At 61.5% G+C, this 53,656-nt stretch carries 59 protein-coding genes (1 of these 59 cut by a window edge); 32 read left to right on the top strand and 27 right to left on the bottom strand.

Annotated elements, in window-relative coordinates; all coding sequences use genetic code 11:
• The 8 genes from HMPREF7215_RS02830 to dapF all read right to left on the bottom strand — a co-directional run.
• Positions 1–337: the 5' portion of a metal-dependent hydrolase gene (locus HMPREF7215_RS02830; RefSeq protein WP_009164119.1), read on the bottom strand. It extends 320 nt beyond the left edge of the window; the window shows 337 of its 657 coding nt (coding positions 1–337); its start codon is at positions 335–337; the stop codon falls past the left edge of the window.
• 361 nt (positions 338–698) lie between these two features.
• Positions 699–992, bottom strand: coding sequence for a TIGR04076 family protein (locus HMPREF7215_RS02825; RefSeq protein ID WP_009164118.1), 294 nt, complete (start codon positions 990–992; stop codon positions 699–701).
• Positions 989–1,150, bottom strand: a complete 162-nt coding sequence (locus HMPREF7215_RS13070) for a hypothetical protein (protein ID WP_009164117.1) — start codon at positions 1,148–1,150, stop codon at positions 989–991. Before HMPREF7215_RS13070 ends, HMPREF7215_RS02825 begins: the two co-directional genes overlap by 4 nt.
• Before the next feature lie 118 nt (positions 1,151–1,268).
• On the bottom strand, positions 1,269–1,943 hold the full coding sequence (locus HMPREF7215_RS02820) for a GntR family transcriptional regulator (protein WP_009164116.1): 675 nt from the start codon (positions 1,941–1,943) through the stop codon (positions 1,269–1,271).
• A gap of 324 nt (positions 1,944–2,267) precedes the next feature.
• Positions 2,268–3,911: a Na/Pi cotransporter family protein gene (locus HMPREF7215_RS02815; protein WP_009164114.1), complete on the bottom strand. Its 1,644-nt coding sequence runs from the start codon at positions 3,909–3,911 to the stop codon at positions 2,268–2,270.
• Positions 3,912–4,143: 232 nt separating this feature from the next.
• A complete protein-coding gene (locus HMPREF7215_RS02810) occupies positions 4,144–4,476 on the bottom strand; it encodes a diacylglycerol kinase (RefSeq protein WP_083798225.1) in 333 nt (110 codons plus the stop codon).
• A 60-nt stretch (positions 4,477–4,536) separates the two neighbouring features.
• On the bottom strand, positions 4,537–4,743 hold the full coding sequence (locus tag HMPREF7215_RS02805) for a hypothetical protein (RefSeq protein ID WP_009164112.1): 207 nt from the start codon (positions 4,741–4,743) through the stop codon (positions 4,537–4,539).
• 28 nt (positions 4,744–4,771) lie between these two features.
• Positions 4,772–5,587, bottom strand: a complete 816-nt coding sequence (gene dapF / locus HMPREF7215_RS02800; protein WP_040550267.1) for a diaminopimelate epimerase — start codon at positions 5,585–5,587, stop codon at positions 4,772–4,774.
• A gap of 196 nt (positions 5,588–5,783) precedes the next feature.
• Here dapF and HMPREF7215_RS02795 point away from each other — a divergent pair, with 196 nt between their 5' ends.
• Positions 5,784–6,722, top strand: coding sequence for a DnaJ C-terminal domain-containing protein (locus tag HMPREF7215_RS02795; protein WP_009164110.1), 939 nt, complete (start codon positions 5,784–5,786; stop codon positions 6,720–6,722).
• A 165-nt stretch (positions 6,723–6,887) separates the two neighbouring features.
• On the top strand, positions 6,888–7,253 hold the full coding sequence (locus tag HMPREF7215_RS02790; RefSeq protein WP_009164108.1) for a class II SORL domain-containing protein: 366 nt from the start codon (positions 6,888–6,890) through the stop codon (positions 7,251–7,253).
• A 94-nt stretch (positions 7,254–7,347) separates the two neighbouring features.
• Here HMPREF7215_RS02790 and HMPREF7215_RS02785 read toward each other — a convergent pair whose 3' ends face one another.
• Positions 7,348–7,545, bottom strand: a complete 198-nt coding sequence (locus HMPREF7215_RS02785; RefSeq protein ID WP_009164107.1) for a hypothetical protein — start codon at positions 7,543–7,545, stop codon at positions 7,348–7,350.
• 225 nt (positions 7,546–7,770) lie between these two features.
• Here HMPREF7215_RS02785 and HMPREF7215_RS02780 point away from each other — a divergent pair, with 225 nt between their 5' ends.
• The 14 genes from HMPREF7215_RS02780 (at position 7,771) to HMPREF7215_RS02715 (ending at position 22,261) form a co-directional block, all read left to right on the top strand.
• On the top strand, positions 7,771–8,904 hold the full coding sequence (locus HMPREF7215_RS02780; protein ID WP_009164106.1) for a DegT/DnrJ/EryC1/StrS family aminotransferase: 1,134 nt from the start codon (positions 7,771–7,773) through the stop codon (positions 8,902–8,904).
• A 93-nt stretch (positions 8,905–8,997) separates the two neighbouring features.
• Entirely contained in the window at positions 8,998–9,693 is a 696-nt protein-coding gene (locus HMPREF7215_RS02775; protein WP_009164105.1) for a zinc metallopeptidase, read from the top strand.
• 81 nt (positions 9,694–9,774) lie between these two features.
• Positions 9,775–10,476: a DUF6391 domain-containing protein gene (locus tag HMPREF7215_RS12300; protein WP_009164104.1), complete on the top strand. Its 702-nt coding sequence runs from the start codon at positions 9,775–9,777 to the stop codon at positions 10,474–10,476.
• A 7-nt stretch (positions 10,477–10,483) separates the two neighbouring features.
• Positions 10,484–11,803 (top strand): RsmB/NOP family class I SAM-dependent RNA methyltransferase, encoded by a 1,320-nt coding sequence (locus HMPREF7215_RS02765; protein WP_009164103.1) that lies wholly within the window; start codon positions 10,484–10,486, stop codon positions 11,801–11,803.
• Between the two features lie 25 nt (positions 11,804–11,828).
• Positions 11,829–12,914, top strand: coding sequence for a PASTA domain-containing protein (locus HMPREF7215_RS02760; protein ID WP_009164102.1), 1,086 nt, complete (start codon positions 11,829–11,831; stop codon positions 12,912–12,914).
• Positions 12,893–13,576 carry a ribulose-phosphate 3-epimerase gene (gene rpe, locus HMPREF7215_RS02755; RefSeq protein WP_009164101.1) on the top strand — a complete coding sequence of 228 codons (684 nt, stop codon included), beginning with the start codon at positions 12,893–12,895 and terminating at the stop codon, positions 13,574–13,576. The genes HMPREF7215_RS02760 and rpe overlap by 22 nt, the downstream gene beginning before the upstream one ends.
• Positions 13,577–13,634: 58 nt before the next feature.
• Positions 13,635–14,633 carry a helix-turn-helix domain-containing protein gene (locus HMPREF7215_RS02750; RefSeq protein ID WP_009164100.1) on the top strand — a complete coding sequence of 333 codons (999 nt, stop codon included), beginning with the start codon at positions 13,635–13,637 and terminating at the stop codon, positions 14,631–14,633.
• A 3-nt stretch (positions 14,634–14,636) separates the two neighbouring features.
• Positions 14,637–15,941, top strand: coding sequence for a 30S ribosomal protein S12 methylthiotransferase RimO (rimO, locus tag HMPREF7215_RS02745; protein ID WP_009164099.1), 1,305 nt, complete (start codon positions 14,637–14,639; stop codon positions 15,939–15,941).
• The gene (locus HMPREF7215_RS02740; RefSeq protein ID WP_009164098.1) at positions 15,934–16,431 is read left to right on the top strand and encodes a phosphatidylglycerophosphatase A family protein; all 498 of its coding nucleotides are present in this window, start codon (positions 15,934–15,936) and stop codon (positions 16,429–16,431) included. Before rimO ends, HMPREF7215_RS02740 begins: the two co-directional genes overlap by 8 nt.
• Positions 16,432–16,464: 33 nt before the next feature.
• Positions 16,465–16,962, top strand: coding sequence for a CinA family protein (locus HMPREF7215_RS02735; RefSeq protein ID WP_009164097.1), 498 nt, complete (start codon positions 16,465–16,467; stop codon positions 16,960–16,962).
• A complete protein-coding gene (thpR, locus tag HMPREF7215_RS12295) occupies positions 16,962–17,546 on the top strand; it encodes an RNA 2',3'-cyclic phosphodiesterase (RefSeq protein ID WP_009164096.1) in 585 nt (194 codons plus the stop codon). Before HMPREF7215_RS02735 ends, thpR begins: the two co-directional genes overlap by 1 nt.
• Before the next feature lie 36 nt (positions 17,547–17,582).
• Positions 17,583–18,743 (top strand): recombinase RecA, encoded by a 1,161-nt coding sequence (gene recA, locus HMPREF7215_RS02725; protein WP_009164095.1) that lies wholly within the window; start codon positions 17,583–17,585, stop codon positions 18,741–18,743.
• 582 nt (positions 18,744–19,325) lie between these two features.
• Positions 19,326–20,705: a radical SAM protein gene (locus HMPREF7215_RS02720; protein ID WP_040550248.1), complete on the top strand. Its 1,380-nt coding sequence runs from the start codon at positions 19,326–19,328 to the stop codon at positions 20,703–20,705.
• Positions 20,706–21,007: 302 nt separating this feature from the next.
• Positions 21,008–22,261, top strand: coding sequence for an ATP-binding protein (locus HMPREF7215_RS02715; RefSeq protein ID WP_009164092.1), 1,254 nt, complete (start codon positions 21,008–21,010; stop codon positions 22,259–22,261).
• 99 nt (positions 22,262–22,360) lie between these two features.
• On the opposite strand, the gene HMPREF7215_RS02710 is transcribed toward HMPREF7215_RS02715, so the two are convergent.
• From HMPREF7215_RS02710 to HMPREF7215_RS02700, 3 genes are all read right to left on the bottom strand, one after another.
• Positions 22,361–23,776 (bottom strand): amidophosphoribosyltransferase, encoded by a 1,416-nt coding sequence (locus HMPREF7215_RS02710; RefSeq protein WP_009164091.1) that lies wholly within the window; start codon positions 23,774–23,776, stop codon positions 22,361–22,363.
• Positions 23,777–23,971: 195 nt separating this feature from the next.
• The gene (locus tag HMPREF7215_RS02705) at positions 23,972–24,298 is read right to left on the bottom strand and encodes a branched-chain amino acid transporter permease (protein WP_009164090.1); all 327 of its coding nucleotides are present in this window, start codon (positions 24,296–24,298) and stop codon (positions 23,972–23,974) included.
• Positions 24,295–25,008, bottom strand: coding sequence for an AzlC family ABC transporter permease (locus HMPREF7215_RS02700; protein WP_009164089.1), 714 nt, complete (start codon positions 25,006–25,008; stop codon positions 24,295–24,297). Before HMPREF7215_RS02700 ends, HMPREF7215_RS02705 begins: the two co-directional genes overlap by 4 nt.
• A 173-nt stretch (positions 25,009–25,181) precedes the next feature.
• Here HMPREF7215_RS02700 and HMPREF7215_RS02695 point away from each other — a divergent pair, with 173 nt between their 5' ends.
• Entirely contained in the window at positions 25,182–25,424 is a 243-nt protein-coding gene (locus HMPREF7215_RS02695; protein ID WP_009164087.1) for a hypothetical protein, read from the top strand.
• Between the two features lie 31 nt (positions 25,425–25,455).
• Positions 25,456–25,725: a hypothetical protein gene (locus HMPREF7215_RS02690; protein ID WP_009164086.1), complete on the top strand. Its 270-nt coding sequence runs from the start codon at positions 25,456–25,458 to the stop codon at positions 25,723–25,725.
• Between the two features lie 113 nt (positions 25,726–25,838).
• Here the strand turns inward: HMPREF7215_RS02690 and HMPREF7215_RS02685 are convergent, their stop codons facing one another.
• The gene (locus tag HMPREF7215_RS02685) at positions 25,839–26,414 is read right to left on the bottom strand and encodes a nitroreductase family protein (protein ID WP_009164084.1); all 576 of its coding nucleotides are present in this window, start codon (positions 26,412–26,414) and stop codon (positions 25,839–25,841) included.
• Between the two features lie 206 nt (positions 26,415–26,620).
• On the opposite strand from HMPREF7215_RS02685, the gene HMPREF7215_RS13890 reads away from it, so the two are divergent.
• Both HMPREF7215_RS13890 and HMPREF7215_RS02680 read left to right on the top strand, forming a co-directional pair.
• On the top strand, positions 26,621–26,746 hold the full coding sequence (locus tag HMPREF7215_RS13890; protein ID WP_269621657.1) for a hypothetical protein: 126 nt from the start codon (positions 26,621–26,623) through the stop codon (positions 26,744–26,746).
• 90 nt (positions 26,747–26,836) lie between these two features.
• The gene (locus HMPREF7215_RS02680) at positions 26,837–27,496 is read left to right on the top strand and encodes an MIP/aquaporin family protein (protein ID WP_009164082.1); all 660 of its coding nucleotides are present in this window, start codon (positions 26,837–26,839) and stop codon (positions 27,494–27,496) included.
• A 145-nt stretch (positions 27,497–27,641) separates the two neighbouring features.
• Here HMPREF7215_RS02680 and HMPREF7215_RS02675 read toward each other — a convergent pair whose 3' ends face one another.
• Positions 27,642–29,036, bottom strand: coding sequence for an MATE family efflux transporter (locus HMPREF7215_RS02675; RefSeq protein WP_009164081.1), 1,395 nt, complete (start codon positions 29,034–29,036; stop codon positions 27,642–27,644).
• 552 nt (positions 29,037–29,588) lie between these two features.
• On the opposite strand from HMPREF7215_RS02675, the gene HMPREF7215_RS02670 reads away from it, so the two are divergent.
• From HMPREF7215_RS02670 to HMPREF7215_RS02655, 4 genes are all read left to right on the top strand, one after another.
• Positions 29,589–31,079: a cobyric acid synthase gene (locus HMPREF7215_RS02670; protein WP_009164080.1), complete on the top strand. Its 1,491-nt coding sequence runs from the start codon at positions 29,589–29,591 to the stop codon at positions 31,077–31,079.
• Between the two features lie 172 nt (positions 31,080–31,251).
• Positions 31,252–31,746: a flavin reductase gene (locus tag HMPREF7215_RS02665; RefSeq protein ID WP_009164079.1), complete on the top strand. Its 495-nt coding sequence runs from the start codon at positions 31,252–31,254 to the stop codon at positions 31,744–31,746.
• A gap of 129 nt (positions 31,747–31,875) precedes the next feature.
• Positions 31,876–32,058 carry a serine hydroxymethyltransferase (serine methylase)(shmt) gene (locus HMPREF7215_RS02660; RefSeq protein ID WP_009164078.1) on the top strand — a complete coding sequence of 61 codons (183 nt, stop codon included), beginning with the start codon at positions 31,876–31,878 and terminating at the stop codon, positions 32,056–32,058.
• A gap of 324 nt (positions 32,059–32,382) precedes the next feature.
• Positions 32,383–33,201, top strand: a complete 819-nt coding sequence (locus HMPREF7215_RS02655; RefSeq protein WP_009164077.1) for a formate/nitrite transporter family protein — start codon at positions 32,383–32,385, stop codon at positions 33,199–33,201.
• Between the two features lie 385 nt (positions 33,202–33,586).
• Here the strand turns inward: HMPREF7215_RS02655 and gyrB are convergent, their stop codons facing one another.
• Positions 33,587–35,485, bottom strand: a complete 1,899-nt coding sequence (gyrB, locus tag HMPREF7215_RS02650) for a DNA topoisomerase (ATP-hydrolyzing) subunit B (protein ID WP_009164075.1) — start codon at positions 35,483–35,485, stop codon at positions 33,587–33,589.
• Positions 35,482–35,694: a hypothetical protein gene (locus tag HMPREF7215_RS02645; protein WP_009164074.1), complete on the bottom strand. Its 213-nt coding sequence runs from the start codon at positions 35,692–35,694 to the stop codon at positions 35,482–35,484. The genes gyrB and HMPREF7215_RS02645 overlap by 4 nt, the downstream gene beginning before the upstream one ends.
• 491 nt (positions 35,695–36,185) lie before the next feature.
• Between HMPREF7215_RS02645 and HMPREF7215_RS02640 the strand changes: the two genes are divergently transcribed.
• Positions 36,186–37,565, top strand: a complete 1,380-nt coding sequence (locus HMPREF7215_RS02640) for an MATE family efflux transporter (RefSeq protein ID WP_009164072.1) — start codon at positions 36,186–36,188, stop codon at positions 37,563–37,565.
• Between the two features lie 78 nt (positions 37,566–37,643).
• Here the strand turns inward: HMPREF7215_RS02640 and HMPREF7215_RS02635 are convergent, their stop codons facing one another.
• The 6 genes from HMPREF7215_RS02635 to HMPREF7215_RS02610 all read right to left on the bottom strand — a co-directional run bounded on the left by HMPREF7215_RS02635 (position 37,644) and on the right by HMPREF7215_RS02610 (position 40,877).
• Positions 37,644–37,973: a type II toxin-antitoxin system RelE family toxin gene (locus tag HMPREF7215_RS02635; RefSeq protein ID WP_009164071.1), complete on the bottom strand. Its 330-nt coding sequence runs from the start codon at positions 37,971–37,973 to the stop codon at positions 37,644–37,646.
• Complete coding sequence (locus HMPREF7215_RS02630; protein WP_009164070.1) at positions 37,970–38,293, bottom strand: type II toxin-antitoxin system Phd/YefM family antitoxin; 324 nt, start codon at positions 38,291–38,293, stop codon at positions 37,970–37,972. The genes HMPREF7215_RS02635 and HMPREF7215_RS02630 overlap by 4 nt, the downstream gene beginning before the upstream one ends.
• A gap of 231 nt (positions 38,294–38,524) precedes the next feature.
• Complete coding sequence (locus HMPREF7215_RS02625) at positions 38,525–38,944, bottom strand: Fur family transcriptional regulator (RefSeq protein WP_009164069.1); 420 nt, start codon at positions 38,942–38,944, stop codon at positions 38,525–38,527.
• 19 nt (positions 38,945–38,963) lie between these two features.
• Positions 38,964–39,404, bottom strand: a complete 441-nt coding sequence (locus tag HMPREF7215_RS02620; RefSeq protein WP_009164068.1) for a Dps family protein — start codon at positions 39,402–39,404, stop codon at positions 38,964–38,966.
• Positions 39,405–39,709: 305 nt separating this feature from the next.
• Entirely contained in the window at positions 39,710–40,384 is a 675-nt protein-coding gene (locus tag HMPREF7215_RS02615; protein ID WP_009164067.1) for an HAD family hydrolase, read from the bottom strand.
• Entirely contained in the window at positions 40,377–40,877 is a 501-nt protein-coding gene (locus tag HMPREF7215_RS02610) for an NUDIX hydrolase (RefSeq protein ID WP_009164066.1), read from the bottom strand. Before HMPREF7215_RS02610 ends, HMPREF7215_RS02615 begins: the two co-directional genes overlap by 8 nt.
• Before the next feature lie 98 nt (positions 40,878–40,975).
• Between HMPREF7215_RS02610 and HMPREF7215_RS02605 the strand changes: the two genes are divergently transcribed.
• Positions 40,976–41,353 (top strand): DUF488 domain-containing protein, encoded by a 378-nt coding sequence (locus tag HMPREF7215_RS02605; protein ID WP_009164065.1) that lies wholly within the window; start codon positions 40,976–40,978, stop codon positions 41,351–41,353.
• A gap of 135 nt (positions 41,354–41,488) precedes the next feature.
• On the opposite strand, the gene HMPREF7215_RS02600 is transcribed toward HMPREF7215_RS02605, so the two are convergent.
• The 3 genes from HMPREF7215_RS02600 to HMPREF7215_RS02590 form a co-directional block, all read right to left on the bottom strand.
• Entirely contained in the window at positions 41,489–42,484 is a 996-nt protein-coding gene (locus HMPREF7215_RS02600; RefSeq protein WP_009164064.1) for an autotransporter outer membrane beta-barrel domain-containing protein, read from the bottom strand.
• Positions 42,485–42,593: 109 nt separating this feature from the next.
• On the bottom strand, positions 42,594–43,736 hold the full coding sequence (locus HMPREF7215_RS02595) for a double-cubane-cluster-containing anaerobic reductase (RefSeq protein WP_009164062.1): 1,143 nt from the start codon (positions 43,734–43,736) through the stop codon (positions 42,594–42,596).
• On the bottom strand, positions 43,733–44,503 hold the full coding sequence (locus HMPREF7215_RS02590; protein ID WP_009164061.1) for an acyl-CoA dehydratase activase: 771 nt from the start codon (positions 44,501–44,503) through the stop codon (positions 43,733–43,735). Before HMPREF7215_RS02590 ends, HMPREF7215_RS02595 begins: the two co-directional genes overlap by 4 nt.
• A 524-nt stretch (positions 44,504–45,027) precedes the next feature.
• Between HMPREF7215_RS02590 and HMPREF7215_RS02585 the strand changes: the two genes are divergently transcribed.
• The 6 genes from HMPREF7215_RS02585 to HMPREF7215_RS02560 all read left to right on the top strand — a co-directional run bounded on the left by HMPREF7215_RS02585 (position 45,028) and on the right by HMPREF7215_RS02560 (position 51,845).
• On the top strand, positions 45,028–46,251 hold the full coding sequence (locus tag HMPREF7215_RS02585) for a CaiB/BaiF CoA transferase family protein (protein ID WP_009164059.1): 1,224 nt from the start codon (positions 45,028–45,030) through the stop codon (positions 46,249–46,251).
• Positions 46,252–46,264: 13 nt separating this feature from the next.
• Positions 46,265–47,167, top strand: a complete 903-nt coding sequence (locus HMPREF7215_RS02580; RefSeq protein WP_009164058.1) for a hydroxymethylglutaryl-CoA lyase — start codon at positions 46,265–46,267, stop codon at positions 47,165–47,167.
• Positions 47,168–47,183: 16 nt separating this feature from the next.
• Positions 47,184–48,461: an SLC13 family permease gene (locus HMPREF7215_RS02575; protein ID WP_009164057.1), complete on the top strand. Its 1,278-nt coding sequence runs from the start codon at positions 47,184–47,186 to the stop codon at positions 48,459–48,461.
• A 72-nt stretch (positions 48,462–48,533) separates the two neighbouring features.
• Positions 48,534–49,433 carry a LysR family transcriptional regulator gene (locus HMPREF7215_RS02570; protein WP_009164056.1) on the top strand — a complete coding sequence of 300 codons (900 nt, stop codon included), beginning with the start codon at positions 48,534–48,536 and terminating at the stop codon, positions 49,431–49,433.
• A gap of 31 nt (positions 49,434–49,464) precedes the next feature.
• Positions 49,465–51,255, top strand: a complete 1,791-nt coding sequence (gene iorA, locus HMPREF7215_RS02565) for an indolepyruvate ferredoxin oxidoreductase subunit alpha (protein ID WP_009164055.1) — start codon at positions 49,465–49,467, stop codon at positions 51,253–51,255.
• Positions 51,252–51,845, top strand: coding sequence for an indolepyruvate oxidoreductase subunit beta (locus HMPREF7215_RS02560; RefSeq protein ID WP_009164054.1), 594 nt, complete (start codon positions 51,252–51,254; stop codon positions 51,843–51,845). Before iorA ends, HMPREF7215_RS02560 begins: the two co-directional genes overlap by 4 nt.
• A 214-nt stretch (positions 51,846–52,059) precedes the next feature.
• On the opposite strand, the gene HMPREF7215_RS02555 is transcribed toward HMPREF7215_RS02560, so the two are convergent.
• Positions 52,060–52,830, bottom strand: a complete 771-nt coding sequence (locus HMPREF7215_RS02555) for a LamB/YcsF family protein (RefSeq protein ID WP_009164053.1) — start codon at positions 52,828–52,830, stop codon at positions 52,060–52,062.
• Between the two features lie 16 nt (positions 52,831–52,846).
• On the bottom strand, positions 52,847–53,656 hold an 810-nt coding region (locus tag HMPREF7215_RS02550), incomplete at its 5' end, for a 5-oxoprolinase subunit C family protein (RefSeq protein WP_009164052.1).

The raw sequence follows: 53,656 nt of genomic DNA, 5'->3' as shown, positions 1-53,656 counted from the left end.
GCAGGCCGCTGCCGTGGATCGCCTGAAGCAGCTTGACGCGTCCGAACGGCATCGGCCCCCAGCCGCCGATGTTGCCGAGACAGCTTTTCAGCCCCGCCTCCGTCAGCATGCCGCGCAGTTCGGCCACGCCGACCACCGTCGCGCCCGTGCGCCGGGCGATGTCGAGCGTGTCGCCGAGGTGGTCGCCGTGGCAGTGGCTGACGAGGATGAAATCGGCCGCCACCTCGTCGGCCTTCGCCGCGGCCAGCACATTGCCCGTCAGATACGGATCGGTGAGCACGTGATACGCCCCGTCGAACAGATCGAAACAGGCGTGTCCCAAAAACGTCAGTTTCATGATGGTCGCTCCTTTCCATTGCTGCGGATCAGGCGCCGCAGCCCGAACTATCATTTTTACGGTTCTTGCCCTTGTGGCTCCAGCTGCGTACACTCAGCGCAGCATATCTTCGCCAGAACTCCGGTTTTACGCGTAGTGTGCCTTTGATGTTTGGATTAACGGTAATACCGTTAAAGATCGCAAGCTGATGGGGAATACCGACATGCTCTCCAACGCACTCAACCACTGCGCAAAGCCGGTGAAAAACGACGCTCTGAACATGATCGATGCGTCCTGTTTCCAATGAGCTTGTAAGATCATTGGGAATATTTATAGAAGATTGAGAGCTGAATTTTCGGTCCGAAAACACCGCGGCTTTTTATTATTCCGGCAGGCTGTTTTTCGAAGGTGAGTCTGTCGTGAGGCGTTCGACTTTGAAGACGTTGATCGTGTCGGCATCGGGGCAGCAGAATACGGCCGTGCCCTTGGGCTGACCGGGAATCTCGCCGCCATAGCGGAGGATATCGATGTACAGAAAGGCCACGTGCATGGCCATCGGGCAAAGTGTGCCGCGTTCGCTGTCGAAGTCCCATTCGTCGCCGACGCGGTGGCCACGGTGGCACGGGCAGGGGCCTTTGCGATCGATGAGCGTGATTCTGATGCGCGGGCGTCTCATATGTCAACCGCCTCGGGGCGCGGCCCCGGCGGAATGTATTTGCCCTTATCGGCATTGTCGCGGTTGCGGCGGACCGATTCCGCCACGGTGTCCACGGTCGCCGGCGCCATCGTGCCGGAGCCCGGCAGGCCGCTGATCAGCAGGATGTCCTTGCCCATCGAAGTTTCCCCCTCGCAAAGGGCGCTGCAAGCGTCTGAACACTCTCGCAGCGCCCGGCAAACTGTGTCAATACTTTTATGAAGAAAAATGCCGATCTCGCTTCACGATGTTCGGCGCTCATTCTCCGCCGACGCGCAGGCCTTCGTTGCTTTTCAGCGACGTGGCCGACAGCATCAGGTGGACTTTCATGAGCTGCTCCGCCTTGTCGGGGTCGTGCGCCAACAGTGCCTTGAGCAGGGCGCGGTGCTCGTCGAGGCTGGGATTGGTGCTCATGTCGAAGAACGAATCGTAAAAGATCATGTACACGCAGGTGCGCGCCAGCAAATTGTTGACGAACTCTGCCAGCACGGCGTTGCCGGAGCATTCCGCCAGCGTGCGGTGAAAGCGGTTGTTCACGTCGAGGTAGGCCTCGAAATTGCGGGCGGCGAAAATCTGTTCTTCCTCGTCGATCGTCCGCTGGAGTTTGTCCGCCTGCGCGGCGGTGATGTTGAGGGCCGCCTTGCGCGCCGCCAGGCACTCCAGATATTCGCGCAGCTCGTAAGTGTCCATGATTTCTTTCTTGGTCGGATTGGCGAGGCGGGCGCCGGCGTTGGGGATCAGCGTCGCCAGTCCCTCGGCGGCGAGGCGGCGGATCGCCTCGCGCACGGGGGTGCGGCTGACGTCGAGTTCCTGGGCGATCGCCTCTTCGGTAAGCCGGTCGCCGGGCTGGCGCTTTTTGGCGAAGATCTGGCCGCGCAGATGTCGGTAGACGAAATCCGCGGCAGTCGGGGCGTAAGCTTCCGGTTCTTTCATTTTCAAAGCCTCCTGCGAGCTGGGCTGAACGGACGGTCGGCCGTTGACGCCGGTCGATGTCGGAGCGATTTTCACAATTATACACCAATCATTGGGAGCCGCCGTTTCTGCGGACTTTTTCGGGATAAATCGCCGCCGAATTTTTGCATTTTTTTGCCGCGGTTTTTTCGGCCGGGAACAAGCGCGCGATTTTGGCCGGCGGGGCTGGAGAACATTCGTCGTTTGAGTCAAGGATCGGCATCCCAAAGCGGCGCGGCGATTTTCTCCGGTTGCTTCCTTATAATTGGAGTCCTCGCGGTGGTGCGTGCGTCTCCCCGCCTTTCATTACATTTCGAACTTTTTGCCCGTTTCCCGGCGCGCATGAAGACCGGACGTTTCCAGAACGATTTCGGCCACGTTGGTGGCGTGGTCGCCGATGCGCTCCATGTTGCTGATCAGGTCGATGAAGAGCACGCCGGACGAGGGCGTACAGCTCCCGTCGTTGAGGCGCTGTATGTGCGTGTGCCGCAGTTGCCTCTCCATGGCGTCGACCCCGTCTTCCATCGTCACCGACACCTCGCGGGCCAGTTCGACGTTCTCCGTGCGCAGGGCCTCGAGAGCCTTCTGCACCATCTCGCGGACCAGCGCGAGCATCGCGGAAAACTCCTGAACGGCGGACGGCGAAAATTCGAGATTGTGATCCTGAAGGTACTCGTAAAGCTCCATCATGTTCTGGGCATGATCGCCGATGCGCTCGATGTCGCTGGAGCCGTTCACGAGAGATTCGAGCAGCGAGGAAAGATGATCGGAGATGTGGCGCTGCCAAAGCTTGGCGGCGAAGGCGGCAACGCGCCGCGTCAGGTCGTTCAGGCCGTCTTCCACCCGATTCAGCTTGGACACGGCGCCCGGATCCTTGGAGGCGAAAGCTTGCTTCACCAGGTCGAGCATTTCCAGCGCCATGCCGCCCATGTTCAGCAGTTCGTTGCGCACCGCCGTCAGCGCGGCGGCGGGCGACGTGTTCAGCAGGCTTTCATTCAGATAACGGGCGCCGGCGTAAACTTTTTCATCTTTGACCGGAATCAGCTTCTGGATCAGCCGGGCGAGCAAACTCACAAAGGGCAGCTGGAGTATGGTGTTGACGACGTTGAAGAGCGTGTGGGCGTTGGCCAGCTGACGGGCGATATTCGCGGACGTGTGCGAGATCAGCGCCGTATAGGGGCCAAGCAGCGGCAGGAAGATCGCCACGCCGAGCAGATTGAAAAGCACGTGCCCAGCGGCGGCCTGCTTGGCCGACCTGCTCGAACCAAGCGCGGCGATGACGGCGGTGATCGTCGTGCCCAGATTGTCGCCCAGCAGGATGGCGATGGCCGACTGAAGCGGCAGCAGCCCCTGCACGGCCATGGCGATGGTGAGGCCGACCGTGGCCGAACTCGACTGCACGGCCATGGTCAGCAGCGTGCCGGCGGCGACGCCCAGCAGCGGATGAGCGGCGAAGGTGAGAAAAAACTGTTTGTTGGCGGCGAGAAAGCCGAGCGCGTGCTCCATCGTGCTCATGCCGATGAAGAGCAGCCCGAAGCCGAAGATGCCGTTGCCGACGTAGCGGCGTTTTTTCGAGTGGCCGAAGACGGCCAGCAGCATGCCGACGCCCAGCAGCGGCAGCGCCAGCTCGCTCATGTTGAAGGCGACCAGCTGCGCCGTGACGGTGGTGCCGATGTTGGCTCCCATGATCACGCCGAGCGCCTGCTTCAGCGTCATCATCCCCGCCTGCACGAAGCTCACCGACATGATCGTCGTGGCGGCGCTCGACTGGATCACCATCGTTACCAGCGTGCCGACCAGCGCGCCCTTGAGCGGCGTGCTCGTCAGCGACGCGATCAGCGTGCGCATGCGGTCGCCCGCCAAATCCTGAAGGGCGTCGCCCATCAGTTTGATGCCGTACAGGAACAGCCCGACGCCGCCCATGATCTGGAACAGAGTGCTCAAGTTCATTCGCTCCCCCCGGTCTTCATTAAAAAGATGCCTCTTTCATGAAACATACGCTTCTTCGCTTCAGGGTGCCGACAGGAAGCTAATGGAGCGTGGCGCCGCGCCCGCCGACCGGACGTGCAGCAGAAAAACGCGAAGAAAACGCATCACATCCCGCCTTTCAAAAAAATGCCGGAAGCTCTCGGACTTCCGGCATTTTGCGAGCGGAAGACGACGGCCTTCCGACCGAAAAAATCTAAAGGAAAAGTTCCCGCGCGCAGACCAGAGCGAACGCCAGGATCGCCATGCCGCAGGCGAAACTGGCCGCGTCCTTGGCGGCTTTGGCCAGCGGATGCCATTCTTGCGTACAGAGATCCACCGTCTTTTCGATGCCGGTGTTGAGCGCTTCCGCGATCAGCACCAGCAGTCCCCAGGGCAGCGCGGCGGCGAAAGCGGAAAGGCCGCGCCGCCAGCACACGGCCGACAGCGCGGCAAGCAGCATGACCAGTTCCTGACGGAACGCGGCTTCCCCGAGCAGCACGAGAAAGCCGCCCCAAGAGTGCGCCAGCGCTTTGAAAAGATGTCTCATCACACCACGTCCTGAAAGATTCTGCCGCGAAACGGCGACGGCCCGCGGTTTTTTTATTCCCTATTCGGGAGTGAAAATGCTCTCGATATATTTCTGTTCCTGATCGAGCTGAAGCTGAATCAGAGCCCACTTCTGCTCTTCGGGGCTCATCTTGCGGAACTCTGTCCAATCGTCGTCTTCGATGATCTCTTCGTCTTCCGCCGGAGGCAGCGCTTCGTCGCGGAGCAGCTCCAGCTCGTCCTTGGAAAGCTCTCGTTTGTCCTTCATGAACTCTTCTCCCCCTTCTCTGGTACGATCAGGCATCGGGGCCAAGTTCCCCCTTTGCGACAACGGCGGTGTCTCCGCCCAGAACCGTGCGGAAGCGCGTCCCGTCGAGCCGTTCGAAAGCGACTCGGTTCGTGCCGCCGGGATTGTGCACTTCGATCGGGCTGTCCATGCCGAACAGCAAACCGGCCGACAGCGCCGCCGCCACGCTGCCCGTGCCGCAGGAATCGGTGAGATCCTCGACGCCGCGCTCGTAGGTCACGGCCGACAGCTCGCCGCGCCCGACGGGCCGCGCGAAGTTCACGTTGCAGCCCTGCGGGAACAGCGACGCGTCCGCACGGAATGCGCGCCCGATGCGCCGGCAGTCGTCGCGGCTCAGTTCCTCCGGTGCGAACAGCACGAGATGGGGCACGCCCACCCACAAGAAGCAGCTGCGGAAGGCCGCGCCGTCCATCGTCAGCGGCCGGTCGATCCAGTCCGGCGCGAACGACTGCTCGCCGAGGTCGATCTCGGCAAAGCTGCCCTCGACGCGCGCGCGCATCACGCCCGCCAGCGTCTCGAACGTCATTTCCGCCGGAGCGACGCCGCGCTCGTAAGCGAAGCGCGCGATACAGCGCGCGCCGTTGCCGCACATTTCGGCTTCCGATCCGTCGGCGTTGAACAGTCTCATGCGGAAATGCGCGCCCGCGGACGGCTCCACGATCAGCAGCCCGTCGGCGCCGACGGACGCGCGGCGGCGGCAGAGGCGGCGCGCCAGCTCCGCCAGTTCGTGCGCCGGTTTTTGCGCGGCCAGCATGTCGAGCGTGATGAAATCGTTGCCGTTGCCGTTGATCTTCCAAAATTCCATGGTCGTCCCTCCGCGAAGCGCTTTAATTTTCCATTCCAATTTTACCTCAAGCGGCGCGCTCTGTCCAAAACTTTCCGTTTCGTTCCGCAACGTTTCATTTTCCTCCTCTGGACAAAGGAAATTCAGTAATATATAATATGGTCAGCTTTGGTTAGACGATTGCGAAAATCGGTCTGACCGGTGGAGGTGTCCGGCTATGAGCGTAGCCTACAAAGATTATTACGAAATTCTCGGCGTGTCCAAGACCGCCACGGAACAGGAAATAAAAAGCGCGTACCGCAAACTGGCGAAGAAGTACCATCCCGACGTGAACAAGACCCCCGGCGCGGAGCAGAAGTACAAAGACGTGAACGAAGCGTACGAAGTGCTGCACGATCCGGCAAAACGCCAGAAATACGACGCCCTCGGCCCCAACTGGGAAGCCGCCCAGCAGTTCGGCGGACAGGGCGGCGGCTTTCAGGGCTTCGGCGGATTCCCCGGCGGCGGCGTGCACATGGAATTCGGCGACGGCGGCGGTTTCAGCGAGTTCTTCCAGACCATCTTCGGCAACATGGGCGGTTCCGCACGCGGCTTCAGCGCCAGCGACCTCTTCGGCGGCCGCAGCCGCACGGCCCGCGGCGAAGACAGCGAAGTGCAGATCACGCTTTCGCTGGCCGACGTGATCGCCGCGCCGCTGAAACGGAGCATGACGCTCAGCGGCGCGGCCGGGACCCGCACCATCGAAGTGAACCTGCCCCGCGGCATCCGCGAAGGCTCGCGCCTGAAACTGCGCGGCCAGGGCGCGCCCGGCCGGGGCGGCGGCGAAAACGGCGACCTGTACGTCGTCGTTCACATCGAGGCGGACAGCCGCTTCGAGATCAGCGGCTACGACCTCGTCACCGCCGTGACCGTGACGCCGTGGGACGCCGTGCTCGGCGGCACCGTGAGCGTGCCCTCCCCCGAAGGCGCGTTGAAAGTGAAAGTCCCCGCCGGCTCCCAGTCGGGGACCCGCCTGCGCCTGCACGGCAAAGGACTGCCCATGCGCGGCGGCGGCCTGCGCGGCGACTTGTACGCCACGATCGAAATCAGCGTGCCGCAGAACGTCTCTGCCCGCGAACGAGACCTGTGGGAACAGATCAGGGCGCTGCATGCGTAACGCCTTGCCTTTCTGCGGGAGAAAGGCGGACGACATTTATCGGTGACACAGGAGATCTCATCCGTTCTTTGGGCGGCGAAGGCGACAATTTTTGCCCTCTTCGGGGAAACATGATATAATTAGTCGGAGTACAAGAAACAAATCTATTCAATGGGGGGTAATACAATGAAAATTGGCGAACTGATTCAAAGCGGCGACTGGAAAGGCGAAAAACACGTTCCCGTGATCGAAGCGCCGGCGTCCGTCAAGGCGGGGGAGACGGCGCACGTGGTGCTTTCGGTCGGCAAGGAGATCGCCCATCCCAACACGATGGAGCACTACATCGCCTGGATCAAGCTCTACTTCAAGGGCGCGTCCAGCAAATTCGCGGTCGAACTCGGCGAGCTGACCTTCGACGTCCACGGCGACAACGCCACGGCGCCTCAGGGCTGTCTGCACGTCAAGCTCAAGGAAAGCGGCACGCTCATCGCCGTTTCCTACTGCAACCTTCACGGCCTCTGGGAGTCCAGCGCCGAGATCACGGTGGAGTAATCCGCCTGCGGAACACAAAATCTTCAAGGACAAAAAAGCCGATGATCGCTTGATCATCGGCTTTTTATCATGAAATTATGTTCTGCCCGCCGGATCAATCGTCGATGTAAAACTCGCGGGCGTGTTTGCGCCACAGGAAGAGCGCGGCGACGGCGCTGAGCGTGCCCAGCAGCAGCCCCCAGACGATGTAGCTCGGATGGCCTTTGCCGATCAGATAGCCGCCCAGGCCGGCCAGCGCGTAACCGTAAGCGATCAGTGTGCCGATGGAGAGAAACGTGACGATCAATCTCATGGGGAAAGGCTCCTTTGTCTGAATATAGACAGAACTTCCTGTCACGTATTGTACCAGTTTCTTCACTCTCTGTGTCATGATGCTGCGGCTCGTGATAAAATAAGCTGACCTGAGAGAAAACGGGGCCGTTGAGGGATAATATTTTATCGATAAAGCCCGTTTTTGAACGAATAATCTAGGCGGCGTCCTTTCGCGCCGCCGTCCCAGCTCAGAGGAGATGCATCCATGGAAAAGAGAACCCTTCCGACGCTCGATTTGAAGAGGCATTACGCGCAGATCAAGGAAGAAATCGACGGAGCGATCCGCGGCGTGGTGGAGAGTCAATATTTCGTGCTCGGTCCCGAAGTGAAAAGCTTCGAGAACGAGGCGGCCAATTATCTCGAAGTCAAACACGCCGTCGGCTGCGCTTCCGGTTCCGACGCGCTGCTGCTCGATCTGATGACGCTCGACGTGGGGCCTGGCGACGAGGTAATCACCACGCCGTTCACGTTCTTCGCGACGGTCAGCGCGATCACGCGCCTCGACGCCACGCCGGTCTTCGCCGACATCGATCCGAAGAGCTACAATCTCGATCCCGCCGAAGTGCTGAAAAAAATCACGCCGCGCACGAAGGTTTTCATGCCCGTGCACCTGTTCGGCCAGATGGTGGAGATGGAGAAGATCGCGCCCGAGTTGAAAAGCCGCGGCATCCATGTCGTCGAAGACTGCGCCCAGGCTTTCGGCGCGTGGCGCGAAGCCGGCGGCAAAATCGTCCGCTGCGGCGGCTGGGGGGGACTGGGGGCCTTTTCGTTCTTCCCGACGAAGAACCTCGGCGCCTACGGCGACGGCGGCATGGTGACCACGAACGACGACGCCCAGGCGGAACGTTTGAGCCGTCTGCGCGTGCACGGCGCCGGGACCACCTACTTCCACGACGAAGTGGGGCTCAACAGCCGTCTCGACGCACTGCAGGCCGCGATCCTGCGCGTGCATCTGCGCCATCTCGACGAGTGCATCGAGGAGCGCCGCCGCATCGCCGACCGCTACCGGATGCTGTTCGCCGAGCGCGAGCTGGGCGAATTCGTGACGACGCCTCATGAGCTCCCCGGCAACTATCACACCTATCATCAGTACGTGATCCGCGCCCAAAAGCGCGACGAGCTGATGGACTTCCTCGCCGCCGAAGGGATCGTTTCGAGAGTTTACTATCCGCTGCCGCTGCACTTGCAGAAGTGTTTCGCGTTCCTCGGCGGCCGGCGGGGCGATTATCCCGAAAGCGAAAGACTGGCCGAAGAGTGCTTGGCGCTGCCGATCTTTCCCGGCCTGACCATGGAGGAACAGCAGTGGACGGCCGATACGATCGCAAAATTTTACAAGTAGGCAGGCGGTAAAATCGTATTTTTTACCAATATTGACCAAAATGCCTGTTCATGATTCAATAGAGCTAAGCTCAAAACTGGGAGGTCTTTGAAAATGATGCCTATGCTGGGTCTTGACTGGACCATGATCATTCTGTTTCCCGCAATCCTGCTGGCGATGTGGGCGCAGGCGCGCGTGAAGAGCGCTTTTGCCACCTATTCTCGAGTCCATTCGCACAGCGGTCTGACGGCCCGTGAAGCGGCGCGCCGGATCCTCGACAGCTACGGATTGTCCGGCGTGCCCATCCGGCAGGTGGCCGGACAGCTCACCGATCACTACGATCCGCGTGACCGCAGTCTGTCTCTTTCGGAGCCCGTTTACAACAGCACGTCCATCGCCGCGATCGGCGTCGCCGCCCATGAAGTGGGGCACGCCGTGCAGCACGCCACGGGCTACGCGCCGCTGCAGATTCGCAACGCCGTGGTGCCGCTGCTGTCGCTGTCGTCGAGTGCCGCCATGCCGCTGTTCTTCATCGGTCTGCTGAGCGCTTCGAACATGCTGATGAACATCGGCATCCTGCTGTTCGTCGGCGTGCTGGCGTTTCATTTGATCACGCTGCCCGTTGAATTCGACGCTTCCAACCGGGCGCTCAAGGTGCTTTCCTCGAACGGCATGATGACTCGGGACGAGGTCGGCGGCGCGCGCAAAGTCCTCAACGCCGCGGCCATGACGTATGTGTCGGCGACGCTGATGGCGGCGCTCCAGCTCGTGCGTCTGCTGGCGCTTCGCAACTCGCGCAACCGTGACTGACAACGGCTGAAAAAAATCGGGTGGTTCCCGGGAAAGGGGAGGCCACCCGTTTTTTGACTGTCTGCCTTCGGGAGGATGACGATGAGATTTAACCCCTTGTGGCTGATGTTGTTGTTCCTGTTTCTGTTTTCCGGAGGCTGGATTCTGCTGATGCCGCTGTTTTTGGTGATGATTTTGCTCTGCGGCGGGATCTTTTTCGCTGGAGCGTCGATGCGCGGGCTGGCGAAAGCTCCGCGGCAGATCTGGGATGTGCTGTTCGACGCCCGCGTGCGCGCCAATCTGACCCTCTGCCACGCGGCCTGTAACGTGCTCCGTCGGAACGGCTGGCCGGAACTGACCGGCAGCGCCTCGGCAACGGGATTTTTCATCGAAGGCATCGACGACGAAAACGCCGTCTACGAGGCGTCGGTACAGGCGCTGGCGCGTTTGAAAAACGGCGAGAAATCGTTGCGGATCGTCGCCGCGAGCCCGCTGTTCCGCGTCATCGCCATGTGCCTGTTGACTCTGTTCCTGATTGTTTTGCTGGCGGCCGCAGGGAGCGCGAATGCGGTCAGTGTGGGGGCGGCCGTGGTCTTGTCGTGGTTCGTTGCCCTTTACGTCTCCCCTTTTTTGCAGGGAGTCGCGCTGAGCGGCAACGACGTGACGACCCTGCAGGTGCAGGGGGCCGCGTTCCGTATGCGTACGGAGACGGCATGGGGAGGGCGTTTCAGCAGCATCGAACGCGGCGTGGAGGTGTCCACGTCGGCGGAAAACGCCATCGAGGCCGAAATTGTCGAAGATTAGGCGTCCCATGGACGAAAAAAAGTTGCCGCTCATGCGCGGGGTTGAAGCGGCTATGTACCTCTGGCGCCAGGTGGATAAAGGCGGCATCGTCAGCGAGTCGCTGCGGACTTTGGGCGATCGCGTTTCGCCGCCGGACCGCACGTTGGCGGCGTCGCTGGCTTACGCGCTCGTGCGCCGGCTTTCGCTGTGGGAGCATCTGCGCGAAAAGTTCCTGCTGCCGCGCCCGGAAAAATTTTCCCAGTCGGTGCGGGCGGCGGTGTTGATGGGCGCGGCCGGACTGACGGAACTGGAGAAGTTCGCGCCCGCTGTGCTGATCTCGTCGTTGATCGAATGGACGAAAACGCGCGATCCGCGCGGCGCCCGCGTGGTGAATGCCGTGCTGCGCCGCGTGCTGGAAGAAGGTCCGGCGGAGCTGCAGCGCCTGCGGGACGACGACAGTTTGGATTCTCTGTGCCTGCTCAGCGGCGTGCCGTCCTGGGTAGGCGAACGCTGGCGCCGCGATTACGGCCCGGCTGTCGGGCGCCGGCTCGTCGAACAGAACGCCGGCGGCAGCTCGCTTTCGCTGCGCCTGTCGCCGGACGCTCCGCGGGATCTGCCCCAGCTGCTCGAAGCGGCGGGACAAACCGTGGAGGAGTCGCCTCTGCCGGATGGGTTGCGTCTGGCCGGCACCGCGCTGCCGAGCGCGTTGCCGGGATACCGCGAGGGCTGGTTCACCCCCCAGAGCGAGTCCTCGATCCTTGTCGGCACGGAAGCGGCCGATTTCGAGGGGGCGCGCCTGCTCGACATGTGCGCCGGGCGCGGCGTCAAGACCGGCCAGATCGCCCAGCTCCGTCCCGACATCGCGGTCGAAGCGTGGGATCTCTCCAAAGGGCGCGTCGCCGCCGGCGTCCGCGAGATGGAACGCCTGAAACTGAGCGGCCGAGTCGTCATGCGTGCGGGCAGCGCCCTGGAACTGGAACCGCTGGGCGCCCCCGACGCGATCCTCGTCGATGCGCCCTGTTCGGGCAGCGGCACGTGGCGCCGCCATCCCGAAGGCAAATGGCGCCTTTCGCCGGAGAATCTGGAGGAACTGACGGAACTCCAATATCGGTTGCTGTGCCGCGCCTTTTCGCTGGTCAAGAAGGGCGGTAAAGTGGTATATTCCACGTGTAGCCTTCTCGCTGCGGAAAATGAAGAAGTGGTGGAAAAAGCGCTGCGCGCCTTTCCGGAAATCTCCGAGCGTCCTCTTTCCGCGGATTTCGGGGGAATCGCTTGCGGGAGAGGCGGCGTGCTGACGCCGGAAAATCCTTGGACTGACGGCTTCTATCTCGCCGCGTTCTCGAAATGAATTTTTTCTATCGGAGGCAAACATCATGGGCAGAACCTTTCGAGCGGCATTGTTGCTGGTGCTGCTGTGCATCATCGGCAGCGCGGCCTTCATCAGTTATAAAGTTTTCTTCTCCAATCCCGCCCGTTCGATCCCGCTGCTGAAAGGCAGCTCGGTCATCGAAGCCGTGCAGACGCTGGAGCGCATGGGCATCAAAGCCCGCGTCGAGGAAGAGGATTCGGCGCTTCCCCGCGGCACCGTCATTGGCCAGTGGCCGGAGACGGGCGTCAAACTCCGCGCCGACAAAGCGGCGATCCTCAAAGTCAGCCGCGGTTCCGAAAAACTCCCGTTGCCCGATCTGCGCGGTCTGACGGAGAAGCAGGCCGTGGCGCGTCTCGAGGAGGCGGGCTTCGTCCTCGGCGAAGTGCAGAAGATCAATCACGAGCGCCCCGCCGGCGTCGTCGTCGCCCAGAATCCCGCGGCGCCCGTGTCCATTTCCCAGAGCCGCGAAGTCGGCCTGCTGATCAGCCTCGGCCCGGCGGCCGCTTCCGGCACGGTGATCGTCCCCGATCTCGTCCAGCGTGACGAGAAGACGGCCGAGAGCTTGGCGCGCGAAAGCTCGCTGCGTCCTCGCCTGGAACGCGTTTACGACAACAGCTCGCCGCAGGGCATGGTCGTCTCCATGAATCCCGCTGCCGGCCAGCGCGTGCCCCGCGGCGCCGACGTTTATCTGCGCGTCGCCAGCTGGGACCGCAAACTGGCGCCGCAAAACGACGACGAGAAGAGCGGCAGCGGCGCGAAAGGAGCCGTTGAAGATCCCGGCGTCGAGCCGGACACGGCGGCCGCCCAGAACCGAAAGGGTGACGACGTCGTCGCGCAGACGGCGCAAGACGACAAGAAGCAGCCGCCCTCCGAAACAAAGAAAAAAGTCGCTTCGATCCGTTATCAGGCGCCGCCCGTGAGCAATCAGACGCTGGTCATCGAGCTGATCGACAAAGAAGGCGAACACACGCTCGTAAACCGCAAGGCCAAGGCCGGCGAGTACATCAAGATCAACGCTCCCTACGTGGGCGAAGCCGTCGTCACCATTTATCTGGGAGGCAATTTCGTATGGCAGGATCGCTACAATTGAAGCCGTTTCTGATCGCGCCTTCGATTCTTTCCGCCGATCCTCTGGCGGTCGGCGCCTCCATCGACGCGCTGAAAAACGATTTCGACTGGCTGCACGTGGACGTAATGGACGGCCATTTCGTCCCCAACCTGTCCTACGGTCCGGCGATCGTCAAGGCGCTGCGCCGCCGCTATCCTGACGCCGTCATCGACGTTCACCTGATGGTCGAGCCCGGCGAAGACTTTCTCGACATGTTCCTCGAATCCCGCCCCGATTACCTTGTCGTTCATCAGGAGGCATGCCGTCATTTGCACCGGGCGTTGTCGAAGATCGCCGCCGCCGGCGTTCGTCCCGGCGTGGCGCTCAACCCCGCCACGCCTGTGGAACTGATCAAGCCCGTGCTGAACATCGCCGACGTGGTGCTGCTGATGTCGGTCAATCCGGGTTTTGGCGGCCAGTCTTTCATTCCGGAAGTGACGGAAAAGGCCATTGCCCTGTGTCAGCTGCGCGAAGCCCGCGGGCTGGAGTTCCTGATCGAGATGGACGGCGGCATCGGCGCCGCCAACGTCGCGCAGGTGCGCCGTTGCGGCGTCGACGTGGCCGTGATGGGCAGCGCCGTTTTCGGCACGGCCGACCCGGCGGCGACCGTCGCGAAAATGCGTTTGCTGGCGGCTGGAGAATAGTGGCAGTGCCGGCAGCATACTCAAGCGGTGTTTCATGCATTTTTAAGGAGGAACCACGATGAAAGACGCGAACACCCCTACGAGCGATCGCAAGAAGGACGAGCCCCGTTCGCTTCAGGAACTGGGAGCCGAGCTGCAGCGCCTGCGCGAAAGCAAAAATCTGACGCTTGACGACATCTCGGCGGCAACCTGCATCAGAAAGAACTTTCTCGAGGACATCGAGGCGGGGAATTTCGTCCGCTTCAAAGCGCTGGTGTACGCCCGCGGTTTCGTGCGCACCTGCACGACGTTGATCGGCGCTCCCGAGTTGTGGAACGAATACCGCCAGCAGCTGACAATCGACACCTTTGGGGCGCCCCAAGACGCGCCGGAATTCATCGCTCGCTCAGGCAGTACGGGAAAGTGGCATTCCATGATGCCGCCTTCGTCGGCGCGGGCCGGCGCCGCGAACATGGGACTGCCGGCCCGCGGTTTCCGGCACAGCTCGGCGCGCCGCAACGGCGTGGTGCTGTTGGTTCTTCTTACCGTGGGAGCTCTTGGCGGACTGTGGTTCAACTGGGACCGCATCCGCGGCGAAGTCTCCAAGCTGCAGCGGGAACAGGCCTACGACGAGATGAAGAGCCGCGAGGCGGAACAGGCGCGCCACAACGAAATGCAGAAGGCCGAGGAAGCGGCGGTGCAGCGCGAAATGCAGGCGCGCCGACAGACAGAAAATGCCGGCGCGGAGCCGGACGCCGAAAAAGCTCCCGCCTCTGCGGAGAAACCTGCCGCCATGCCGGAAGAAATGGGCGAAGCCGCCGCCAAAGCCGCGCTGACGATCCGTGCCAGCGGCGATTGCTGGCTGCGCGTCAGAGAGGGAGACAGAGACCTTCTCGTGACCACGGTGAGCGAAGGCTTTGAGCAGACCTTTCCGCTGGACAGGACGCTGTCCGTCCGTTTCGGCGCCGGGCAGAACGTGCTGGTCTCCACGAACGGTCGGGATTTCGCTTCCCCCGGCGCCGGCGTGCAGCGCTTTGAGTACCGCCCCGACGGCTCGAGCCTGAAAGTGAGAAAATAGCTCTTGAAGAACCTGCACATCATCAGCCTCGGCTGTCCGAAAAACGCCGTCGACAGCGAACATCTCGGCGGCGTCCTCGAGGCGGCGGGATTCCGTCTCGTCGGCAGCGCCGAGGAAGCCGACGTCGCTTTGGTCAACACCTGCGGCTTTCTGCAGGCGGCCGTGGAAGAGGGCATCCAGGTCATCCTCGATCTCGAACGGTTGAAAAAAGCCGGCGTCGTCAGGCAGATCGCCGTCGTCGGCTGTATGCTGAACCGCTACGGCGACGAACTGAAAGCCGAGTTCCCGACGGTGGATTTCTGGGCGAAGTCGGAGGACTGGGGCGCGCTGCTGCGAGAGATGGGGCGCGGCGTTCCGGCCGCGGCGGAATCCGGCTGCCTGCGCGCCGACCTGGCGGGCACGCCCTGGACGCGCTATCTGAAAATCAGCGAAGGCTGCAACAGCCGCTGTTCCTACTGCGCCATTCCCGGCATCCGCGGCCGCCTGCGCAGCGTGCCGGTGGAACAGATCGTCGGCGAAGCGCGGCGCCTCGTCGATGAAGGCGCGAAAGAGCTGTGCCTCGTCGGCCAGGAACTGAGCATTTACGGTTCCGATCTGTTCGGCCGCCCCTCGCTGCCGCGCCTGCTCGACGAGCTGGAGAAGGAGCTGCCGCGCGGCGTCTGGCTGCGCCTGTTCTATCTGCATCCCTCGCTGGTCGACGCGGTTTTTCTCGAGCGCGTCGCCGCCAGCCCCGTGATTCTGCCGTGGCTCGACATCCCCATCCAGCACGTCGACGACGACGTGCTGCGGCGCATGAACCGCCCGCCGGTGGAGCGCCATATCCGCGAGCTGTTCGCAAGAGGGCGCGAGATCAATCCCGATTTCGCCTTCCGCACCACGCTGATGGTGGGATTTCCCGGCGAGACGCGGGCGCAGTTCGACAAGCTGCTCGACTTCGTCGAGGAGATCGGCTTCGACCGCCTCGGCGCGTTCCCCTATTCGCCCGAGGACGGCACGCCGGCGGCGTCGTTTCCCGATCAGATTCCCGAGGAAGAGAAGACGGCGCGCTACAACGAGCTGATGGAGCTGCAGCGGCAGGTTTCGCTGACGCGGCAGGCGCATTTCGTCGGGCATGAGCTGAACGTGCTGATCGACGAGGTCGATGAGGAAACGGGCGAGCGCGTCGGCCGCTCGTTCCGCGACGCGCCGGAGATCGACGGCGTCGTCACGGTGACGGGAGCGGGGCGCGCCCGGCCGGGCGACATGATCAGGGTGAAGATCACCGCTTCGTCGGAATATGATTTGTCGGGAGAGGCGATTCATGAATAACGATCCTGTGATGACGCTGCCGGGGCTGATCGCCACCGTCGGCGGGCTGGGGAAATTTGTCAGGAAAGCGCCGGGCACGGCCGGCAGCGCCGCGGCCTGCGTGCTGGCGGTGTTTCTGCCCGAGCCGCTCCGTCTGGCGGCGATCGCCGCGCTGGCGGCGGTCGGCGTCTGGGCGGCCGGCGCCTATGAAAAGGCGTCGGGACGTTCCGATCCCGGCGAAGTGATCATCGACGAGGTGGTCGGCCAGCTGATCGCCACGATCGGCCATGTGGCCGTGGTCGGGCAGGGCAGCGGCGCGGTGAACTTTCTCATCCCCAGTTTCCTGCTGTTCCGTTTCTTCGACATCCTCAAGCCGTGGCCGGTCAACGCCTGCGAAAAGGCTCCCGGAGGTCTGGGAGTCATGCTCGACGACGTGACCGGCGGCGTTTTGGCCAATCTGGCGCTCTGGGGCCTGAGAAAGATCTTCATCGAAGGCTGGTGGCCTTTTTAGGGAGCCGGCGTGATTTTTTGAAGGAGGCTGGTCATGACGCAGGAAGAAAATATCGCGGCGGTGGCGCTGAAATTGAAGGAACTGGCGCTGGCGCGACGCGCCACCGTTGGCACGGCGGAATCCTGCACGGGCGGCCTGATTGCCGCGGCGATCACGGCGGTGCCGGGCAGCAGCGAGTACTTTCTCGGCGGCGTCGTCAGCTATGCCAACTCGGTCAAAGCGAAACTGCTGGGCGTGCCGGAAGAAATCCTCGGCACGGTCGGCGCGGTGAGCGGCGAGTGCGCCCGTTTCATGGCGCAGGGCGCGGCCACAGCGCTCGGCGCCGATTGGGCCGTGTCCGTGACCGGCGTGGCCGGGCCCGACGGCGGCAGCGCGGAAAAACCCGTCGGCACGGTGTGGTTCGCTTTGTGCGGTCCGGGCGGGACGGAGGCCCATGCGCGTCGTTTCGCCGGCGGCCGCGCCGCGGTGCGCGCGCAGACGACAGCGCACGCTCTGTCGATGCTGATCGAGGCGCTGGCGGAGACGGAGTGATGGGGCGCGTGCGCTGTTTCTTTTGTCTGCCGCTCGCGCCCGAACTGAAAAAGGAGATCGCCGCCTGGATCGCCGCAAACCGCGCCGCGATTTCGGGCGTCCGCTGGGTGGCGGAGGCCGATCTGCACGTGACGCTGCGCTTCTGCGGCGAGATTCCGCAAGCCGCGGCGCAGCCCCTTGGCGACAGGGCGAAAAATCTTCTGGCGGAGCGGTGCGCCGCGCCGCTGAGGCTGACTTTGCGGGAAACGGGCACGTTCGGCCGGCCGCCGCGCGTGCTTTGGGCCGGGCTGGGCGGCGACACGGCGGCGCTCGAACGGCTGAACGCCCTGATCGAAGGCGCCTGCCGCGATGCCGGGCTGCCGCCCGATGGCAGAAAGTTTTCCCCTCACCTGACGCTGGCCCGTATGGACGCCTCGCGCGGGTTCGACCCGGCGGCGCTGGACGCTCTGCGTCCATGGAAGCTTGCCGGGCGCGGCTGGACGGCCGATCGCACGATCTTCATGCGCAGCCGCCTGACGCCCGCGGGGCCGCGCTACGAACCGTTGACCGTCTGCCGCTTGGGAACGGCGGCGGACGGAGCGTAGATTTCGATAAAATCACAGAGACTGGAGGAATTTCCCTTGGCTGAAGCAAAAAAGGGCAAAAAACTGACGCGCGAGGACATTCTCGAGCAGGCGCTCGACGACATCCGCAGCAAGTTCGGCGACGGTTCGATCATGCGCCTCGGCGAGCGCAACACGGCAAACGTGGAAGTGATCCCCACGGGCATCCTGCCGCTGGACGTAGCGCTCGGCATCGGCGGTCTTCCCCGCGGCCGCATCGTCGAGGTCTTCGGACCGGAGGGCAGCGGCAAGACCACGCTGGCGCTGCACGCCATCGCCGAAGCGCAGAAGGCCGGCGGCGTGGCGGCCTTCATCGACGCCGAACACGCTCTCGATCCGCGTCTCGCGGCGGCACTGGGCGTGCAGATCGAATCGCTCTACCTGTCGCAGCCGGACAGCGGCGAACAGGCGCTTTTCATCCTCGAGACGCTGGTGCGCAGCGGCGCCGTGGACATCGTCGTCGTCGACTCGGTGGCGGCGCTGACGCCGCAGGCGGAGATCGACGGCACGATCGGCGAGAGCCAGGTGGGCCTGCAGGCGCGCCTGATGTCCTACGGACTGCGTCGCCTCACCGCTTCGATCGCCCGCAGCAACTGCGTGGTCGTGTTCATCAACCAGCTGCGCGCCACGATCCCCACGGGCTACTCCAAAGGGCCCACGGAGACGACGACGGGCGGCCGCGCCCTCAAGTTCTACACTTCCGTGCGCATCGAAGTGCGCCGCGGCAAGCAGATCTCCAAGGGCGACGACGTGATCGGCCACGAGCTCTACATCAAGGTGGTCAAGAACAAGCAGGCGCCGCCGTTCCGCAGCGCCCACTGCTCGTTGATCTACGGCAAGGGCATCCCCCTGACCATGTCCATCGTCGACATGGCCATCGACGCCAACGTGGTCAAGCGCAAGGGCTCGTGGCTCACCTACAAGGGCGAGACGCTCGCCCAGGGCAAGGACCGCCTGGCCGAGTTCCTCGACAAGAGTCCCGAGATGCTGGCCGAGATCCGCAAGACCGTGCTCGACCAGGCCGCCGAGGGCCTTGGCTTCTACACGGCGCCGGAAAAAAGCGACGACGAAGATTCCGTGGGCAGCGGCCACGGCGTGGACATCGACGAAGAAGTGATCGATCTGGACGTTTCCGACGAGTCCATGAAGGACGAACCTGAGAAGGAAGGCAAAAGGTAACGGCGCATTTTCCCCGAAAAGACGGCGAAGAAAGCATGGGGCTCCCGATGCACAATCGGGAACCCCATGCTTTCTTCGCCGTCTTTATACTGCTCGATCAAAAAGCCGAACGCGAGGGCGCTGCGAGGGAGATTCACAAAGCGAGCTGCGCAGCAGTCGATGTGGTCCCGAGCGACTGAATTCCTCCGCAGCGCCCGGAAAAACATGTTAATACTTTTTATCGCAAATTAGCATGATAGGCCATGATTTTGTATTTTTATTGTTCGGCTCGCCGTTTTCCAGCCACAAATATACGTCTCTATGATATAATTACCTTATAGAAAATGACACTGCGTGTTTGGGAACGCTCAAACGCTCCTGCTCGGGCAGGGTGAAAGCGTCGGCCCGAAGGGGGCGCTTGAGGGAGCCAGTCGAGGCCTCTCCGGAAAACAGTTTTGCAGTTTTGTCTGCACGATCAAGAGCATCCGCACCGGCGAAGTTCGTCACACTTTGCGGAGCGGGTGCTTTTGTTTTTCCCCCAAGGCGCGGCGCATTCCCGTAAGATTCATGGCATTTCGAAAAGGAACGAAAGGGGCGTTTTTCATGGATTTTTCGACGACAATCAAGAAGTTGGGCATCGAACAGGCTCTCACGTACGTGTTCAGGGAACCCGAGAAGAATCTCAGAAAGCTGATCGACTGGGCCGACCGGTTCGACCGCGGCGAGTTTGCGCCGCAGCGCCGGGCGGTCAGAGAGGCGATCACCAATCCGCGGGATCCTTATTATCCGCTCGTCCGCCGGCTCCTGACGGACGTGGATGCTGACGTTCTGAAGACTCTGGCGGTGAATTTCTTCGTCAACGCCAATCTGAGCGGATGGCCTGTTCAGGAACGGTGCCGCCAAAAGTACGGCTGCAATGTTCCCTGGGCGATCCTGATGGATCCGACGTCGGCCTGCAACCTCCACTGTACGGGCTGTTGGGCGGCGGAATACGGCAACAGGCTGAACTTGAGCCTCGACGAGATCGACGACATCATCCGGCAGGGCAAGGAACTGGGCGTTTCCATGTATATCTACACGGGCGGCGAGCCGCTGATGCGCAAAGACGACCTTATCCGCATCTGCGAGCGGCACCCGGACTGCGTGTTCCTCTGCTTCACCAACGCCACGCTGATCGACGAGGCTTTCGCCGACGAGATGCGGCGCGTGAAGAATTTCGTCCCCGCCATCTCCCTGGAAGGCGGCGAAGAAGCGACCGACGGCCGGCGCGGCCGCGGCGTCTACCAAAAGGTGATGCGGGCGGTCGATCTTCTGCGCCGCAAGAAGCTGTTCTACGGGATCTCCACCTGTTACACGCGCGCCAACTACGAATCGGTCACCTCGGAGGCGTTCTATGACAGCCTGATCGCCATGGGCGCGTATTTTGTCTGGTTCTTCCACTACATGCCCGTCGGCAACGACGCCGTGCCGGAGCTGCTGCCAACGGCCGCGCAGCGCCGGGGGATCTACGAGCGCATCCGCCGCTACCGCCGCACCAAGCCGCTGTTCTCGATCGATTTCCAGAACGACGCCGAGTACGCGGGCGGCTGCATCGCCGGCGGACGCCGCTACCTGCACATCAACGCCAACGGCGACATCGACCCCTGCGTGTTCGTTCATTATTCCGACTCCAACATCCGCGAGAAGACGCTGCTGGAAGCGCTGCAATCGCCGCTGCTGATGGCCTACCACAAGGGGCAGCCGTTCAACGAGAACATGCTGCTGCCCTGCCCGATGCTGGAAAATCCGCAGAAACTCCGCGCCATGGTCTCGGCAACGGGAGCCCGCTCCACGGATCTGCAGTCGCCCGAATCGGCGGAACACCTGTGCGCCAAGTGCGACGAATACGCCCGCCTCTGGGCGCCCGTGGCGGACGGTTTATGGCAGCGCCGCCGCGCGGAAGAGAAAGAAAAGGTCGCCATCAGCGCCGAAAGCGGTTCGTAACGCCGTTTTTCGATCGCACGGCGCCTTTGAAAAAAGAGCCTGTCTCTCGTCTCGTTGGGCACGAGTCGAGAGGCAGGCTCTTTTTCGCGAAAGAATTTCGCCGTGCGGAGCGCGCGTTCATTTCCTGCCGTTCCAGCAGTACGTGCAGAGCTTGCAGGGTTCGACGCCGACGGCGGCGAGCATGTCGTCGAGGCGGTTGAACTTGAGTGAGGAAAATCCCATCTGGCGGCGGATGTTTTTTGAGGCTATAATATTGAAGAATAAACGCACTTGTGCGCAAAATTATCAACGAGGTCGCAGCCATGGAATTTAAACGAGAACAGTACCTAAAAATGTTGATCGATTGCATGCACAACGGGTTGATCAAGGTGATCACGGGGATGCGGCGGAGCGGCAAGTCGTACCTGCTGTTCAATCTTTTCACGCGGTATCTGCGGCAGTCGGGCGTGCCGGAATCACATATCGTCCCGATTGAGCTGGATGTCTGGGAAAACAGGCAATATCGGAATCCCGGCGCGATCTTGGATTATATCGAGTCGCGGATCGAGGACAGCGCGAATTATTATATCCTTCTCGACGAGGTGCAGATGCTCGACGGGTTCGAAGAGGCGCTCAATTCGCTGCTTCATGTCAAAAACGTCGACATTTACGTGACGGGGAGCAATTCAAAATTTTTGTCGAAGGACGTAATTACGGAATTCAGGGGCAGAGGGTACGAAATTCACGTTTATCCGCTGACGTTCAAAGAGTTTATGGAATCATACGAGGGGGATATTTACCGGGGCTGGGCGGACTACGTCGTTTACGGCGGGCTGCCTCTGGTCGCTTCGATGAGGACGGAAGCACAGAAGGTCAAGTATCTGACGGACCTTTTTGCGGAAACGTATTTGAAAGACATCATTGAGCGCAACCGCATCGAAAAAACGCAGGAGTTGGAAGACGTCGTCAATATTCTGGCGTCCTCGGTCGGCTCTCTGACCAATCCGAGCAAAATCCTGGCGACGTTTCGAAGCGGGCTGCATTCGCAGATCAGTCTGAACACGGTCCGGCGGTACGTCGAATATTTGGAAGACGCGTTCGTGATCAGCGCGGCGCAGCGCTACGACGTGAAGGGACGGAAATACGTCGGCTCGCCGCTGAAGTATTATTTCGAGGACGTAGGGCTGCGCAACGCCCGGCTGGGCTTCCGGCAGACGGAAGAAAACCACATTATGGAAAACGTAATCTATAACGAACTGAGAAGCCGGGGCTTCGCCGTCGACGTGGGAATGGTTCGGAAGAGGGAGCGCGACGCCGGAGGGAAGCAGCTGGCCCGCCAGCTGGAAATCGATTTCGTCGCCAATTTGGGGAGTCGGCGTTATTACGTTCAGTCGGCGTTCAGTCTGGCCGGCGTCGAAAAAACCGCGCAAGAAAAAGCGCCGCTGAACTGTCTCGGCGATTCTTTCAAAAAGATCATCGTCGTCAAGGACGTCGTCAACGTGATGAGAGACGCAAACGGCATCACGACGATGAACGTTTTCGATTTTCTGACGAAGGGAAACAGCCTCGAACTGTAACGTTCCCGCGCGCTTTTGCGGTTCATACAACAGAGCCGTCCTTCCGTCCACGCGGTGCGGACGGAAGGACGGCTCTGTTGTTCACGGCGGAGTGACGGTCTATTCCCTGCCGTTCCAGCAGTACGTGCAGAGCTTGCAGGGTTCGACGCCGACGGCGGCGAGCATGTCGTCGAGGCGGTTGAACTTGAGCGAGGAAAATCCCATCTGGCGGCGGATGCCTTCCAGCATGGCGGCGTAGCGCTCCGACTCGGGATCGCAGTACTCGTCGAGGACGGCGCGCTCGGGTTCGTGCCCTTCGAGTTTGCTGACGATGCGGCGGGCGATCAGCTCCATGTCGGAGTTGGAGCGCGAGAAGTTGATGTACTTGCAGCCGAACATGATCGGCGGGCAGGCGGGGCGGGCGTGGACTTCGCGCGCGCCGGTGCGGAACAGGAACTCGGTGGTCTTGCGCAGCTGCGTGCCGCGCACGATGGAGTCGTCGATCAGGAGCAGGCGCTGTCTTTCGATCAGTTCGCGAACGGGGATCAGCTTCATCTTGGCGATCATGTCGCGCTTGGACTGGATGGTGGGGATGAAGCTGCGCGGCCAGGTCGGCGTGTACTTGATCAGCGGGCGCGAAAAGGGCACGCCGGATTCGTTGGCGTAACCGATGGCGTGGGCGATGCCGGAGTCGGGCACGCCGGCCACCGTGTCGATCCGCTCGCGGCTCATGCCGTCGCGCCGAGCCAGCATACGGCCGCAGTTGTAGCGCATCTGCTCGACGGAGACGCCTTCGTAGTGCGAGGACGGATAGCCGTAATAGACCCACAGGAAGGTGCAGATGCTCATTTTTTCTCCCGGCGGCACGAGGGTGGTCACGCCTTCGGGGGTCATCAGGTCGATCTCGCCGGGGCCGAGCTCCTTGTAGTCGCGATAGCCGAGGTTGAGGTAGGCAAAGGGCTCGAAGGAGGCGCAGAAGCCCTCGTCCTTCAGGCCGATGGTCAGAGGCGTGCGGCCGAAGCGGTCGCGGGCGCAGTAAATGCCGTCGGCGCTCAGCACCAGCAGAGTCATGGAGCCGTCGATCATCTCCTGCGCGTACTGAATGCCCTCGACGAGGCTGTCCTTCTGGTTGATGAGGGTGGCGACGAGCTCGGTGGAGTTGATGTCGCCGGAGGCCATTTCGAAGAAGTGGATGCCGGTGTTCTTCATGATCACGTCGAGCAGACGGTCTTTGTTGTTGACCTTGCCGACGGTCGTGAGCGCATAGGTGCCGTGATGCGAACGCACCACCAGCGGCTGGGGATCGTAGTCGGAGATGCAGCCGATGCCCATGGTGCCCTGCATGGCGTTGGCCTCTTTCTCGAACTTGGTGCGGAAGGGAGAGTTTTCGATGTTGTGGATGGCGCGGTCGAACCCCTTTTTGCCGTAAACCGCCAGACCGGCGCGCCGCGTTCCCAGATGGGAATGGTAGTCCGTGCCGAAAAACAGATCGAAAACGCAGTCTTCCCTCAGCGCCGCCGCAAAAAAACCGCCCATGATGTCTTCCCCCTGACCGCTTCACGCTGTTCGCGAAAAAAATTCGACGCGGCTTCCCTCGGAAAACCGCGCTCCGCCGCGCAGAAAATCTTACCAGAACATTTTAGCATAAAACAGGATATATTTCAGGGATATTGTGTCGCAGCTCGGCAATGATAGTAAAAAAATCCCAGTTCCGGCTCCGCTTTCGCCCCGCTAGAACGCCAGCTGCACGAGCAGCATGTAGCAGATCGTGCCGGCGGCGATGGAAAGGAGCATCTGCCGCTTCCACACGTGCAGACGCACGGTGACGGCGATCGAGATCAGCTCCGGCAGGCCGTGAGAGCCGCCGAGAAGGCTGACGTTTTTCAGGCAGTAGACCACGAGCAGACCGAACACGGCGCCGGGCAGCGCTTTGCCCAGATAACGCACAAACGGCGGCGTTGGGCGCGACGCGGAGAAGATCGCGAAAGGCAAAAAGCGCGTGGCCATCGTGCCGAGCGCGCACATCGCGACGGTAATGATTTGCTGCGACAGAGTCATTCTTCATAGCCTCCCCGGTGAATGATGGGACGACGCCAGAGCGCCAGCAGGGCAAAAATGACGAGCATCGACGGGATCATGAAGGAATCCGGGCCGAAACAGAACAGGCACAGGGCCGACGAGGCCAAGCCGATCAGCGCCGTCAGGCGGCTTTTTTCCTTGAGCCATTGTTCCGTGAAGATGACGACAAACATGGCCGTCATCACGAATTCCAGCCCTTCGGTATTGAAGCGCACCAACGAGCCGAGCGCGCCGCCGAGCGCCGAGCCGCTCACCCAGTAGGCGTAATTCAGCAGCGACACAAAGAGCATGAACCAGCCGCGGTCGACGCCCGCCGGAACCGCAGCGGCGCAGTTGATGGAAAAGGATTCGTCGCACATGAGGAAGATCAGCAGCGGCTTCTTCCAGCCCAGCTCTTTGAACTTTTCCAGCATGGCCAGGCCGTAGAAAAGATGCCGCGCCTGGATGACCAGCGCCATCGCCAGCGCCTGCAGCGGCGCGAAAGGCGCCGTCAGCATGGAGACGGCGACGAATTCCAGCGAGCCGCCGAAGATCGTCATCGCCATCAGCAGCGGATACCAAAAGCTGAATCCCGACACGTTCATGTAAACGCCGTAGGTCAGGCCGAGGAACCAGAATCCCGCAAAAATCGGGATCGTAAAGGGGAAAGCCGCTCGCAAAGCGCGGCAGACGACCGCCTTATCGTTCATAAAAACACTCCGTTTCACCGTAAATGATTGACAATTATAAGACGGCGTCCCTATAATGAAAATGGAAAATAACTTTCTTTGCGCAGACAAAAGGATCCCGTCCGCCGGCGCGGCGGCCGTCCCCTTGCGATCGTCCCGCCGCCCTGCCCGTCACCTCGAAGGAGCGATGTCCCGTGAGCAACGATATGGCTTTCTGCAAAACTTTTCCCGACGGTTCGCACGTCACCGTGCTGTGGAACGAGCGGGAAGGGGTGCGCCTGAAAATGCCGGAAGACCTCTGGTCCCTGCCGCACGACCTGGCCTCGGAATTCCTCCGCCGCGTCGCCGAGGGGCGTCCTTCCGCCGCCGACCGCCAGGTCTTGGAAGACTGCGCCGATACCGTCGAAGCCGCGCGGGGCGGAGCGAACGCTCCCTGACGAATCCCGCCGGCCGAAAGGAGCGATTTTCATGATCGTGATCATATCGGAACACGGCGTGTCCTTCACGCTCGACCAGTTCAACCGTCTGTCCCGTCCCATCGTCTCCGTGACGAGCGACCGGGGCGGAAACATCTGCACGTTCGTCGGCGAGGAGGATCGCCTGCTCGTCCGCCACGCCGACGGCTACTACGCCGACGAGTGGGGCTTCAAGTACGACGCGCTCCATTACGTCGAACTCGACGCGCAGGGGCGCGAGATGAGCCGCCTTGCCATGAACCGGGTCATTCCGGTGCGATGAAGGAAAGAGCGCAAAAAAAAGAGCCTCGTAAAGCCCCAAGCAGGGGTTTACGAGGTTTTTTCGCGTTCTTCGGGAAACATTCGCCGCCGCGGACCGCGACAGGCACGCCGGCCTTAAACGATCTTCGCCACGTCGTCAAAGGCGCGCTTGGGCACGAAGTAGTCGCGTTTTTCGTCTACGTAGTATTTGACGCTGCCGTCGGCGCCGACGGGCACGAGCGTGCTTTTGTGCGCCGGATAGCCCAGCGCGACGACGAGAAACACCGTGTCTTCCGCGGGCACGCCGAGCAGCGCGGCGATTTCGGCGCGGTTGACGGAGGCCATCAGGCAGCTGCCGACGCCCGCCTCCCATGCCGTCGTGGCGATCGTGTTGGCGGCGATGCCCACGTCCACGTCGGCGAACGCGCCCGAACCGGCTTTTTTGACGATGACGACAAAGGCTACGGGACGTTCGCCCTCGGCCGGCGTGCCGATCTCTTTGGGCAGATAGGCGGCCCATCTGACGAGCGGCTGCATTTGAGCCACCAGCGCGGAGCTCTGCACCGCGATGAAGCGCAGCGTCTGGGCGTTGGCCCCCGTGCTGGCGATGCGGGCGTTCTCCAGCACGGCGCGAAGCAGCCCGTCCGGCAGCGGGCGCTGCTCGAAGCGGCGGTACGTGCGGCAGCCCACATAAAGTTCGGAAAGTGTCATCCGGCATTCCTCCTTCGGGAATCGAAATTGCGTGCGTCTTTATTTTAACAGTTTCGGAACGGAAAGTGGAGCAAGAAACGAAACTGCTATTCATTTAATTTCGTCCTTGACAGATATAATGAACCAGAGTGTCATTCACGGCATCAAATAAAAGTTCAGCTTCTTCGCTGTTGACGACGGATAAGTTTATTCAGGAGAAATTCATCATGAAAAAACGGTATCGCGGCGCGACCGGGCTGGCGGCTTCTCCGATTTTCACCGCGGCGGGCCGGGCAGCGCGCGGCGCTTTGAAAAATCCTTCGCGTTTCTCGGTTTCTCGATTACATAAATAGAAAAACTTATGCGGATTTGCCGAGACCGGTAAACTCGGATATAATACGGACGCTGTAAATTTCTTCTAAATTGAAAGGACGTTATCAAGAATGAAAAAGTATCTCGCTGAATTTGTCGGCACGCTCGTGCTCGTGCTTTTCGGCTGCGGCACGGCCGTCGTGCTGGGCTGCAACGGCGCGCAGGTCAACGCCGCCTATCTGGGCACGGCGCTGGCGTTCGGCCTGGCGATCGTCGCCATGGCCTATTCCATCGGCAACGTTTCCGGCTGCCACGTCAATCCCGCCGTCTCGCTGGGCGTGCTGCTGACCGGCGGCATGAGCTTCGGCGACTTTGTCGGCTACGTGATCGCCCAGTTCGCCGGCGCCACGGCCGGCGCGGCCCTGCTCGGCTACCTCTGCGGTTGGGACAGCAGCTTCGGCGCCAATGCGCTGTATGGCGGCGACGTGGTGAAAAGCTTCGCCGTCGAGGCCGTGCTCACCGCCACGTTCGTGCTGACGATCCTCGGCGTCACCTCCAAGTCCGGCCACAATAAGTTCGCCGGCCTCGCCATCGGTCTGACGCTCGTCCTGATCCACATTTTCGGCATCCACTTCACGGGCACCAGCGTCAACCCCGCCCGCAGCTTCGGCCCCGCCTTCTTCGCCAAGGGAGCCGCCATGGCCGACCTCTGGGTCTTCATCGCCGCGCCTCTGGCCGGCGCGGTCGTCGCCGCGATCGTCTGGAAGGCGATCGAGCCCGAGAGCAAATAGTTCTTTCGCTCCATCCAAAAGGACCGCCGCTTCCCGTCGAGGGAGGCGGCGTTTTTTACGACACAAAAGGCGCGACGCCCGGACAGGCGTCGCGCCTTTTGTATGAAACGTTTGACGCATGCGAGAGCCGCAGGGCCCCTGCGCGCTACTTATTGAACGCGATTTCGAGCTGGGTGCCGAGAAGGTCGCGGCCGTCGCCGTTGAAGCTCTCCCAGAAATACCACAGCAGAATGGCGCCGATCAGTCCGCCGCCGGCGTCGACGACGATGAAGCAGCTCCATGCGCCGTCAAGTCCCATCAGCTGCGGCAGAACCAACAGCGCCGGCAGGAAAAGGAACCCTTGGCGGCAGAAATTGAGGAACAGGCTCACGCCCGAACGTCCCACGGCGAGAAACGCGTTTGAAGCGACGATGCCTGCCGCCGCAAAGGGCATGCCGAGATAGCCGATGCGCATGGCCCGCACCGTGAGACGGATCAAGGCCTCGTCGTCGGCCGCGAAGAGCGTGACCATGGCGCGCGCGAGAGACTCCGCGCCGATGAACGAAATCGCGAAATAGACGGAACTGACGGCGAGCGCGCATAAAATCGTGCGTTTGACGCGGTCCGACCGCTGGGCGCCGTAGTTGTAGCCGACAATGGGCTGAAGCCCTTCGCCGACGCCGAACACGGGCAGATAGATCAGGTTGTCCAAACAAAAGAAAATGCCCACGGCCGAAATGGCCAAATCGCCGCCGAGATCGTTGACGATGTTGTTGAAGAGCATCATGCTGACGGTGTAAAAGAGCTCCATTAAAAAGGGAGAAGCGCCCACAAGGAGCATTTCCCTGACGATATCCCCATTGGGTTTCAGCGACGCGGCGCCGATTCGCAGCGATCCCGCGCCCCTGAGATAGAACAGCGCCACCCAGACGAACGAGGCGATCTGGGCCAGCGACGTTCCCAGCGCCGCTCCGGCAATGCCCATGCGCATGCGCGCAATGAAGAGCCAGTCTAGGAACACGTTCATGCCCGCGCCGACGCACAACGTCCACATGGCGTAACGAGGATGCCCCTCGGCGCGGATCAGGTAGTTCAGCGAGAATCCCAGCAGATTGAAAGGCATCCCCCAGAACAAAATTTCCGTGTAAATGCGAGTCTGCGGCGCCAGACGGGACGACGCGCCGAAAGCTTTCACCAGCCCGTCGAGCCAAAACAGCCCCGCAGCCGTGAAAAGCGCGGCGAACAGCGCCGTGACCGCCGCGGCGTTGCCGAGGACCGTTTCGGCATCCCGACGCCGCCCCTCCCCCAGCAGACGCGACATCTGCGATGCCGCGCCGACGCCGACGAGCGAGCCGACGGCGATCACGAAAACCGTCAGCGGAAACGTCAGCCCGACGGCGCCAAGACCGTCGGCGCCGGCGAAGCGGCCGATGAAGAGACGGTCGACGATATTGTAAAAAGCGTTGGCCACAAGGCCAAGCGTGGCAGGAACAGAAAACCGGAAGAGCAAACGGGCGATGGAGCCCTGACTCATGCTGGTCAGCGTGGAAGTCTGAGTCATGATAAATCAACCTCATTTCGAATTCAGACACGAACGCGGGACAAAATTTTTGTCTACATTCACTTTTTCCTTCTCGAGTGGAGTGTGGAAATTCCTCATGGAATTCCTCATGCGCATGGTTACATTATATATGAAAATCGAACAGATCCAAATGCGATAGGACGCGATAGCCTTGAATAGGAAAGGATAGGGACGATTAAATCTCAAAAAACGGGGTGGAAAGCAAATTTGCCGTTGGGTCCTTGCCGGTCTGAGAAGCACGAAGACAGCCGCAGTAAGCGCTTGCAAAAAAAGAGGAGTACTGTACACAAACATGAAAGCTCACGAAATCTCGCGTTTTTGCCATTCGACGCTTTGCGCAAAAACGCGAGATTCACGAGAACTCCCGCCGCATGGGGTGTGCCGCCGCGCCCCGCGCGTCGGGTTTCGAAAAGCCGCGGCGCCCTGCCCGCGCCGATCTGCTATAATTTCAACGACGGCTGGATGCGAGGGCGGTTAGTTGCCGGAAATTTTGTCCGCAGCGTGTGTTTTCGATAGAAAGGATTTTCGCAAATGGCCAAGTCGTTTATGATTCAGGGGACCATGTCGGGCGTGGGCAAGAGTCTGCTCGTCGCCGGGCTGTGCCGCGTTTTTCGTCAGGACGGGCTGCGCGTCGCGCCGTTCAAGTCGCAGAATATGGCGCTTAACTCGTTCATCACCCGCGAGGGGCTGGAGATCGGCCGCGCCCAGGCCGTGCAGGCCGAGGCCTGCGGGCTCGAACCCAGTTACGCGATGAATCCGGTGCTGCTCAAACCGACCAGCGACGAGGGCTCGCAGGTGATCGTCAACGGCGAGGTCTACGGCAACTACACGGCCGAAGGCTATTACGCCATGAAGCACAGGCTCTGGCCCGACGTGCTCGACGCTTACCGAAAGCTGGACGCCGGGTACGATCTGATCGTCGTGGAGGGGGCCGGCAGCCCCGCGGAGATCAACCTGAAAGCCGACGACTTCGTCAACATGGGTCTGGCGAAGCGGCTCGGCATCCCCGTACTGCTGGTGGGCGACATCGACCGCGGCGGCGTCTTCGCCCAGCTCGTGGGCACGCTGGCGCTGCTGGAGCCGGAGGAACTCGCGCTCGTCAAGGCGACGATCGTCAACAAGTTCCGCGGCGACCTGAAGCTGCTTCTGCCCGGTCTGAAGCAGTTGGAAGAGCTGACGCGACGGCCCGTGGCGGGCGTGGTGCCGTGGACGCCGCTCGACATCGACGACGAAGACAGCCTCAGCGACCGGCTCGGCCAGCGCCGCGCCGTATCTCCGCTCGACGTCGCCGTGATCCGCCTGCCGCGCCTCTCCAATTTTTCCGACTTTTCGGCGCTTGACGCGGCCGACGGCGTGGGCGTGCGCTACGTGGAGAACGTTCGCGCCCTCGGCGCGCCCGACCTCGTCATTATCCCCGGCACAAAGAACACCATCGGCGACATGAAATGGCTGCGCGCCTGCGGGCTGGAAGCGGCCGTGAAGAAGCTGGCCGCCTCCGGCACTCCCGTGATCGGCATCTGCGGCGGCTACCAGATGCTGGGGCGCGAGATCGTCGACGAAGAGGGCGTGGAAGGCGGCGGTTCGATCGCCGGCATGGGGCTGCTGCCCGTCGTCACGCGCTTTCGCCCCGAAAAACGCCGCACGCGCACGACGGCGCGGGCGCTCGACGTAAAGGGCGTTTTCGCCGCGCTGAGCGGGGCCGAACTGGAAGGCTACGAGATCCACTGCGGCGCGACGACCCGCGGCGAGGGCGCGGGGCCGCTGATCCGGATCGAAGACGGCGCGCTCGACGGCTGCCAGAGCGGCAACGTGTACGGCTGCTACCTGCACGGTTTTTTCGACAGCGAATCCTGCCGCCGCGCCGTGCTCGGCGCGCTGGCGCAGCGCAAGGGCGTGACGCTTGAGGCGCGACCGTTCGACTGGAAGGCTCACAAGGAACGGCAGTACGACGCGCTGGCGCAAACCCTGCGCGAGCATCTCGACATGCGTCTGATCCGCCGCGTCGTCGACCGCGGGGCGTAGAGCGGCGCGGGGCGCGAAACAGACGCCTTCGAAAAAAGTTCCACGTGGAACATTTTCCGCCAAGCATGGCGTGAATCGTTGCAAAAACACGATTCAATCACTCCGCCGCGCCGCGCTCAAAAAAAGGATTCCGCGCCGGGGCGACTGTGCCCGGCGTCATTTATGGGAGGTCATGATCGTGAAAGACATCGACGAACTGAACGCGAACGTTTTCGAACTTTTCAACAAGGACTGGGCGCTGCTGACGGCCGGATCGATCGGCGATTACAACGCCATGACCATCGGCTGGGGGCAGCTGGGCACGCTGTGGAACAAGAGCGTCGTCACGGTCTTCGTCAAGCCCGTGCGCTACACGCACGGCTTTATGGAGGCAAACGAGTATTTCACCGTCGGCTTCTATCCCCAAGAATACCGCCGCGACCTGATGATCCTCGGCTCCAAATCGGGGCGCGACGGCGACAAGGTGGCGCTGACCCATCTGACGCCGCGGGCGGTCGAACACGGCGTTACCTTCGCTCAGGCCAAACTGACGCTGATCTGCAAAAAAATCTACCGTCACGACATGGAGCTGGCGAACATCCCCGCCGACGCGGCCAAAGCCTATTACGCCGAAGAAGCGCCCCACACGATTTACATCGGCGAAGTCGTCGGCTTCGTCGAGAGTTAAATGACCGTCTGCCGGCAGCGCGATCGATCCGTTCGGTTCTATCGCCAGCCTGTTCCCGCAGTTTTTTTCCCAGATCGTCGCAGCCGACAACAGCGGCATCGAAACGATTGAAGAGTTCTCGGCAGCCCGATGATGACCACCCGCGGCGCAAAAGAAAAAGAAATGTACCGCATCGGCCGTCTGCTCGGACAAACGCTGAAAAACAGAGACGCCCCCGAAAAGCTGAATGAGATCGCCGCCGAAGTGCGAACCATCGCCGAAAGTCACCCCGTGTTCTCCGGCGAGTGGGTTCCGGCGGCCTGCAGAGAATGACGGAGGCGCTTTCCCCACGCAGCGAAAGGTTCCTGGGCAGGAAAACCGCGGCGGCCGGGGCATTCGTTCCTCGAAAAAGAAGCATAAAACCGTCCCCAACTCCTCCAAATGTCACAAAACAGCTCTGGAAATTCCGTCACGGTCTCGAGGATAATAGAAACGTTCACAAAAGCCGCGGCCGGCTTTTCACCGCGCCGTCCGGAAGGGCTTGCCGCAGCGCGACAGAGATTTTTAATCGACACCGGGTATTCAGAAAAGAAACGGAGCGTGCTGTGATATGAGACATCTCTTCAAAGATCGCACGGCGACGCCTGAGGCCGCACGATGAACCTGTTTTCTCCGGCGGAAGTCGTCGCCAATTACGCCGCGGCGGGAGCCGCGAAAACTCGTCTCCCCGTCTGGAAGATCTTGCTGCTGGGCATGCTGGCGGGATTCTGCATCGCCACAGCGGCGGCGGCGGCGAACGTGATTTCGCACAACGCCGGCGCCGCGGCGTCGGTCCGCCTGCTGTCGGGACTGGTCTTCCCTTTGGGTTTGATCATGGTGATCCTGCTGGGCGCGGAGTTGTTCACAGGCAACTGCCTGATCTCCATCGCCGTACTCGACGGCACGGCGACAGTCGGCGGCATGCTGCGCAACTGGAGTTGCGCCTACGTCGGGAATTTTGTCGGCGCGGCGCTGACCGCCGCCGCGTGCGTTTACGCAGGGCAGCTGCACTACTCCGACGGCGGGCTGGCCCTGTTCACGATGAAGCTCGCGGCCGCGAAGTGCGCGCTGGCTTTTGTCCCGGCCGTGCTGTTGGGAGTGCTGTGCAATGTCCTTGTCTGTGCGGCCGTGCTGTTGGCGCTTTCCGGCAAAGACCTGTGCGGGCGCGCCGCAGGCGCGTACTTTCCCGTGGCGTTTTTCGTCATGTGCGGCTTCGAACACAGCGTGGCGAACATGTTCTATGTGCCTGCCGCCCTGTTCGCGAAGAGCGTGCCGCTGTACGCGCAGAAGGCGGCGGATGCCGGCCTCGACCTGAGCGGATTGACGTGGAAAAATTTCCTCGCCGGCAACCTTCTGCCCGTGACGCTGGGCAACGTCGTCGGCGGCGTGCTGTTCGGCGCGCTGATGTGGGGCTGCTTCGCAAAAAAGAAAACGTGAATCGAATCGGAGAAATGAAAAAAGCTCCAGCCGAACCGCAGCGTTCGGCTGGAGCTTTTTCGTGTGCTGCAATCAATACTGATTCTCAATGAAAAAACGTCATTGATACTAATTCTTGATGGAAGGTGTTAGCATATTTTTCTGGGCGCTGCGAGGGAGTTCAGTCGCTCGGAACTATCTCGACCGCTGCGCAGCTCGCTTTGTGAATCTTCCCCGCAACGCCCTCGTGTTGGGCTTTTTGATTAAGAAATAGTATGAAAATGCCGCGCTGGCGGCCGCGCCGCAAAAAACATGCGGCGTGCGGCTTCATGCCGTTTTCGACGCGCTCGCGGCGCTCTGAAAAGGGCGAAGCGCCTTTGCCTTTTTCAACGAAAACCAGTATAAATCACACGTCCAGATTGTGCACTTCGTGGGCGTGCTGTTCGATAAACTGGCGGCGGGGTTCGACGCGGTCGCCCATGAGGATGTCGAAATATTCGTCGGCGCCGGCCAGGTCGTCCAGCTCGATCTGCTTGAGCAGGCGCGTGGCCGGGTCCATAGTCGTCTCCCAAAGCTGGCCGGGATTCATCTCGCCCAAGCCCTTGTAGCGCTGCACGGCGGCTTTTTTGCCGTCGGCCGCGAGCCCGTCCATGAATTTGCGCAGCTCCTTGTCGCTGTAAAGATAGTCCACTTTCTTGCCGACCTGCACGCGGTAGAGCGGCGGCACGGCTTGATAGACGTGTCCTTTCTCGATCAGCTCGCGCATGTGGCGGAAGAAAAACGTCAGCAGCAACGTGCTGATATGCGCGCCGTCGACGTCGGCGTCGGTCATGATGATGATCTTGTTGTATCTCAGCTTGCCGATGTCGAAATCTTCGCCGATGCCGCAGCCGAGCGCCTGGATGATGACGCGGATTTCCTTGCTGCCGAGCATCTTGTCCATGCGCGCCTTTTCGACGTTGAGAATCTTGCCGCGCAGGGGCAGAATGGCCTGGAACTTGCGGTCGCGTCCCTGTTTGGCGCTGCCGCCGGCCGAGTCGCCCTCGACGATGTAGACTTCGCAGTTTTCGGCGGTGCGGCTGGAGCAGTCAGCCAGCTTGCCCGGCAGAGAAAGACCGCTCAGCGCCGATTTGCGCACGAGCTCGCGGGCTTTTTTGGCGGCTTCGCGGGCCTGGCGGGCCTTGATGGCCTTTTCGATGATCGGCTTGATCACCGACGGGTCTTCTTCGAGCGCCTGCAGGATGCCGTCGTAAAGGAGCGAGTCGACGATGCCCTTGACGTTGCCGTTGCCCAGCTTGGTCTTGGTCTGGCCTTCGAACTGGGGATTGCCCAGCTTGACGGAGAGCACGCAGGTCAAGCCTTCGCGCAGGTCGTCGCCGGAGAGGTTCTCGTCCTTTTCCTTGAGCACGCCGGCGCGGCGGGCGCCTTCGTTGATGCCGCGAGTCAAAGCGCTACGCAGGCCGGCCACGTGGGTGCCGCCTTCGATGGTGTTGATCAAGTTGGCGAACGAGTAAAGCCTTTCGATGTACTCGTCGGTGTACTGGAAACCGGCCTCTACCGCAACGCCGTCCTTTTCGCCGCGGATGACGATCGGTCTGGGCGTCAGCGTCTGTTTGCCCTTGTTGATGTAGGCGACGAACTCCGAGACGCCGCCTTCGTAATGATATGTCCAGGTCTTGCCTTCGGCTTCGTCGACGAAGATAAACTTGAGTCCCGGGATCAGGAAGGCCATCTCGCGGAAGCGATTGCCCAACGTCTCGGCCGAAAAGGCGACCTCGTCGAAAATTTCCGCGTCGGGCCTGAATGTCACCGTCGTGCCGCGCTTCGCCGTCGGCGTGCCGCCGGTCAGGCCGGAAACGGGCGTGCCGCGCTCGAAACGTTCGTGCCATTCCCTGCCGTCGCGGTAGACCGTGACCTCCAGCCATTCGGAAAGCGCGTTGACGACCGAAACGCCGACGCCGTGCAGGCCGCCGGAGATCTTGTAATTGTGATTGTCGAACTTGCCGCCGGCGTGCAGCACCGTCAGCACCACTTCGAGGGCGGGACGCCCGTTGGAGGGATGCGGATCCACGGGAATGCCGCGGCCGTTGTCGCTGACGCTGACGCTCTGGTCGGCGTGCAGCGTCACCGTGATTTCCGAGCAGAAGCCGCCCAGCGCCTCGTCGACCGAATTGTCAACCACCTCGTACACGCAGTGGTGGAGCCCTCTCGTCGTCGTATCGCCGATGTACATGCCCGGCCGCTTGCGGACGGGGTCGAGCCCTTCCAGAATTTGTATGTCTTCGGCTGTGTACTGAGTGCTCATGAATCATTGACCTCCTGTGAACGGGGAAGCGCCACGTGCCGAGCTCCCCTCATCAATTCCCGATAGCGCCGCTTCAACGTCACCGGGCGGAAGCCCGTCACGCTGGTATGCCCGTCGCCGTAATAAACCGTGGTGCGCCCTTCGTCGTGGACCAGCGCGACCACGTTCTCGAGAAAAATACAATCCTCGCCTTCGATGGGAATGAACATGCCGCGCCTCCTTCCAACGCCGCGCGGGCAGATTTATGAAACCAGAACCAATCTATTATACCAGAAAAAACGACGAATCTTCGGCCTCCGCGCGCCTTTCGACCAAAATCGGGGGCGGGAAATGTCGGCGCCGGAAACCGCTTGGAGGGATTTTCGTTCCCTTGCGAAAACCACGACACATGTTTTGATTTTGCAGCGTGGCGTGATATAGTAAGCTCACGCGTGTCCGTTCGGCATGAAGAGGGGGCATGACATGGACAAGATCAGACTGGGGGGAAACGGGCCGATCGCGCACGCCGGGGGATGCGCCCCCGCGTCGCGCGGCTGATACTGTTTCTCGATTAAAATGCCGCGCTTCGCGCGGCCGTGCCGCAAAGAACATGCGGCACGCGATTTCATGCAGTTTCCGACGCGCCGTTGGCGCTCCGAAAAGGCCAGAGAAACCGTGCCCTTTTTAACGAAAACTCGTATGAGCGGAGCGGTGAGACGAAATGGACGGGGAAAACAGACAAATCATCGAGGGCGTGATCTGGAAGCAGCTGCTGATCTTTTTCTTCCCGATCCTGTTGGGAACGTTCTTTCAGCAGCTGTACAACACCGTCGACGCCATCATCGTCGGCCGCTTCCTGGGCAAGGAGGCGCTGGCCGCCGTGGGCGGCCCTTCGGGCTATCTGGTCAACCTGCTGCTGGGGTTCTTCATCGGCCTCTGTTCGGGGGCCACGGTGGTGATCGCACAGTTTTTCGGCGCCGGCGACGCCGAGCGCGCCTCACGGGCCGTGCATACGTCGATGGCGCTGTCGATCGCGGCGGGCGCGGCGATGTCGCTGGTCGGCGCCTTCCTGGCGGAGCCGGCGCTGACGGCGATGGACACGCCGCCGGAGGTGCTGCCTCATGCCGTGAGCTATCTGCGGATCTATTTCGGCGGGATCCTGTTCATGTTCGTCTACAACATGGGAGCCGCCGTGCTGCGCGCCAAAGGCGATTCCAAGCGTCCCTTTTACCTGCTCGTGCTGGCCACGATCGTCAACATCGCGGGCGATATCGTCTTCGTCGTTCATTGGGGCTGGGGCGTGGCGGGCGCGGCGTACGCCACGGTCCTGTCGCAGCTGGCCAGCGCCGCGGGCGTATGGATCTTTTTGGCGCGCGAAGCGGGGGCTTTCCGGCTTCGTTTGCGCGGACTCCTCCGTCCCGACCGGGTGATCCTCGGCAGCGTCGTCCGCATCGGATTGCCTTCGGGGCTCCAGTCGACGATGTATTCGCTCTCCAATATCGTCATCCAGTCGACGGTCAACGGCTTCGGCGTCGACACCGTGGCGGCCTGGACGGTGTGCGGCAAGGTCGACCGGATGTACTGGCTGATCATCAACGCGCTCGGCGTGGCCGTGTCGACGTTTTCCGGACAGAATTTCGGCGCCCGCAAATATGACCGCGTCCTGCGCAGCATCGGCGTGAGTGCGGCACTGGGGACGGCGCTCTCGCTGTTTTTCGGCGCGGTTTTCGTGACCTGGGGCGCGCCGCTGTACGGGATCTTTACCGACGATCCCGCCGTGATCTCCATCGGCATGGAGATCATCTGGCTCATCGCGCCCTGGTACTTCGCCTACGTGCCCATTGGCGCGCTGGCCAGCGGCATGCGCGGCACCGGCGATTCATTTGTTCCCACGGCGATGACGGCGCTGGGCATCTGCGGTTTCCGCCTGCTCTGGATCTGGGGCGTGGTGCCGTTCGACCACAGCGTCCGCACCGTTTTCATCGGTTATCCGGTCAGCTGGGCGCTGACGTCGGCCTTTTTCCTGCTTTACCACTGGAAAGGGAACTGGATGCGGCGCAGCATTCTCCGCGCCGGTCACAAGACGGTACGGCGAGGATGAAGATCCGCCTATAGCTCCTGAAAATCTGCAAGAGGCTTCGCCACATGACAAAGACCGGCGTTTTTTGCCGGTCTTTGCTCATAGATCATGTTTGTTTCTTCTGGCGGCTGCTTCCCGATAAGCCCGCCCGTCTGTGCGTGCGGAGATCACGATGATCTTCATCGTCGTTTCCGTATATTCCACCTTATAGACGACCCGGATACCGAGGTCGCGGAGTTTGATCTTCAGAAGATTGGTGAGATTGCTTCCGCCTTTGTGCCCTAAAGGCTTACCGTATCCGCCGTCCCGCATCGGGAGGGGATTTTGGGAGACTTTATCGATCCCTTTTAAAACCTGTATCTGCACGGTGTGATCCAGTTTCTTCAGATCTCTTTTCGCTTCTTCCAGAAATTCGATATTCCAGTTCATTCGATTGCAACGTCCCCCGCTTCCGCAAGGTCGGCATCGCTGATGCCAAGTTCGGACATGACTTCGCTCATGGAAGAAGTCGGAACGGAAGCGTTGCCCGCCAGGCGCTCGGCAGCTTCCATCAAAAGAGCGTAATCTTCCTCGATCTCGCTCAGGCGGCCGAACTCCGCCGGGGAGAGAATGACCGCGGCAGGCTGATTATTCTTCAAGACAATCAGCCGATTTTCGGTGTGAAGCCTGTCAAAGATGCGAGACGCTTGCCCCCTGTTGAACTGCGTGATCGGGACAAGGCTGTTCAGGACGTCGGCGGTATAAACCATAATATCATCTCCTTGAGTGTTCTTTACCTGCAGTATATGCGGTAGCAGGAGAAAAGTCAATAAAAAGGAATGAATAAATAACGATAAATAGTAATGCAATAGTGAAAGATACGTGAGAATCGAATCTTTAGCTGGATATAAAACGTCGCGGCGCGGAAAAAAATCAGCCCGCAGGTCCTCTTCAGGAGCTGCGGGCTGATTTTTTTCCCGTGCGTTTTAGGGCCGAGGCTTTCATCCCTTGCCTTTTTGATCCAAAGCGTTTTTTCGGCATTCAGCGCAGACGCCGCTGATCGTCAACGAGACGTTCTCGGGCACGTCGCCGTCTTCCAGTGTGAACGCGCCGGCGGCCTCGCGGGCGTCGATCGGCTCGAGATCCCTGACTTTGCCGCATTTGGTGCAGACGAAATGGGCGTGATCGCAGCAGATGCAGTCGTAGCGTTCGGCGTTCTGCAGCGCGGAGATCCGGCGGATCTTCCCGCTTTCCTCGAGCAGTTTGAGATTGCGGTAGACGGTGCCGAGGCTGAGATTGGGCATTTTCGCCTTGAGCTCCGTGTAGATGGTCTCCGCCGAAGGATGCTCGTGGGTGGACCGCAGATAGTCGTAGATCATGTCCCGCTGCTGCGAATGGCGCGTTTTTTTCTCCCCGGGCATCCGGCCGCTCCGTTTCCCGCTACTTCGTCATCGACTCGACGAACCAGATCTTTTTGCTGAACTCTTTGATGTGGTCTTCCATCATATTCGCGGCGTCAAAAGCGTCTTCCGCGTCGGCCGCCTTGCGGATGTCCGCGGCCTGGTCCCTGAGGAGCTTCATGTCGGCGAGGAGAATGCCGAGCGCGTCGCCGATCGGGATCTCCCCGGACTCGATTTCCTTGACGCTGGCCAGTTCGAGATACTGCTTCAAGCTCGCCGCGGGCAGCTCGCCGTTCATGCGCAGCAGTTCCGCCGCTTCGTCGAGAATGTCGGCGTAATCGTCGTAGACGGACTCGAGATACTCGTGGACGGCCTTGAACTGAGAACCGACGACGTTCCAATGCAGATTGTGCATCTTGACAAACGACACGCCGATGTTCGCGATGTAACCGTTGACCTTGTTGACGAGATTTTTGTTCATGAAAAAATTCCTCCGTTTGATTTTTGAGTTGGAGACGAAAGCGTCTCTTTTTTGAATCTGACCGTATTATAGCGGCGGATTTTTCATTTGTCAATAGCAGGAATCATTATCTTTTACGTTTTTTATTCCCTCGAAAAACAGAGAAGCACGGAAAGTGAAAACATGATGAAGAACGCCCGTGCCATTCAACGCTACAGTATGACGGGGAAGGGGCTGCGGAGGCGGGGCTTTTGCCGCCCTGCGGAAAAGAGGGCGGCGAATGTCGAGGCGAGGCGAACCGTCGGCGTTCGCCTCGCCTCGACATTTCATATGGAATCGGAACCGGGCTGCCCGGCGCCCGCTTTTGTCCAATCGGCGACGCACTCGTCGGCCAAAGCCCGCAGCGCCGGCCAGTCGGCCGAGCTGGCGGCGTCGTAGACGGCGACGGCGTAAAAGCCGGCGTTCTTCGCCGTCGTCAGCGCGGAAAGCGAGTCCTCGAACACGGCCGTTTCCGCCGGAGCGGAACCGAGGCGGCGGGCCGCCTCGAAGTACACGTCGGGACGGTTTTTGCTGGCGCCGACTTCTTCGCAGCTGAGCATGAAACGGAACTCGCGGTCGACGCCGAGGCGGCGCAGGCACAATTTCACGAGCGGCACGCTGGTGGCCGAAGCGGTGCAAAGCGCCGCGCCGCGGCGGACGAGCCCCCGAAGGTACTCCTTCACGCCGGGCTTGAGCGGCACGTCGCGCTCGTAATGGCGGCGCATCACGTCGTTCATCTCGGCGACGATGCTCTCGGGCGTGCCGGAAAATCCCAGCTCGGCGATAAAGGCCCGCGCCGCGTCGCGCAGCGTCATCGGCTTGAGACGGGCGATCAGCGCCTCGAGCTCCGCCCCCGGCGCCGCGCCGCGGCGGGCCAGATACTCGCGCTCCATGCGCTGCCAATAGCCCATGGAGTCGACGAGCGTGCCGTCCATGTCGAAGATGGCGAATTTTTTATCCATGGTTTCTCTCCCTTGGGAGCTCCGGAAGCGGCCGCGGCGTTCCGTTCAGCGCCCACTCGGCCAGACGCTCGCCTTCGTAACGCAGCTTGAGCGAGAAAAACGGCGCCTCCTCGGCGAGCAAGCGCAAAAATATTTTGTCGCCTTCCCAGAGGTTGAGCGATTCGATCTCGTCCTTCGGGATCCATTCGAGCGCGCCCTCGCCGCAGGCATGAGGCGTTCCTCCAAAGCCGGAGGCGGTATAAAGGCACATGTACTCCGTGCCCCAGCGGTCGGACACGAACGTGACCAGCCCGCGAAAGCGGAACTCCGTCAGCTCGTAGCCGGTCTCTTCGCGCACCTCGCGGCGCAGGCAGTCTTCCGGGCTCTCCCCTTCTTCCAGCTTGCCGCCGACGCCGATCCACTTGTCGCGGTTCTCGTCGTTCTCCTTGACGGTCCGGTGCAGCATCAGCCAGCGGCCGCCGCGTTCCATGTAGCAGAGCGTGGTGATCTTCATGAGCCCAACTCCTTTTGTGCGTGACGGGATGATCTCTTGAATAAAAACCGCAAGAGATTCATAATGGAGCATCGTCGATCGATGAGGAGGGACGTGCGATGCTTCATGCGTTGAAAACAAAGCGGGTGTATCTTCCGGCAGAGGCGGGCGACGGCTTCCGCGCGCTCGTGGACCGGCTGTGGCCGCGCGGCCTTTCCAGAGAAAAGGCCGCCCTCGATCTGTGGAACAAGGCGGTGGCGCCCAGCGCGGCGCTGCGGACGTGGTTCGCCCACGATCCGGCGCGCTTCGCCGCGTTCCGCTCCGACTATCTGGCCGAACTGGCGGGCAACCCGGCCGCGGCGGCATTCGCGGAACTCTGCCGCGAGCGCCTGAAGGAAGGGGACGTGACGCTGCTGTTCGGCGCCAAAGACCCCGACCACAATCAGGCGGTCGTGCTCAAAGAATGGCTGCTGTCGGAGCTCGGCGCGGAGCGCTGAGCGTCGCCTTCGCGGACCGGGCAGCCCCCCGGGGCGAAGGCCGCGGTGCGGGGCTGTTTTTTCGAAAAAATGTTCCACGAGGAACATTTTGACACCGACACAGTCGTCAGGCTGGTTCAATGCGCTGAGTCGAAATCACATATCCCAGCGCGGGGCGAACGATCCGCTCAGACTGCGCTGATGCCGCCCGATCCTGCCGCCCAGGCCGAGTGCAACGGAAAGGTTGCGGCGCCTCGCTTCCAGCCCGGCCGTAAGGCGAAACAGGGCGCGGTCGAGCGGGCTCGTGTCGTAATGGGCCAACTCGCGGCCGGAAGGAAGGCGCTGGCGGATGGTCAGCCCGCGGTCGCCCGTGACGCGCTCGTACGCGACGCTGAGCGAAGGCTGAAAGCACCAGCCATGGCGCGTGGGCGGACAGCGCCATTCAAAGCGGAGGCCGACGGGAATCGTCCACTGCGCGGCGTCGTCGATTTCGAACAGAAGCCCTCCGGCGGCGAATTCTTTCTGTTCCAGACGGCGCCAGCGCAGCCCCGCGAAGGGGCTGACCGAGAGCGCGCCGCGGCGCGGCAGGTTCCAGAAGATCTGCACGCCGCCCCGGAACATCCTGCTCTTCGCATCGTCGACGCGAAAGATCCGTCCCGCCGCCGCGGCCGTCACGTCGGCGCTCTGCCAGTCGAGCCCGGCGTCGGCAAGGATGGTGGACGTCCCGGCGTGGCGCACGGCGTACAGCGATGCGCCCAGGCTGGCGCTGTCGCTGTCGGTGCCGTTCAGCGCGCCGCGCCCGCGCATCTTCATGCGCGCGGCCGCAAAAGCGAGCCCGGCGTCCGTCCCCCGCCCGATGCGCCGGTCGAAACCGGCCACGATGCCGGAACCGCGCAGCGTGATGTCCGGCATTCCCGGACGGCTGTCGAGGCTGCCGCCGTGAAACCACGCGCGCAGCCAGGCGCTGCCCGTCTGCGAACGGTGGCGGACGCTCCACAATCCCTCTGCGGCCAAAAGCGCCGCGCTCCGCTTCTGCGTTCCGGCCTCCGCCTCCGGACGGGCGGCCGCCGGCAGCGCCAAAAGCAGCGGCGCGAGAACGGCCGCCAGTAGAAAGCGCGCCAGACGATTCCCCGGTGAAGAACTTTTTTTCATGGGAAAAGCCCCTCCTGTCGGGGCTGATTATAATACGAGAGCGGCAGAAACGACAAACGGCGGCGGGAAGAGTTTTCGCTCTTCCCGCCGCCGTTTGTCGTTCCTGTTTTCACAGCATCTCGATGAACGCGCCGATGCGCGTGGCCAGCTGCTCCTTGTCGTTCTCGGAGAAGTCGGTCTCCACTGCCAGATAGTTGCTGCCGAGGCCGTGCACGAACTCGCGCACGCGGTACGTCTCGACGGCGTAGGTGTGGCACGACGTCAGCGTCATGTCGAGCACGCCATCGACACGGTACAGGTCGCTCAGATAGCGGATCGCGTTCAGTCTCGCCTCGTTGGGGCTCATGACCGAGCAGCCGATGCCGAGATATTTTTCGGCTAACGCCTCGAGCGGCTCCTTGTTTTCATCGACGAGATAGCGCAGTTCCTTTTCGCCGCCGCAGTTCTCGTAGCAGGCCACCAGTCCGCCGGCCGCTTCGACGGCGTCGATCACCTTCGTGGCGCCGCTGATCGGGCATCCGGTGACCATCACGCGCGGTTTCTTGCCGAGGCCGCGGTTCTCGCCCGCCTCGACGGCGGCGCGCAGGTCGGCGACCTGCCGATCGAGCCAGGCGATGGCGGCTTCCTTGTCGAAATGGAAGCTCATGTACTCGCCGAACTCCCAGATCTCGTGCCCGGTCAGCGGCGGATTTTCCAGCTCGGCCAGCGACCACAGCCCGCGCAGGGCCGTACGCTCGCGGTTGCGCAGGCGGATGGCGGCGCGCAGGTCGTCGTCGGTGATCTTATGGCCGGTGAAGCGCTCCATTTCCTCTTTGAAGAGCGCGAATTCGTTTTTCATGATCTGCAGATCCTCGGGACGGTCGCCGCGCTGCGGCAGCTGGATCGTGTAAACCGGCCTGATGTCGTTGAGCAGCTCGAACATCTTCTTCTTGCCGTCGCAGGTCGATTCGGCAACGACGAGCCCGCAGAAATGGAAGTACGGGCAGGTGTCGGTCATGGCGTGGCCGTAACTGGCCTTGATCAGCGGGCAAAGGTTGCGCGGCAGGCGCTCCTCGGCGGCGGCAATGGGCTTCTGGCTGCGCGAACACAGCGAAGCCGACACGGCGCCGGCGGCGTGGATGATCTCCCACGGCACGAACGTGCAGTACGTGCCGACGATGGGCACGCCCTGTTCGCTCAGTTCCTTGATAAGCACCGGACCGTCCTTGGCGTGCTCCCTCATCCCCTCGACAATCTCTTCGATCGTTCTCATTCGATGGCCCCCCAGCCAATCAGCGCGGCGCCGAGCGCGCCGGCGAATTGCGATTTTTCGTGGACCTGCACGGGGCAGTCCAGCTCTCTTTCCAAAAACGCCCGCAGCGACGGGCTGCGCGACAAACCGCCGGAAAAAAACAGCGGCGGCTTCATCCCTACCTTGGCGAGCATCCCCGCCGAACGCGAGGCGATGCTCTTGAGCAGGCCGCGCACGATGTTCTCGCGCGGCACGCCGCGGGCGAGGTTGCCGATCACTTCGCTCTCGGCGAAGACGGTGCACATGCTCGACAGCGGCTCGATCGGGCCGTCGGCCGGAATGGCGCCGAAGCTCTCGACGTCGTAGTCCAGCGCGTGGCTGAGCACCTGAAAAAAGCGCCCCGTGCCGGCGGCGCACTTGTCGTTCATGGCAAAATCCACCACGCCGCCATGCTCGTCAAGCCGGATCACTTTGCTGTCCTGCCCGCCGATATCGAGCACCGTGCGCGCCTGCGGACAGAGTTCATGCGCGCCGCGGGCGTGGCAGGTGATCTCGGTGACCTGCTTTGTGGCGGCCGTCAGCGTGCGGCGCCCGTACCCCGTCGAGATCAGCGCGGCCAGATCCTTTTCGCTCAGTTCGTGCCGCCGCAGCAGCTCCGCGATCATGGACTGGCCTGCGTCGCGCGGACTCCAGCCCGTCGGCGCGAGCCCCCACTCCAGCGCCTCGCCGCCGTAAAGGACTCCCTTGACGGCGGTGGAGCCGATGTCGATTCCCAGCACGAGCTTCATGATGGCCTCCCAAATTTACAGTCTGCATAATGATTATAACTGAACAACGATATTTTTCAACGTCATAAATGGGCAAAAATCGATGGATTTTTTCCCGTCTGGCAGAGACGGTCGGGCGGAAAAGTTTTTTCGAAACGGAATGACCGACGAAATTCCGACGTTTTACGCGAACACGTGCCGCCGCGATTTTTTGTTTTAAAGTCGCTCCGATATGCTGTAATATTATTTCTTAATCAAAAAGCCGAACATAAGGGTGCTGCGAGAAAGATTCAAAAAGCGAGTTATGCAAACTGCGCAGCGGTCGAGATGGGATCTGTCGTTGCCCAAAATGTTCTAACCGCTCCCCTGTTCGCAGCTCTTTTCGGCTTACCGTGCGACGTCGCAGAGGTCTGGTTCGGCATTGTTGCCGAACCGGCAAAACAGTGTTTCAAAATTTGATTTGATTAACAAATCATTTGCTTTTATAATACGAATACAGGCTCACACAAAGCCCTGACAAAAATCACAAAGAGGAGGAAACACAAATGGCACAGCACAGAGAGGGGATTCTTCAGGGAATCCGCGTCATCGACTTTACGGATTTCCTGGCCGGTCCTTATATCGGCATGTACTTCGCGGATATGGGCGCGGACGTCATCAAATTCGAAAACCTGAAAAGTCATGGCAACTTCGTCCGCAACGCAAGACCCCTTGAGCCGAAAACCGGCCTGAGCATGTACTTCCAGAACCTCAACCGCAACAAGCGCGGCGTGGCTCTCGATCTCAAGCAGGACGAGGGCAAGAAGCTCTTTGCCGAGCTGGTCAAATCCGCCGACGTCCTCATCGAGAACAACCGTCCCGGCGTGATGAAGCGTCTTGGCTTCGGCTGGGAAGAGTGCAAAGCGCTGAATCCCCGCCTCATTTACGCTTCGATCTCCGGCTTCGGGCAGACCGGGCCCAATTCCTACAAGCCCGGCTACGATCTGATCGCCCAGGCGATGGGCGGCAGCATGAGCATCACCGGCTGGCCCGGCATGGAACCCACCCGCGCCGGCATGGCCATCGGCGATCTGTTCGCCGGATTGAACGTCGGCGTCGCCGTTTGCGCTTCGCTCTACGAGCGCGAGAAGACCGGACTGGGCAACCACATCGACGTCGCCCTCGTCGACTCCATCGTTTCCGGCATGGAGGCCAAGCTGATGCAGTACGTCTACACCGGCGAGTCGCCCGTGATGACCGGCAACAAGTACATCTCCAGCGCGCCCTACGACTCGTTCAAGGCAAAGGACGCCTGGTTCGTCATCGCCTCCGGCACCGACAAGCATTTCGAAGTACTCTCCGCCGCCATGGGCATGCCCGAGCTGGCTCGGGATCCGCTGTACTGCGACACCGAACTTCGCAAGAAGAACGCCGACGCGCTCAAATCGGTCATCGAAAACTGGGCCGCCGACAAGACCGTCGCCGAAGTCATTGCCATCATCGACAAAGCCGGCATCCCCGCCGCTCCGATCTACGACTGCGAAGCGCTCTGCAAGGACGACAGCATCATCAAGGACCGCGAGATGCTCGTCACGGTGCCTTCGCCCAAGAACCACAAGGAAGTCGCCGAGCTGACCGTCATCGGCAACCCGATCAAGATGTCCGAAACGCCGGTGAAATACAAGAAGGCCGCACCCGACCTTGGCGAGGACAACGACGAGATCTTCAGGGAACTCGGCTTCAGCGACGAGCAGCTGGGCGCCTTCAAGGCCGCGGGCGTCATGAACTGAGGAGGTGAAGATCATGTCGCTGCCGAAAAAAGTCCTGATCTCCGAGGTCGCTCCCCGCGACGGCTGGCAGAACCATCCCGTTCCCATCCCGACGGAAACCAAGATCAAGTACATCGAAAAGATGGTCGACTGCGGCGCGCGCAAGATGGAGATCACGTCGTTCGTGAATCCCAAGTACGTCCCGCAGATGGGCGACGCGCGCGAGGTCTTCCGGGGAGCGCGCTCGTATCTTGAAGAGCACGGCGTCACCGCCTTCGCCCTGACTCTCAACCAAAAGGGCGTGGAGAACGCCCGCGAAGCCGGATTCACTCACGTCGAGTTCGTGCTCTCCGTGTCCGAGGAACACAACCTGCGCAACTCGCGCCGCACTATCCGGGAGTCGCTCGACGCCTTCAAGGAGCTTGCCGCCAACGCCGAAGGTCTGCACATCATCCTCGCCATGCCCTGCGTGTTCGGTTCCCCGTTCGGCGACGAAGTGCCGGTGGAACGCGTCAAATGGCTCATCGACGAGGCTCAGAGCGTTGGCGTCGCCGAGTTCGGCATCGCCGATACGGCCGGCATCAGCACGCCCGAGAACACCCGCCGCGTCGTCACGGCCATCCGCGAGTACACCGACCTGAGCAAGGTGTCGCTGCACATGCACGACACTTACGGCATGGGACTTGCCAACTGCTATGTGGCGATGGAAGAGGGCATCACGATGATGGATTCCTCTCTCGCCGGCATGGGCGGCTGCCCCTTCGTGCCCGGCGCCAAGGGCAACATCGCCACCGAAGATCTCGTTTATATGCTGGACAAGATGGGCGTCGAGACCGGCTACGACCTGAACAAGCTCAACCAGACCGCGGCTGAGATGGCAGCCGAGATCCAGGCGACGGTCATGAGCGCTCAGGGAGCTGTCTGCAAGCACAAATAAAAGGAGGATATGGTCTATGGACGTTTTATCGCTCATTCTCTTCATTGTCGTCATCGCGCTTGCATTTTTCCGGAAGAACAACATCGGCGTCCTTGCCTTGGCTGTAGGCGTCGTCGCCGTGCGCCTGTTCGGCATGAACGACAGGGCACTGATCGGCGCCGTCAACGTCTCCCTGTTCGTGACGCTGGTCGGCATCACGCTGCTCTTTGCCGTGATTACCAGCACGGGAGCGCTCGAACTGCTGGCCCGCAAGATCATCGCCAGGGCCGGCAAGCGCACGTGGATGATCCCGATCCTCATATATCTCGCCGGTTTCACGATCGTCGCGGTCGGCCCCGGCGGCGTGCCCGCGCTGGCCATCATCCCGCCTCTTGCGGCCGCTATCGCCGTGGAGGTCGGCTATAATCCTCTGATGCTGTCACTGATCGGCATTTGCGGCATGACGTCCGGTCGCTTTTCGCCGATCACGCCCGAGGGTACCATCATCCTCAGCGCCGTCGCCAAAGCCGGATACACCGGCAACGTCACTCCCGCGATCTGGGTCAACGCCGTCCTTTACAATCTGATCCTAGCCGTCGTCATCTATATCGCGTTCAAGGGCTACAAGATCAAAGCCACTCCCGACGCCGAAGTCAAGCAGGCCGAAAAATTCAGCGGCAAGCAGATCGTCGCTCTGCTGAGCATCCTCGTGATGCTCTTCCTTATCGTCTACGCGAAGGTCAACCTCGGCCTCGCGGCGCTGTCGGTCGCCGCCGTCCTGCTCGTTTTCCACGTCGCGGACGACAGCAAATGCATCAAGGCCATCCCCTGGAACACGATTATCCTTGTTCTCGGCGTCGGCGCGTTGCTCTCGATCGTCGCCCAAGCGGGCGGCATCGCCCTGCTCAGCGACGGGCTCAGCAAGATCATGAGCAACAGCACGTCCACGCCTTTGATGAGCCTATCGGCTGGCCTGCTCAGCCTCGTCAGCAGCGCTCTGGGGGTCGTCTACCCGATGATGATGCCGATGTGCATCGACATCGCCAAGCAGATTGGCGGCGTCAACCCCGCAGCTTTGATGTCCGCCGTCGCGGCGGCCGGCGCGGCCAGCGGCATCTCGCCGATGTCCACGGGCGGCGCGCTGATCATTGCGGCGATCGTCGGCGAAGAACGCATCAATCTTACCAAGGAAGACGAAAACAAGCTCTTTGTGCAGCTTTTGATCATCTCCATGCTGACTCTCGTGCTGCTTTTCGTGGTCTCATGGCTCTTCTACGGGCCTGTCGCAAACGTTTTCAGCCCCTCGGCGCTCTAACAGTTCGAAAATCATGGCGGCGCATTCGGAATGCTCTAAAGAATAGAAATATTGTTTCGGAGGGGGCCTGACATGCGTATCGACGATATCGAATGTTTCCGCATTCTCGCGGAAACGCTGAACTACACCAACGCGGCCGACCGGCTTTATCTCACGCCGTCGTCGCTGACGAGGATCATACAGCAGATGGAAGCCGAGCTGGGCTTTCAGCTCTTTGACCGCAGCCGCCGTTCCGTCTCGCTGACGGCGGCCGGTCAGAGCTTTTATCTGAACAGCGAGGGGATTCTTGCCAGCTACTACGCCGCGGCGGAAAAAGCGCGCTACGCGCAGGAAGGGCATTCCGGGATCATCCGTCTGGCGGTAAACGTATACTTCGTTAACTCTTTCGTGTACGAGCTTCTGAACGATTACCAGACGGGACACCCGGATATTCTCGTGCGGGTGAGCGGCAGCAACACCGAACGAATGATCTACGATCTCAACACGGGAACGATCGACTGCGCCATCTGCACCGGCCGACCGGCGGACCGCGATATCGAGCGCATCGTGCTGCGCAAATATCGCGACTGCGCCGTGTTCTCCACTCGCCATCCGCTGGCACAAAGGGGAGAGGTCGCGTTCGCGGAACTGAAGCAGGAGCGTTTCGTCGTCATCGCCCGCTCTCTGGCCCGTCGCGGCTATGAGCAGATACGGGCGCGGGCGAGAGACGCCGGTTTCGACGCCTCGGTGGAGGAAAACGCTTCCAGCGTCGCGCATCTGCTTGCGATCGTCGCGACGGGGCGTTATGTGACGCTTTTGTCCGATAACTATCGCAGTCTTGCGGCCGGAAGGCTGAAGTTCGTTCCGCTGGCGGATAAGGGGACCGTCGAGCTTTCATTTCTCTGGAACCGTAACTGCGGAAATCCCTGTGTGCCGATCTTCGCGGATTACATCAGGAAGAATTGCAAGCGCAAAGCAAGTGATTCTGAGTAAAGCAGCAAAGCAATTAAAAGGGGGAATTGAATTGATCAAGAAACTCATGACCGGCGACGAAGCCGTCGCCAGAGGCGCGTACGAAGCGGGGGTTTGCTTCGCCTCCGCCTATCCCGGCACTCCCAGCACCGAGATCCTCGAAAATGCCGGCGCGTACAAAGAGATCGCCGCGGAGTGGGCTTCCAACGAAAAAGTCGCGATGGAAGCCGCCATCGGCGCTTCTCTGGGCGGCGTGCGCGCCATGGCCGCGATGAAGCACGTCGGCCTGAACGTGGCTGCCGACCCGATCTTCACCTATTCCTACATGGGCGTCTCGGGCGGCATGGTTTTTGTCTCCGCGGACGACCCGAACATGCATTCCTCGCAGAACGAGCAGGACAACCGCAATTACGCGAAGTTCATGAAGGTCCCTATGCTCGAACCCTCCGACTCGCAAGAGGCCAAAGACATGTTCCGCGCCGCCTTCGACCTCTCCGAAAAGTTCGACACGCCCGTCATGTTCCGCATGACCACCCGCGTCTGCCACTCCAAGTCGCTTGTCGAGCTCGGCAAGCGGAAGGAATTCGACGCCATCCCCTACGTGAAAAACCGCATGAAAAACGACCCCGTCCCAGCCATCTCGCGCCAGCTTCGCGTGAAGATGCTCGACCGCGATCGCAGGTTGAGCGCCTATTCCAACGACTGTCCCTTTAACTTCGCCGAGTACAACGGCTCGAAAAAAATCGGCATCGTGGCCAACGGCGTTTCCTACCAGTACGCCAAAGAGGTCTTCGGCGACAGCGCTTCCTACCTCAAACTCGGCATGACCAATCCCATGCCCATGGACCTGATCCGCGAATTCCGCGCCAACGTCGAGACGATGTACGTCATCGAAGAACTCGATCCTTATATGGAAGAGCAAATTCGCGCAGCCGGCATCGACTGCATCGGCAAGGAAAAGATCCCTTCGGTCGGCGAACTGACCCCGAACCTCGTCCGCGAGGCTTTGCTCGGCACAAAGGCCAAAGAGATCGAATTCAACCACAATCTGATCGTCGATCGTCCGCCTGCCCTGTGCGCCGGCTGCCCGCACCGCGGCTTCTTCTACGAGTGCGCCAAGCACAAAGACACCGTCATGGTCGGCGATATCGGCTGCTACGCCCTTGGCGGCAGCGAACCGCTGAACGCCAAGGATTTGGCTCTGTGCATGGGTTCCGCTTTTTCGCTGGCACACGGCATGGACAAAGCCTTCAAGAGAAGCGGTCAGGAAAAGACGATTGTCGCCTGCATGGGAGATTCGACCTTCTTCCACACCGGCATCAATTCTCTTGAGGAAGTCGTTTACAACGATTCCCGCGTCATCTGCTGCATCCTCGACAATCGCATCACCGGCATGACAGGCCATCAGGAGAATCCTGGCACTGGCTACACGCTGAAAGGCGAGCCGGCGAACATCATGGATATCGAGACGATCGTCCGCGCCCTTGGCGTGACCCGCATTCGCACCGTCAACCCGCTCAAGCTGGACGAGATGAAGGAAGCGCTCGACTGGGCGTATCAGGAAGTCCGCGAAGCTCCCGTGGTCCTGATCACCCGCTGGCTCTGCGTCCTCAAAAAACTCTCCACGGAAGACCGGCGCGAGTTCCGCATCGCACCGGGCCAATGCACCGTCAATCACGAGAAATGCATCGGCTGCAAAAAATGTTTGCAGACCGGCTGCCCTGCGCTGAGCTTCGACAAGTACGAACGCAAGGTCAGCATCGACAGGATGCAGTGCGTCGGCTGCACGGTCTGCGCCCAAGTCTGTCCGGTGAAAGCGATCGTGAAAGGAGCGAGAAAATGAGCAAGAACAAAACGAAAAGCGTTCTTCTCGTCGGCGTCGGCGGACAGGGGACCATCCTCGCCAGCAAAATCCTCACCGCCGGGCTCATCGAGGCGGGATACGACGTGAAAATGAGCGAAGTTCACGGCATGAGTCAGCGCGGCGGTTCCGTTTCCACTCAGGTCCGCTACGGCGAAAAAGTCTATTCCCCGATCATCGGCAAAGGCGAAGCCGACGTGCTCGTTTCGTTCGAGACGATGGAAGCCATCCGCTGTCTGGACGGGCTCAAGCCGGGCGGAAAGGTCGTCGTGAACGATTATAAAATGCCGTCGCTTCCCATTCTCAGCGGCGCCAAGGAGTACCCGGACGGCATCATCGAAGAGCTCAAAAGCAAGGTCCCCACGCTCGCGCTGGACGCGGCGCAGGTAGCCCGCGACAACGGCAATCCCCGCGGCATGAACGTCGTCTTACTCGGCGCGCTCGTTCAGTTGCTGGGCATCGCGAACATCGACTGGACGGCGGCCGTGAAGGCCAATGTCAAGCCTCAGTTCGTCGACGGCAATCTCCGCTGCCTCGAAGCGGGGATGAAACTCGCCGAATCGCTCGCATAATATCGACCCTTGAGAGAACGACTCATCTCATGGCGATTCTTGATAGAAAAGTATTGCCGGAGTTTGCCGGACGCTGCCAAGGAATTCAGTTGCTCGGAACTACCTCGACCGCTGCCCTGAATTGCTTTCAATAAAGAGACCGCCTCAATTGTCTTTTGAGGCGGTCTCTTTTTGGTGGCGCGCCCAGCGGGAGCGCTTGTTTCCCGTGCCGGCGCTAGACGATCTGCGCCAGCGGGGCGATCTCGATGCCGGCTTCGACGAGCCGGGACCGCAGGGTCTGGGCCATCTGCACGGCCGTGGGCGAGTCGCCGTGCAGGCAGATGGAGTGGGGGCGCAGCTTCACGGTCGTGCCGTCGATCGCTTCGACGACGCCTTCTTTGACCATGCGGATCACGCGCGCGGCGGCGATTTCCGCGTCGCGCACGAAGGCGCCTTCCCTGCTGCGGGGCACGAGCGTGCCGTCGGGCATGTAGCCGCGGTCGGCGAAGGCTTCGGCGGCGTAAGGCAGGCCGATCTTCGCGGCAGCTTCGTCGAACTTCGATCCCGCCAGCCCCATCAGGATCAGCCCGCCGGCGTCCTTCACGGCCTGCGCGAGGGCTTCGGCTTCCTCGATCTTTTTGGCGGCGCTGTTGTACATGGCGCCGTGGGGCTTGACGTGCTGGAGTTTCATGCCCGCCGCCTCGCAGAAAGCGCGCAGCGCGCCGATCTGATACAGCGCGTCGGCGTAAATCTCGTCGGGCGTGCAGGCCATGTTGCGGCGGCCGAAGCCGACCAGATCGGGATAGGCGGGATGCGCCCCCACGGCCACGCCCGCCGCTTTCGCCGCCGCCACCGTGGCGCGCATCACGACGGGGTCGCCGGCGTGGAAACCGCAGGCCACGTTCGCCGACGAGACGAAGGTGAGCACGTCGCCGTCGCGCCCCATTTTCCAAGCGCCGAAACTTTCCCCCAGATCGCTGTTCAAATCCACTCGATAGGTCATCATCTGTCCCTCCTCCGGATCAATCCAATCGTTCCCAGGTCACGGCGTAATCTTTGCCTTCGACGTTCAGCTTCATCGCTCCCGACCGCGCCGGAGCCGCTGCGGTCGCCGCCGCCGGTTGCGCCGCGGCGTGCTGCACGAACAGGCGCAGCCGCTCGACTTTCGCCGCTTCGGCGCGCGACAGTTCGACGCCTTCGTCCTGGCTGAGCGGCGCGAAGCGCACCTTTTCGCCGGGCATTTTCTGCGCCAGGCGCGCCACGTCGAGCGCGTGCACGACGGCGATCTTCACGTAGCCGCCGGTGGTCTGGCGGTCGGCCATCATCACGATCGGCAGGCCGGAGCCGGGCGCCTGCACGGCTCCCATGGGGATGCCGTCGGAAACGATGTCGGGGCCTTTCGCGTGTTCGATGGCGCGGTCGCTTTCCAGGCGGCAGCCCATGCGGTCGGCCGAGGTGGAAACGGTGTATTCGGTCTCGAAGAACGTTTTCAGTCCTGCGGGCGTGACGTAGGAATCCTGCGGGCCGGGCACGGCGCGCAGCGGCGAATCTCCGTAATCGGGGCGCAGTTCCGCCGGGCAGGCAGCGCCGACGATGTTGCGCCACAGCGACCACGGCGTGCCGGCTGGCAGCTCGTCGCCGTCTTTCAGCTTGCGCCCTTCGAGGCCGCCGATCTTCGCTTTCATGTAGGTGCTGCGGCTGCCCATCACCGGCGGCACCTCGATACCGCCGCCGACGCAGACGTAGGCGCGGCAGCCGCGCCCGTGCGGGGCGCCGAAGCCGAGCCGGTCGCCGTCTTTCACGGCGACGGCCGTCCACATCGGCAGAGGCGC

The organism is Pyramidobacter piscolens W5455, assembly GCF_000177335.1.
GTDB lineage: Bacteria > Synergistota > Synergistia > Synergistales > Dethiosulfovibrionaceae > Pyramidobacter > Pyramidobacter piscolens.
Note: the sequence above shows the minus strand (reverse complement) of the source record. Positions and strands in the feature narration are given on the sequence as shown.

What these genes read in the sequence shown, in the direction of transcription:
- HMPREF7215_RS02825 (WP_009164118.1), bottom strand. Translation starts at nt 992, where the DNA reads ATGAGACGCCCGCGCATCAGAATCACGCTCATCGATCGCAAAGGCCCC.
- HMPREF7215_RS13070 (WP_009164117.1), bottom strand. Translation starts at nt 1,150, where the DNA reads ATGGGCAAGGACATCCTGCTGATCAGCGGCCTGCCGGGCTCCGGCACG.
- HMPREF7215_RS02820 (WP_009164116.1), bottom strand. Translation starts at nt 1,943, where the DNA reads ATGAAAGAACCGGAAGCTTACGCCCCGACTGCCGCGGATTTCGTCTAC.
- HMPREF7215_RS02815 (WP_009164114.1), bottom strand. Translation starts at nt 3,911, where the DNA reads ATGAACTTGAGCACTCTGTTCCAGATCATGGGCGGCGTCGGGCTGTTC.
- HMPREF7215_RS02810 (WP_083798225.1), bottom strand. Translation starts at nt 4,476, where the DNA reads ATGAGACATCTTTTCAAAGCGCTGGCGCACTCTTGGGGCGGCTTTCTC.
- HMPREF7215_RS02805 (WP_009164112.1), bottom strand. Translation starts at nt 4,743, where the DNA reads ATGAAGGACAAACGAGAGCTTTCCAAGGACGAGCTGGAGCTGCTCCGC.
- dapF (WP_040550267.1), bottom strand. Translation starts at nt 5,587, where the DNA reads ATGGAATTTTGGAAGATCAACGGCAACGGCAACGATTTCATCACGCTC.
- HMPREF7215_RS02795 (WP_009164110.1), top strand. Translation starts at nt 5,784, where the DNA reads ATGAGCGTAGCCTACAAAGATTATTACGAAATTCTCGGCGTGTCCAAG.
- HMPREF7215_RS02790 (WP_009164108.1), top strand. Translation starts at nt 6,888, where the DNA reads ATGAAAATTGGCGAACTGATTCAAAGCGGCGACTGGAAAGGCGAAAAA.
- HMPREF7215_RS02785 (WP_009164107.1), bottom strand. Translation starts at nt 7,545, where the DNA reads ATGAGATTGATCGTCACGTTTCTCTCCATCGGCACACTGATCGCTTAC.
- HMPREF7215_RS02780 (WP_009164106.1), top strand. Translation starts at nt 7,771, where the DNA reads ATGGAAAAGAGAACCCTTCCGACGCTCGATTTGAAGAGGCATTACGCG.
- HMPREF7215_RS02775 (WP_009164105.1), top strand. Translation starts at nt 8,998, where the DNA reads ATGATGCCTATGCTGGGTCTTGACTGGACCATGATCATTCTGTTTCCC.
- HMPREF7215_RS12300 (WP_009164104.1), top strand. Translation starts at nt 9,775, where the DNA reads ATGAGATTTAACCCCTTGTGGCTGATGTTGTTGTTCCTGTTTCTGTTT.
- HMPREF7215_RS02765 (WP_009164103.1), top strand. Translation starts at nt 10,484, where the DNA reads ATGGACGAAAAAAAGTTGCCGCTCATGCGCGGGGTTGAAGCGGCTATG.
- HMPREF7215_RS02760 (WP_009164102.1), top strand. Translation starts at nt 11,829, where the DNA reads ATGGGCAGAACCTTTCGAGCGGCATTGTTGCTGGTGCTGCTGTGCATC.
- rpe (WP_009164101.1), top strand. Translation starts at nt 12,893, where the DNA reads ATGGCAGGATCGCTACAATTGAAGCCGTTTCTGATCGCGCCTTCGATT.
- HMPREF7215_RS02750 (WP_009164100.1), top strand. Translation starts at nt 13,635, where the DNA reads ATGAAAGACGCGAACACCCCTACGAGCGATCGCAAGAAGGACGAGCCC.
- HMPREF7215_RS02740 (WP_009164098.1), top strand. Translation starts at nt 15,934, where the DNA reads ATGAATAACGATCCTGTGATGACGCTGCCGGGGCTGATCGCCACCGTC.
- HMPREF7215_RS02735 (WP_009164097.1), top strand. Translation starts at nt 16,465, where the DNA reads ATGACGCAGGAAGAAAATATCGCGGCGGTGGCGCTGAAATTGAAGGAA.
- thpR (WP_009164096.1), top strand. Translation starts at nt 16,962, where the DNA reads ATGGGGCGCGTGCGCTGTTTCTTTTGTCTGCCGCTCGCGCCCGAACTG.
- HMPREF7215_RS02720 (WP_040550248.1), top strand. Translation starts at nt 19,326, where the DNA reads ATGGATTTTTCGACGACAATCAAGAAGTTGGGCATCGAACAGGCTCTC.
- HMPREF7215_RS02715 (WP_009164092.1), top strand. Translation starts at nt 21,008, where the DNA reads ATGGAATTTAAACGAGAACAGTACCTAAAAATGTTGATCGATTGCATG.
- HMPREF7215_RS02710 (WP_009164091.1), bottom strand. Translation starts at nt 23,776, where the DNA reads ATGGGCGGTTTTTTTGCGGCGGCGCTGAGGGAAGACTGCGTTTTCGAT.
- HMPREF7215_RS02705 (WP_009164090.1), bottom strand. Translation starts at nt 24,298, where the DNA reads ATGACTCTGTCGCAGCAAATCATTACCGTCGCGATGTGCGCGCTCGGC.
- HMPREF7215_RS02700 (WP_009164089.1), bottom strand. Translation starts at nt 25,008, where the DNA reads ATGAACGATAAGGCGGTCGTCTGCCGCGCTTTGCGAGCGGCTTTCCCC.
- HMPREF7215_RS02690 (WP_009164086.1), top strand. Translation starts at nt 25,456, where the DNA reads ATGATCGTGATCATATCGGAACACGGCGTGTCCTTCACGCTCGACCAG.
- HMPREF7215_RS02685 (WP_009164084.1), bottom strand. Translation starts at nt 26,414, where the DNA reads ATGACACTTTCCGAACTTTATGTGGGCTGCCGCACGTACCGCCGCTTC.
- HMPREF7215_RS13890 (WP_269621657.1), top strand. Translation starts at nt 26,621, where the DNA reads ATGAAAAAACGGTATCGCGGCGCGACCGGGCTGGCGGCTTCTCCGATT.
- HMPREF7215_RS02680 (WP_009164082.1), top strand. Translation starts at nt 26,837, where the DNA reads ATGAAAAAGTATCTCGCTGAATTTGTCGGCACGCTCGTGCTCGTGCTT.
- HMPREF7215_RS02675 (WP_009164081.1), bottom strand. Translation starts at nt 29,036, where the DNA reads ATGACTCAGACTTCCACGCTGACCAGCATGAGTCAGGGCTCCATCGCC.
- HMPREF7215_RS02670 (WP_009164080.1), top strand. Translation starts at nt 29,589, where the DNA reads ATGGCCAAGTCGTTTATGATTCAGGGGACCATGTCGGGCGTGGGCAAG.
- HMPREF7215_RS02665 (WP_009164079.1), top strand. Translation starts at nt 31,252, where the DNA reads ATGATCGTGAAAGACATCGACGAACTGAACGCGAACGTTTTCGAACTT.
- HMPREF7215_RS02660 (WP_009164078.1), top strand. Translation starts at nt 31,876, where the DNA reads ATGATGACCACCCGCGGCGCAAAAGAAAAAGAAATGTACCGCATCGGC.
- HMPREF7215_RS02655 (WP_009164077.1), top strand. Translation starts at nt 32,383, where the DNA reads ATGAACCTGTTTTCTCCGGCGGAAGTCGTCGCCAATTACGCCGCGGCG.
- gyrB (WP_009164075.1), bottom strand. Translation starts at nt 35,485, where the DNA reads ATGAGCACTCAGTACACAGCCGAAGACATACAAATTCTGGAAGGGCTC.
- HMPREF7215_RS02645 (WP_009164074.1), bottom strand. Translation starts at nt 35,694, where the DNA reads ATGTTCATTCCCATCGAAGGCGAGGATTGTATTTTTCTCGAGAACGTG.
- HMPREF7215_RS02640 (WP_009164072.1), top strand. Translation starts at nt 36,186, where the DNA reads ATGGACGGGGAAAACAGACAAATCATCGAGGGCGTGATCTGGAAGCAG.
- HMPREF7215_RS02635 (WP_009164071.1), bottom strand. Translation starts at nt 37,973, where the DNA reads ATGAACTGGAATATCGAATTTCTGGAAGAAGCGAAAAGAGATCTGAAG.
- HMPREF7215_RS02630 (WP_009164070.1), bottom strand. Translation starts at nt 38,293, where the DNA reads ATGGTTTATACCGCCGACGTCCTGAACAGCCTTGTCCCGATCACGCAG.
- HMPREF7215_RS02625 (WP_009164069.1), bottom strand. Translation starts at nt 38,944, where the DNA reads ATGCCCGGGGAGAAAAAAACGCGCCATTCGCAGCAGCGGGACATGATC.
- HMPREF7215_RS02620 (WP_009164068.1), bottom strand. Translation starts at nt 39,404, where the DNA reads ATGAACAAAAATCTCGTCAACAAGGTCAACGGTTACATCGCGAACATC.
- HMPREF7215_RS02615 (WP_009164067.1), bottom strand. Translation starts at nt 40,384, where the DNA reads ATGGATAAAAAATTCGCCATCTTCGACATGGACGGCACGCTCGTCGAC.
- HMPREF7215_RS02610 (WP_009164066.1), bottom strand. Translation starts at nt 40,877, where the DNA reads ATGAAGATCACCACGCTCTGCTACATGGAACGCGGCGGCCGCTGGCTG.
- HMPREF7215_RS02605 (WP_009164065.1), top strand. Translation starts at nt 40,976, where the DNA reads ATGCTTCATGCGTTGAAAACAAAGCGGGTGTATCTTCCGGCAGAGGCG.
- HMPREF7215_RS02600 (WP_009164064.1), bottom strand. Translation starts at nt 42,484, where the DNA reads ATGAAAAAAAGTTCTTCACCGGGGAATCGTCTGGCGCGCTTTCTACTG.
- HMPREF7215_RS02595 (WP_009164062.1), bottom strand. Translation starts at nt 43,736, where the DNA reads ATGAGAACGATCGAAGAGATTGTCGAGGGGATGAGGGAGCACGCCAAG.
- HMPREF7215_RS02590 (WP_009164061.1), bottom strand. Translation starts at nt 44,503, where the DNA reads ATGAAGCTCGTGCTGGGAATCGACATCGGCTCCACCGCCGTCAAGGGA.
- HMPREF7215_RS02585 (WP_009164059.1), top strand. Translation starts at nt 45,028, where the DNA reads ATGGCACAGCACAGAGAGGGGATTCTTCAGGGAATCCGCGTCATCGAC.
- HMPREF7215_RS02580 (WP_009164058.1), top strand. Translation starts at nt 46,265, where the DNA reads ATGTCGCTGCCGAAAAAAGTCCTGATCTCCGAGGTCGCTCCCCGCGAC.
- HMPREF7215_RS02575 (WP_009164057.1), top strand. Translation starts at nt 47,184, where the DNA reads ATGGACGTTTTATCGCTCATTCTCTTCATTGTCGTCATCGCGCTTGCA.
- HMPREF7215_RS02570 (WP_009164056.1), top strand. Translation starts at nt 48,534, where the DNA reads ATGCGTATCGACGATATCGAATGTTTCCGCATTCTCGCGGAAACGCTG.
- HMPREF7215_RS02560 (WP_009164054.1), top strand. Translation starts at nt 51,252, where the DNA reads ATGAGCAAGAACAAAACGAAAAGCGTTCTTCTCGTCGGCGTCGGCGGA.
- HMPREF7215_RS02555 (WP_009164053.1), bottom strand. Translation starts at nt 52,830, where the DNA reads ATGATGACCTATCGAGTGGATTTGAACAGCGATCTGGGGGAAAGTTTC.